This window comes from Paenibacillus sabuli, from assembly GCF_014705605.1.
GTDB lineage: Bacteria > Bacillota > Bacilli > Paenibacillales > Paenibacillaceae > Paenibacillus_D > Paenibacillus_D sabuli.
The window spans coordinates 57,672-115,342 of the sequence record NZ_JACXIZ010000007.1; the positions used below are offsets into that span (position 1 = coordinate 57,672).

Here is a 57,671-nt window from a genome sequence, read left to right on the forward strand (position 1 = left end):
ATGCTGCTTTCGATCCTCCCAGGAGGCGCCTTTGTCCGGCTCCGAGGCCCCCTTCACCAGCCGCAGCACCTCCGACCCGAAGCGGCGCAGCAGGTCATCCTCCGTCGTCTCCGTGTCCTCCAGCGTATCGTGCAGCAGGCCTGCGAGCACGACCTCTTCCTTGCAGCCCGCCTGCAACAGGATCATGGCGACGCCATACGGATGACTGATATACGGGGTGTCGGTTCCCTTTCGGAGCTGGCCCTTGTGGGCCCTGGCTGCGAATTCAATGCCTTCGTCAAGTTGTCGCATGCGATCGTGCCTCCTCTGGTTTCTTCAGCTTTCTTGATGCCACTGCATGGCATCCAGTTGCTTCTTCCTTCGAACAAAGCGACAACCGCTAACATTACTGGTAAAATATACGATAGTACAGGTACGTGCACAATAGTACAGATACCTACACGATGTAGGAGGGATAGCTCATCTTAAGACTATCATACTTATTTTTAGTCATGGCGGCCACTTTGTTTCTATCGGCTTGTCAATCATCGGAACAAGTAAAACCCATAAGAGAAGAAACCATCGCGTTCGATCTGGAGACAGCAGTTGAAATGGTTGAAAAGAAGGAAAAATTGATTCTGGATTTAGCATTGCGAGAAAAACTGTCCGACCTCGAGTATAAGGAATTGGAAAAGACTCTGACCCAGGCGTTTGGAAGTCATTCTCGCGATATTCTATCTATCTTCATTATCCATAATATGGACGAACAGGCCGGGTCAGATCGAGCTGTACAAACGACTCTATACCCGACCGTCTTTCATCAAGGAATTACGATAACCCGTGCAGTCGTGGAGAAGCGTGATTTCGAGAATGCGTTTTTTAATGAGACGCGATTAATCATTACAGAAGAATATGTGGGCGATGATGAGAAGTTGAAAGACTGGACAAGAGATTACATCTTTACTCCAAACCAAAATGGAGATTGGGAATTAAGCGGGTTTTCTGGAGTGATGAATTTCATGGGTGAAGATTTTAATATGGATTATCTGGCGTTAAAAGATGACGAACTCCCCCTACCGTAACAGGGGTTAATCGTCCTGTCTACCGTATGGGGAGTCTTTTTCGTTTGAGCTTGCGGATCAGGCTTTACTGTGAAGGGTACCCAGGTAACCGTCCGGGTCGGCAAAGGTAAAGGTGCGCACGAATGGACCGTCTAGTGGCACGGATGCAATCTTGACGCCTGCGTCAACGAGCTTGTCGTGGATGTCTTGCGAGTCGGGGGCATGCAGCCAAGACACGCCAAGTCCAGGCTGAGCACCCGGGCCGAGCTCTACTCCCGGCATCAGGTCGCGAAGAGCAAAGGCAATGGGCTTTGTTTCAAAGAGCATGAGGGGGGCCTGCCTGAGAGCGGACAAGTCCAAGAAAGTTTTCATAAAATGCGGCGGAGCTTTCCAGATTGCTCACTTGAAGCGAAATGAAGTCGGGTCCAATTGCTGGCATCGTGTGATGTCCTCCTTAGGGTATGGGGCTGTTTGGTTATGTCTTGATTATACAAGCCCCTTATTGCCAACAGTATGTCAGTAGCGTTTGATCATGTTTTCGATTTCTTCGCTTACTCGGTTTTTGAAGGATTCCGGTTCAGTAACGGCCACATCCGCCCCCCATCCAAGTATCCAACTCAGCAATTCTTCCGGGTAGCGGACGCGAAACGTGACGTGATAACCGTCCTCTCTGGATTCAGCCGTCTCCACAATTTGGACCTTGGAAGTGACGCAAACGACCGCTAAGCGTCGCTGGTGTCCGTTAGAGCTCAGCACGCATCCGATTTAGGCGCTAAGCATCGCTGGTGTCCATTACAGCTGTTGCCTCTCATGGCGCTCCCCAATTCTGCTGCGCCAGCGGCCTCGCCCTTAGTAAACGGCCTCGCCGCTTCGCCTTGAAATTATAGAAAGCACTTGATCTCGCATGTGCTTGTCTAAATTTCGCGGAACGAAACTTTTGACGCCGCCAGAGGACGGCGCCAGCCGTTTCGCCTTGAAAGATAAGAATGTATAAGCTGACCGCTCATACGGGTCTTATCTTTCGCGGAACGAAGCGGCCTCGCCCTTAGTAAACGGCCTCGCCGCTTCGCCTTGCCTAACTGCGAAGAAAAGCCTCGATGCCATACACGCTGGCATAGGCAGCGCCGTTGGTCTCCAGCACTTCCAGGCGAAGCGCCGTAGCCGTGACGGTCTGTGTGCGTACCTTGCGCAATCGCTGATAATTCGCGTACTCCTCGTGGAGCAGCGTCCACTCGTCCGCTTCCGCTTCCCGGCATAAGAGCCGCCACGCCTTCACGCATTCCGGGCTCTTGTGCCGGCCGGGCCGAACGGCGTATTCCGTATTCAAGTCGACATCGAAATAGATCGTCACCTCGTTGAGCTGCGTCCGTTCCGGAAAGAGCAGCTCTACGAATTGGGGCATCGCCGCAGTTGGATCGGACATCCACACGTTCGGGAGGGCATACGGACGCACAGCGCCGCTAATGACGTTGCCCGCCCCATAAGGCGTGGACTGCGGCGTGACGTGCATGCACAGGGAATGACGCGTGCGCTTCGGCTCGACCCACTTGTCCATCGGGGGAATCACGAGCTCCTCCGGCTGAAGCGACGGCAGCGACCGATTCCGCGCCTCCGGCCCGCCCGCAGGGTGAAAGGCGCGATATTGCGACAGCGTGCCCACCGCCTGCTCCTGCGCGTGCCGCCAGCGTACATGGGCGGTCCCGCCCAGCGATACCCGGTACGGATAGCCGGCCGCCACCTCCCGTTGCACATCCGCCTGCACCCAGCCCTCGTAGCGGGCTGGAATCACGATCTGGGTCTGAATCGCCAGCTCCCCGTGATCCTGATCCCAGATCCGCTCCAGCCGGGCCAGTCGCACCGTGACGGTCTCCTCCTGATCTCCCGAATTGGCGACGAAGAACGCCAGCCGCTCGACGGACGACTGCGTAACCGGGAACACCTGCCCCCACTCCTGGTCCAGACAGACCCAGCGCTCCTCCGCCGCCGGCCGGTCGAGATCGAGCGGCCGCTCGCTGCTGGCCCTCGCCCGGCAACCCGACGTCAAGCTGCCCGTGCGCGCGAGCCCGAGAATATGCACGTCATCCTGCAGTAGCTGCTGCTGCAGCCGGCTCAGATGGTCCGATCCCGGCTCGGCGAGCTGCCGCGGCGCGAGCCGATGCTGCAGGGCATAGGCTGCGCCGGTTCCGACCGCTTGGCCGAGCGAGGCCAGGATGCACTGGTTGCGAATCGCGCCCAGCGCTACCCGGCTTACGCTGATATTCCGCCCGCCCAGCCATAGATTGGCGATGTCCTTGCTGTACATGGCGCGCAGCGGGACAGAATACGGCGCGATCATCGTATAATTCTTGTAATGACTATCCAGATTGGACAGCTCCGGCGGCTCCAGCTTGTTCAGGATACCGCCGTTAATATGAAGATCGATGAACATGCCGGAGCACCCGATGCGATCCGGCCACCGCGCATCCTTGAGGACATGTCGCTCAGACAGGACGACGTCGCCGACCACCCTTCGGCTCTCTCGCTTCCCCGGATAGGAACCGATCCAATCGATGGCGAATGTGCGAAGCGCCTCCTTGTGTACACTGCGATTTTTCAAATAATCCCAGTAGCCCAGTACGAAGCGCGTCAATTCATGCTTGATCTGCTCGAAGTCGTCAATGACGTGGAACGGATTGGACAGCTCCAGCCACCAAAATCCCGAGAATCGCTCCTGGCCGATCGATCCGCAGCTCCGGAGCACGCCGACCTCCTCCTGACTGTCGATTCGCTTGGCCCACGCAGGCGCTGTGAACGGCTGCTCCGCACCGGTATTCTTGGCGTAGAAGGTGATGCTGCTGCCCATCGTCATCGCATCCGCCAGCACTGGCGCAAGGCTTTCCTGATAGTCGTCGCGCCCGTCGCGGCCGTATTTCCACGCGGCGCCCGCCAGCTGGGCCAATACGCCGTCCCCCGTGCAGTCTGCGAATTGCTGCGCTCGGAACCGGTATTGCTTGCCGCTGCCGCTCTGCAGGCCGGAGAGCGCAGCGATGCGACGCTCTCCAGTCCCGGTCTGCTCATCACATTCGACCTCATAGATGCGCGTATTGGCGTAGACGTCAAGGCTCGGCTCGCGTGTCAAAAAGTGAAGCAGATTCAAGTCATAGAGCGTGTTGATCGCTCCGTCCTTGAACGTCTCGTGATTGGTCGCCCGGTCCTCCAGCAGCATCTCGGCAATCAGGCCCGTCTCCATCATCCAGGAACTGTACAAGGCGCTTCCGATCGGCACAATGCGAATCTCGCTGGACGAGTTCCCGCCGAACACGGCCCGATCTTGAATGATCGCGGTGCGCGCCCCGCGGCGGGCCGCCGCAATCGCACAGCAGATCCCGGCCAATCCCCCGCCGGCCACCACCAGATCATAGTCCCGCTCTTCCTTATGCTGCATGCGAAGCCCCCCCCCCTCGTCCCTATCCCTATCCCTATCCCTATCCCTATCCCTATCCCTATCCCTATCCCTATCCCTATCCCTATCCCTATCCCGCAATGGGTTATTGCAAATATCCGAGCTCAGTCAAGGTATCCTCGGCCGAATCCAAATACAATTGCAATTGGAACTGTTTGTATAGCGTTTCGATAAATTGATCATAGTCGCCGAGCGGTCTTCTGCCGTAGATGAACTTCGTGATTTCCTCTGTCTCGTAGGTTGTCTTGTCGTCAGCTACAACGCCCTGCGGCACAGGAATGAACGAATCGTAAACCTCCAGCCTCGGCTGCTCTTGCGCGAATGCGATGTACGGCTTCTGATTGGCAAACTTTACAGACAAGTAGGCCAGCTCGTCGCGGGCCGTAAGCTGCATCTGCCAGCTGTAGTCCAGATCGCTCATCGCCGGCAGCGGCACCACCTCGCCATTTTCAACCTTGTAATGCGTCCCTTCAATGCCGTAATTGACAATATTTTGGCCTTTGCCGTCTCCCGTCACGTAATTGAGCAACTCCAGCACTTGCTCCAGCTTCTCCGGCGATTTTTCCAGCGATTTGGGGATCGCCAGACGATTAGGGGTCCGGCCCAGGTCCCACACGCTCATGTAATTGTCGCCGGGGCCTTCCAAGGCGCCGACTTGCACCCACTCCGCATCCGGATTAATCGACTTGTATTGCTCCACGTAGCTGTCCTTGACGAGCTCTCCCCAGCCTCTGAACAGGATGCCGGCTTTCCCTTGGAACGCCTTTTGCTGATCATCCGTTCCTTTGTTGGCCATGATCTCCGGATCCACTACGCCTGCTGCGATCAGATCGGCAATATACGACAGGGCTTCGCGGAACGCGGGGTCTTCTGTCGTGTAGACGAGCTCGCCGCCTTTGATGGCATAGCTGCCCGGGCCCCCTGTGCCGTAAGCGCCGAATATCGGGGCGAAGGTGTACAGCGCCGTGCCGGTGATCCCGTATGTGTCCGCTTTGCCGTTGCCGTCGGGGTCCTCGTTAGTGAAGGCGAGCGCCACTTCCTTGAAGGTCTCCAGATTCGTAGGCATTTCCAGGTCAAGCCGTTCGAGCCAGTCCTTCCGGATCCACAGGGAATCCATAGGGATGTCTGCGCGTTTGGGCAGCGCGTACAACGTTCCGTCCACCCGCCCCTTGTTCAACAGATTTTCATCATATAACGCTTTTACATTCGGCATGTCATCCAGATAAGGCTCGAGATCCAGGAGGAGGCCTTGGCGGCCCATCTCGGTCAGCGGCACCTTGCCGATGTTAAACAGATCCGGCGGCGTTCCCCCTGCCATTTTTACATTCAATTGCTGATCGTACTCGCTGGCGATGACGTTGAGCTCCATATCCATGTTCAGATCGTTGCTCAGCTGCTGCCAGATCGGGTTTTTATCCAGATCCGGGACGCCTGGCCCGCTCAGCATGACTGTAATTTCAACCGGCTCCTTGCTTGCATTCGAATCCTTGGACGAATCGCCTCGCTCCGCTTGCCCGGAGGGCTTCCCGCTGCTCGACGGGCTGTTGTCCCCGCAGCCTGCCAATACGACGCCGACCAGCATCACCATCATCAACAATACCGGGATTGCTTTTTTCATTTCTCCGTACCCCTCTCTTCCTGAATGTGTATATGCCTAACCTTTTATCGAGCCCAGCAGCACGCCTTGTGTGAAGTGCTTTTGGATAAAAGGGTAAACCACAATGATCGGAACCGCCGTTAGAATGACCGCTGCCATCTGTAAGGATTCCGTCGGCATCGTTTCCTCAAGCGAGAGCTCCTCCACGGACTGCGATCTCGAAAGAATGCCGCGCAGCACGACCTGCAGCGGAAACTTCGCGGTATCCGAGACATACATGATCGCTTGGAAAAACTCGTTCCAATGCCCCACCGAATAGAACAGCCCAATCGTCGCCATGATCGGCATGCTGAGCGGCAGCACAATTTGCACCAAGGTTCGCACCTCGCCGGCCCCGTCGATTTTCGCCGCTTCATCGAGACTTTCCGGCAGGTTTTCGTAGAATGTTTTCATGATCAACAGATTGAATGCGGATACCGCGTTCGGAATCATCATCGCCCACAACGTATTCAGCAGTCCCGTCGCTTTGACGATCAGATAGGTCGGGATAATCCCGCCATTGAACAGCATCGTGAACACGATCAGCAGCAAGAAGATCTTCCTGCCGGGCAGCCGCGGCTTGCTGAGCGGGTAGGCCAGCAGTGCGGTGAGGACGAGATTGATCAGCGTGCCCGCAACCGTGATGATGAATGTCACTTGATAGGCATCCGGAATCCGGTCATTCGTCAGAAAAATACGGTAAGCCTCCCAGGTAATCGCGCGGGGAACGACGATAAATCCGCCGTTGCGCAGCACTTCTTCGAAAGGGGTGAGGGAGACGGCCACGACATAAAAAATCGGAAACAACACACTTAGCGAGAGAAGGATCAGCGTGCCGTAGATGAAGCTCAGGACCAAGCGGTCAACCATTCCGGTCTTTACCATATGTTCTCCCCCCACAGCTTCGCGACGCGATTCGCAGCCAGGACCAGGGCAAAACCGATGATCGACTTAAACAGGCCTACCGCGGACGCCATACTGAAATTGAATTGTTCGAGCCCGGTTCTGAACACCCAGGTGTCGATGATGTCGGCCACCGGATAGACGTGGATATTGTACATGATATAAATCTGGTCGAAGCCGGCATCCAGCATATGGCCCAGTCGCAAAATGAGCAGCAGCACGATCACATTGCGAATCCCCGGCAGCGTCACATGCCATATTTTGCGCAGCCGCCCCGCGCCGTCAACCGTCGCCGCCTCGAACAGCGCGGGGCTCACGCCCGAGATCGCCGCCAGGTAAATAATCGCGCTCCACCCGAGATCCTTCCACAGATCCGTCCCGACCAAAATGCTGCGAAAATAATCGGTCGAGGTCAGAAATCCGATCTTGAAGCCGAACCATTCCTGCAGCCACATGTTGATCAGTCCGGTCGATTCGGAGAGGAACGCCATCACCATCCCGTACACAATGACCCAGGACAAAAAGTGGGGCAAGTAGCTGATCGTCTGCACCCAGCGCTTGAACGTGCGATTGCCGATCTCGAACAGCATGATCGCCAGCGCAATGCCGGGCAGCATGCCCCACACCAGCTTGTAGAGGCTGATGAGGAACGTATTCCAGAGCAGCGACGAAAAATACGGGGAACGGTAAAAGTACAAAAAATGCTTGTACCAGGGATCTGCCCATGCGCTCCCCATCATGCCTTGCGCCACGTTGTAATCCTTAAAGGCAATGATCGCGCCGTACATCGGTCCGTATTTGTACGTCACGAAGTAGGCCAACCCCGGCAGCATCATGAGATAAAGTGCCCGGTGCTTCCATGCCGCAGTCCACGCTTTGCCCATCCGTACCCTCCTCAATCGCTTTGACACTTCATATTGTAAGCGCTTCAGGTATTGAGAAATATACGGAGCAGCAATGATTTTGTCAGGTTTGAGAAGGTGTTCCGACGACGACCGGATGGGTTACCGGTCTTCCGACTTGTTCAGTGGCAGCTTGAGGAGCGTCTCCGTGCCTCCCCCCGCCCTGGCGCGGATCGTTACGCCATAAGCCGGTCCGTACAGCAACTGCATCCGCTCTTTAATATTGTGAATGCCGATGCTGTTGAGTCCCTTTTTTTTGTTCGGCAGGACACCGGAATGGGCCTGATTGTTGATGACCTGCATCAGCTCCTCCGGCATTCCCCGCCCGTTGTCCTTCACCGCCAGCTGCAAGCCGTCCGCCACAACCTCGGCCAAGACCTCGATTCTGCCTTGCTCGCGCTCGGATAGGCCGTGGAAGATCGCATTTTCCACCAGCGGCTGCAGGACGAGCTTGGGCACCCTGCAATCCGGCAGCTGCGGATCCACCAGCATTGTGAATGTGAAGGTATCGCCGTAACGCACTTTTTGGATCTGCACGAAGGCCTCCAGCACCATCAATTCTTCCCGCAAGCTGATCAGCTCTTCTTTTTTGTCGATGCTGAAGGTGAGCAGCAGAATCAACGAGCGGATCGTCTCGTCCACCTCGCGCGCGCGGTTCTGCTTCGCCAGACTCCCGATGCATACCAGCGTATTGTAGAGGAAATGCGGCCTGATCTGGCTCAGCAGCATTTTCAGCTCGTTTTTTCGCCGGCGCGCTTCCATGGCCTGCCGCTCCTCTAGCAAATGATGAATGCGCTGCATCAGATAGGAGAAGCTGCGGGATAGCCGGCCGATCTCGTCCTTGCGTTCCAGCGGGCGAATCTTCAGGCGCAGCCGTTCGTCATCGATGCGGTCCATCTGCAGCGCCAGCCGCTTGATCGGTCTTGTAAACGACCTGCTGAGCACATAGGTGAGCACAAGCAGCAAAACAAACCAGAGCGAAGAGAATCTCAGGGCGTCCCATACCAGCTCATTCATTTTTTGATGAAAAATCGCTTCGTCCGTCATCGAAATCACATACCAGCCGAGCTGGTTTTGCCTGTTTTTGATCACCATGAGATGAAGGGAGGCAGCCTGCATGCGTTTCAAGCCGGTCGGCATGTCAATCAATTGCGCAACCACGGCATCGTGCAAGTGATACGGATTTTTTTGATTGCGATAAATGTCCAATTCGCCGCTCTGATCAAAGGCGACCACGTTACCCTGACCGGTGAGCACGGCGAAGGATTGGCCCGTTTGCAGCATAAAGCTGCTGATTTTCCGCGTGAGCAGCTCCATGTCCACCTCCAGGATGATCACGCCCGCGGTCTGGCCCCCCCGGTCCTTCATGGGCAGGGAGAAGGCCACGGTCTGGCCCACCTGGATCGGCGAGTAATAGGGCTCGGACCAATTCACGCCGCCATAGTTGTCTGTGGCAATGTGAACCAGCTTGGCGAGCTGCGGGTGCCCGACAATATCGTACAAAAATTGGTCGCTGGAGAGGATCCGCTCGTCTGCGGTAATGATGAACAGGCTGCCGATCAGCGAGCTGCTCGTCTGCTTCACTTGCTTCAGCAAGGCGCCGGCCCGGACAGGGTCCATCTCCAGCAATTCGGTCATGCGGGACGTCGAGAACAACACCTCTGTAATATGCTGCAAATACAAATCGAGGTATTGTCCCGTTCGGTCCGTATGCAGCCGCATATCCTCGGACTTCTGCTCATACAAGGCTTCCCGCGCGCTGGACAGATTATTGTAGAGCAGCCCTCCCAGCAGCACAGTGCCGAGGATCGTGATGGACAGGAACAATTGGGCAAACATGCTTCTGAACCGCATCGCGCTCAACCCCTGAATACCCTTGGATTCATGCCGTAATGTTTCGTGAAGCACTCGGTAAAGTAACGGTAATTGGGAATGCCGACCATCTCCGAAATTTCGTAAATCTTCAAGCTCGTCTGTCGCAGCAGCTCCGCGGCCCGTTCCATCCGCTTGCGCTTGACGTAATCCTGGTAGTAGTCGCCCGTCACTTTGTGAAAAAGCTTGCCAAAGTAATTGCTGCTGAGTCCGACGTGTGCGGCAATGTACTGCACCTGCAGCGAGCTGCCCAAATGGTCGTCGATGTATTGGATCGCCTGCTCAATCTCGTACCGGTAGTCCGGATGCTGCTCGGCGGACGGGCTGGCCAAGGCCGCCGCGGTCGCATGGAGCGCTCGCTCCTTGACGAGGCGCGACCGCGCTTTGTCCAGCACGATCCAAAATTCCTCCTCCCTGTACATGCCCTTCACCAAATAATCGCAGGCGCCGAGCGATACGGCCTCCCTGGCATAATCAAAATCGCTGTAACACGTCAGCAGGATACATTGGATATTCGGCTTCGATTCCTTCAAGCTTCGAATCAGCTCCAAACCATTCATCACGGGCATGGCGATATCCGTGATCAAGATATCGATCGGATCGCTCAGGCAACGCTTATAGGCTTCTTTTCCGTTCCTGGATTCGCCGGCCAAATGAAATTGATGTTCCTCCCAAGGCAGCGCCTTCAAGCCCTCCCGGATTGGAAGCTCATCATCTACAACCAATACCTTCATATCTATATCCACCACTAACCCCACCACCTCCTGTAAGCGCTTAACCAAAATTGTATACGATTCACACCTCGGATCCTAGTCAGTCCTCCAGCCAAAATGTCAGAAAATCAGCGCACACAAGGCGAAACGGCTACCGCCGTCCTTTTGCGGCGCAAGTTTCGTTCAGAAAATACACGCCTGCGCGCATCGTGTACGTATGCTTCGTCGGCTTGTCTTGCGCATCCGAAAAACCTGCTCTGTACAGACGCCCAGAATCAGGAAAAGTTTCGCGTTCAGGAAGTTCCGCAGCTATGAATTCCCTTTCGCCATCAAACGTTCATCCCAACGATTTCGTTTCGACCGAGACGACCGTCTAACGGGCGCCAGCAACCTGGAGTTGGCGACTCGGGTCGCCTACGTATCGTTAATTACGGTGTTTACGTTGACAAGCTGGGCGAATTTAGCGACTTGGGTGGAATCATGGGCCTAGCCGATGTTGGTTACTTCGACGATTGGGGCGGCTTGGGCGAGCTGAGCGAATTTAGCAACTTTAGCGGCCTGGGCGACCTGAGCGACCTGAGCGACTTGGGCGGCCTTAGCGGCTTCGATGCCTTAGCGCCTTCGGCGCTCCCGGCAGCTCTGGCTATGCTCCGGTCACCGCCGGCCGCGAGAGCCGCAGAAATGCCAAGACGCCCCCCGCATCGGGAGACGTCGTCTCGTGTGCATGCTGTGTTTGAACACAGCGTGTATGAAAGCCCTTGCCCAGCTTTGCGATTCCTCCGGCGGTGCATCCCGCTCTCGCTCATGCCGCTGTCATGCTGATCGGCATTCCCGGGCGCCGGATTGGTCCGCCCAGCCTACTCGCCCGACCTGCTCACACAGCCCGCTCGCTCGCGGCTCGCACATCCGATTCGGCTTCGCTTGCGGCCTTCTCGCGCGGCGTATTGCCCTCCCCCCGCCCTACTTACTCAGGCCTCGCACGCCGCCGGTCTCGCGCACCGCTATCGGCCGACGCGCGCCTCTGTCCGCTCGTCTTCGACCTCGTCGCCAGGACGCAGGCCTCCGTCCTTACGCTCCGCCCAGCCCGCGCAGGAACGCCAGGTCGTCTTCGTCGAGGCTGGCGACCGGGCCGGACTTGATCAGGTCGGAGAACTTCTCGTCCGGCGCCATCACCGTCAGGCAGTACAGCTTGCCTTCGCCGGTGTTGAGGATGTCGTGGTGATTGCCCGGCGGCACGATGATGAACGAGCCTGTTCGGATGTCGGTCTCGTAATCGCCGACAATGGCACGGCCCTCTCCCTTGAGCACATAGAAGTACTCGTGCGCGACCTCATGCTCGTTGGACGGCGTGCGGCCGCCCACGTCGAATATCTCGATGAACGAGGTGAACGGCACCTGCGTGCGGTCGCACAGCAGGACGAACTTGTTCGTATCCGCGGCGGCGATCTTGTACACCGGACAATCCTCCAAGTGTCCGGCTACCAATCCCGTTATCGTCATTGCCTCATTCCCCCTCTGCTAGTCATCCCCTCATCATCCCCTCGCTAATAATGTAGGCACACTCTGCGGCACGACCGGATTGACCAATGCCCGGAAGCCCGTCATCCGGCACTCCGTACGGTCGCCGCTGCGCAGCGGCACCGAGCCTGGCGCCCCGGTCATGATGATATCGCCCGGCAGCAGCGTCATCATGCGGGAGAAGTACGCGACGATCAGCGCCGGGCTGTACACCATATGGGCCACTGTGCCGCTGTGCACGACCTGCCCGTTGAGCACCGTCTCGACCGCTATGCCGCGAAGCTCCGCGATCTCGTCCGGCGTCACCAGCTCCGGCCCGAAGCTGAAGAAGGTGTCGAACACCTTGGAACGCTGCAGGAAGCGTGGATTGCGGGCGTGAATGTCCTGGCACGTCATGTCCAGCGTCGGTGTGAAGCCGGCCACCGCCTCCAGCGCGTCGGCTTCCGATACATCCTTGCATGCGCGTCCGATCACGATGCCCAGCTCCGCTTCCGAGGTGACGTGCTCGGCCGATGCGGCTGGCAGCACGATCGCGTCCCCCGGCCCGATCAGGCTCGTGTCCGGCTTCATGAAGCAGATCGGCTCCGCTTCGGGCGGCGCCGAATTCAGATCCACCGCCTTCTGCGCATAATTCATGCCGATGCCCCAGATCTTGCGGGGATGGCGATACAACGGCGCGAAGTCGACCGCCTCGGCCTCCACCCCCGGCAGCGTCTCCAGTTGCTTGCGCCCGCCCGCCCGGTACCAGTCGCGCAACCGATCGAATTCTCCGGTCTGCAGCAGCGTGTAGCAATCGCTGCTCCAGCTCTTGCCGGCGGCGCGATTGATCGCCTCGATCGGCACGAAGCGGCCGCCATCGGCAAGCGCCGCCGTCTCCAGCCCGCCGCCATCACGCAAGGTCACCAGTCTCATCTGCGCTCCCCCTCTCCAGGAGCGCCCGGCGCAGGCTTCACCTGACCGACCTCGAAGCGGCACAGCTCGCCCATCGCCTCGCCGAGCATGGCCGCAATACGGGACTGGATGATCCGCCCCTTCTCTGCTGTGGCCTTGGTGGCGTCGCCGGCGATGCCGGTGTCCGAGATGTCGGACATGCGCCAGGCGAAGCGGATCTTGCCCTCCAGCGTGAGATACTTGTACTTCGCCATATCCGGCACCTCGCAAGGCAATTCCTCCGTCCGCACCCAGTCCGGCTTGACGCTCATGACGATCGAGGTCTCGTAGTCGCCGCCGTGGATGCCGTACTCCAGCTCCTCCTGCCCCATCAGATCGCTTGCCGCATCCAGATTGCCGGGGAACAGGTAGAAGACCGTCAGCCCCGTCCGGATGCGGATCTCGCGCGCCGCTACATTGAGCAGGTCGACATTGCCGCCGTGCGTATTGAACAGCAGCAGTCTGCGAAAGCCGCTCCTCGCTACGCTCTCCGCAATATCGAGCACGACCGCATGCAGCGTTTCGGCCGACAGCGAGATCGTGCCCGCCCAGCCGATGTGCTCGTTGCTCTTGCCGTACGGCACCGGCGGCAGCAGCCAGACCTGCTGATCGGGGTCCAGCCCCTCCAGCGCCTGCGTGAGCGTCGCTTCGCCGATCAGCGTATCCGTGTAGACCGGCAGATGCGGGCCGTGCTGCTCGACCGCGCCGATCGGCAGAATGACGAGCGCCTCCTCCTTGGGCAGCGCCGCGATCTGCGTGCTCGACAGCCGCGGGAGGAAGCGCGACTCCCAGGCTGCGCCTTCGTTTCTTCTATACATCGTTGCCTCACCCCGTTCCTATCGTAGTTGCAGCATTGCGCGCGAAATGCTCCGCCCAGGCCAGCAGCCGCATGTCGCAATGCGGCCCGGCGATAATCGACAGCCCCAGCGGGCATCCGTCCAGCGCCGCGGCCGGCAGCGTAATCTGCGGCAAGCCCGGCAGCCCGGCGATGCATCCAAGCCGCATCGTCCGCATCCGCCGCTCCTCAACCGCTTCGCCTGCCAGTCCGAGCGGCGGCGCTGCGCCCGGCGCGGTCGGCACGATCAGCAGTCCGTCATCGCCGAGCAGATCGGTCATATATTCGCGCACCTCCTGTGCGACGATGCGCTGCGTCTGGGCATCGTCAGCCGGCACGGTGGACGCCCAGGCGAACCGCGCCGCCACGTCCGGCGCGAAGCGCGGCGACGACGACGTGATCCACTGACCGTGCGCCTGCCAGATCTCATAGCCCTGAATCGTGCGGAACGCCTGCATCCACACCGGCAGGCCCTCCGGCGCGACTGTGAGCGTCTCGTGGCGAAGCGTCGTATCGCGAATGAGGTTCAGCATCGGGGTCAGCGCCTCCCGCGCCGCCGCATCGGCAAGCGCCCACGCATCCTCCGCGATCAGGATGCGATGAAAGCCGAATCCGCCCAGCGAGCGCTGCGGCTTGTCCGGCTCGCCCAGCAGCGCGCCGCCGACCTGCAGCAGCGTGCGGGCGTCCCGCGCCAGCCAGCCGACCGTATCGAAGCTCGGCGCCAGCGGCACGACGCCCGACATCGGCACCGCGCCGTGCGACGGGCGCATGCCATAGAGTCCGCAATAGGCGGCAGGCACGCGTGTCGAGCCGGCCGTGTCCGTACCGAGCGCAAAGTCCGCCAGCCCCGACGCGACCGCAACAGCCGAACCGCTCGAGGAGCCGCCGGGGATGCGCCCCGGCGCGCCGGGATTGACCGGTGTACCGTAATGCGCGTTCTCTCCGTTCAGGCCGAACATCAGCTCGTCGGTGTGCGCCGCACCGATTAGCCGCGCACCTGCGGCGAGCAGGCGGCGCAGCGCTGCAGCGTGATCTTGCGCAGGCGCGCTTTCGGCCAGCCAGTCCGGATTGCCGGCTCCGCTGCGGTGTCCGGCGATGTCGTATACATCCTTCACGACGCACGCGAGCCCGCTCAGCTCGCCCTTCCCCGCCGGCTCTGCCTGCAGCTCGCGCATGATGCAATTCCAGCGATCTTCCATACCCTGCCCCTCCTTTCTGCGTGGCCGATCGTTCTGTCGTTTCCGGACAGCCGGCCCTCTCTTGCGCGTTATGACGAAGCAGTGTCCGGTGCGTTCATTTGCCGGAGCAATTCTCCGGCATCCGTAACGAAGCCGTAGCATTGCTTGATATTATAAAGTGTTGCCGCTGTGCAATAGTCCGGCGAACTCGTCGCGCAGCAATCCTCCAGCAGCACCACATCGTAGCCGAGACAAGCGGCGTCCTGCAGCGTATGCATGACGCACTGATCCAGATTGACGCCGGCGAACAGCACTGTACGGATGCCGAGATTGCGGAGAATGCTGTCCAGCGGCGTATCCCAAAAGCCGCTCATCCGGTACTTGTCCACCGCGATGTCCTGCGGCTCCGGGCGCAGCTCGTCGATCAGCGCCGCGCCCCAGCTGCCCTTCTCCAGCACCCGCGAGCCGGTCGGCGGCAGCTGCGAGCCGATGCCGCGGCTCGCGCCGTCCGGATTGTACACGTGGAGCACCGAGGGCGGCAGGTTGTGCCGGTCCTCCCGATTGCCCCAATTGAGCCAGACGACCGGCACGTCCGCCTGCCGCAGCTCGGGCAGCAGCCGCTGCAGCGGCGCTGCCGGAGCGAGCAGCGGGGACGTATCGACGCCGATCGAGCCGAGCCACCCGTCCGGGTGGCAGAAGTCATTCTGCATATCCACGACGACGACGGCCGTATGCGCCAAATCGAGTACGAGGCGCTGCGGCTGTGCGTCGACCGCGATCGATTGCGCAGGCTGCGGCACGCGACGCAGATCGACCGTCGCCTCCGATACCTGCCAGTGATTGTTGCGGCTTCCCAGTCTGTGCATCGCCATCTCCCTCCCGTTCACGCCGGCACGTTTTTGCTACAGGTTAGTATTCCATCAAGTTGTCACGCAGCGTAGTGCCGTTGTAGACGGTGCGCATCAAGCCGCGCTGCTGCAGGAGCGGCACGACCGTATCTACGAATTCCTGCATGTAGGCGCGCTCGTGCACGTTGACGCGGATGACGAAGCCGTCGCCGCCCACCGTCTCCATGATGTGCTGCATCTGATCGGCCACCTGCTCCGGCGTGCCGGTGATGCCGCCCTTGTTGCCGGCGGCCTCCTGCTTGGCGACCTCGCGCAGCGTCGGCTTGCGCCCGGCGGTGTAGAAGCGCGACAGCGTCGTCTGGCCGCCCTTGATCTGCCGCTCGTCGATCTGCGGCAGCGGCTCGTCCAGGTTGAACTGCGACAGGTCGTAGTTCATCCGCGAGGAGAGCGCCGCCAAGGCGGTGAAGATCGCCGATTCCGGCGGGTCCTCGAGCGCCGCCAGCTTGCGCTGCACGTCAGCCTCGGTCTGCCCGAGCACCGGCTTGACGATGAAGAACACCTTGAATTGCGCCGGGTCGCGGCCCTGGTCGGCGACGCGCTGCTTCATCTCCTCGTAGTACGCCTTCATATCGTCGAGATAGTGTGCGCCGACGATGACGGCATCAGCCCAGCGGGCGGCGAACGTCTTGCCGCGCTCGGAGGAGCCAGCCTGGATGATCGTCGGCCGTCCCTGCGGCGACGACACGACATTGAGCGGACCGCGGCTCTTGAAGTAGCGGCCCTCGTGATGGATCGGCTTCACCTTGTCCGGATCGGCGAACACGCCGCCGGCCCGGTCCATCTGCACCGCATCCGGCGCCCAGCTGCCCCACAGCTTGAAGCACAGCTCCAGGTACTCATCGGCGATGTCGTAGCGCGCGTCATGCTCCGGCTGCTCGACCCCGAAGTTGAGGAAGCCGGCGATATTGCCGGTCGTGACGACGTTCCAGGCGACCCGGCCCTTCGTGAGATGATCGAGCGAGGCGGTCTGGCGCGCCTGCAGATACGGCGGCGTCAGCATCGTCGAGACCGTAGTGCCGACGCCGAGGTGGTTCGTCGCCGCCGCCACCATCGAGCAGAGCAGCGTCGCATCGTGATTGATGCCGTTGAGGCCGTGCTTGATATAATTGTCAATCGAGTCGCCAAAGGACGAGGTGATGCCCAGATGATCGGCGAACAAGGCGAAGTCGAACATGCCGCGCTCGCAGATGCGGGCCATCTCCTGGTACATATCCGGTCCGCGCCAGTCGCCTTCGGTCGCATCCTGCGCGTCCCAGCCGATCGGTCCGTATTCGGTGAACCAGCCGAGGTGAATTTTTTTCGTCATCGGGCTCGCTTCCTTTCCATTCATTCGCAGTTGGGGCTCGTGAAAATCGCCTCCGTGCCCGAAATGCGCTTCCGACGGCTGTTTCTCTCGAATTCTTTTGAATGGCCCTTTCAGGTGATGAAATCCGAGAGAAAAGGCGGGCGCTTCGCTTCTCCAGCGCAATTTCGGTCTCTCCGGCCCCCACTTCACCCCAACCGCTCAGTCACTTCCGTTTCGCCGCGCTCCTTGAGCAGGGCCATCAGCATTTTGCGCATCTGGATGCCCGGGGAGTCGGAGAGCATGTGGTTCTCCAGCTTTTTGGTGAGGTCGATGGAGACGTCGTACTCGGTCGTCTCCAGCACCTCCATATCTTCGTCGACAACGGCGCGGTCGAAGGCAATGACCTTCTCCGCCGGCACGTCCGCCTCGGTATCGTTGCGGTAGACGAACTGCACGAGCTGGCAGCTCTTGTCGTCGATCGGCGTCGCGCAGGTGACGATGGAATGGATCAGCCCCGTCGGGTAGGTGATGTTGGTCTGCCGGATGAACGGCATGAACCACTCGCTGAGCTGCTTGCGCACGGTCGTCTCCTCGCTCATGTTGAGCGCGCCGACCTTCTGGTTGAGCTTGTTGTGCACCGGGATTTCCATATACGCCTCGAAGCCGTAGTCCTTCGTCGTAATCGTCACCTTCGGCGGAATCGGGCTGTCCATATTGCCGAAGGTGTTCTTGTGCACGAAGTTGACATGCGCCACGTCGAACGAATTCTCCATCAGACGCATCGCCGCGCAATGAATGACCTCGTAGAATTCCTCGACCTTGCGGAAGCTCGGGTCGCTCGAATATCGGAATTCGGGAATGCCGGTCAGCGGCTCCTCCAGCGCGACCCAGACGTAGCCGTAGCGCTCCTCGCAGCGGTAGCCCTGGATCTTGTACACCTTGGGCGGGTCCTCCAGCTCCGATTGCGGGAACCAGGTGCACTTGCCGTTGCGGTCGAACGTCCAGCCGTGATACGGGCAGACGATGCAGCCCTCGCGCAGCCAGCCCTTGGACAGCTTGGAGGTGCGGTGGCAGCAGCGGTCGATGGCCGCCGCCGGACGTCCTTCGTCGTCAATCCACAATACGATATCCTGACCCATCAGCTTGAAGTTGCGCGGTCCATCCTGCAGGGCTTCAATCGGCACGACGGGGTAATAAAAGGCTCTAAGGGCCGGTTGCTTGGTCTGTAGCATGGTCGTGTTCCTCCTTGTAGTACCGGGATAAGGGAGGGCCGGATTATTCCGGCCAGATCAGCTGGTCGCCATCGTAGATTGCCGAGATGTAGGCATCGTCCGCGACGTCGTCAACGGTCACATCGGTCGTGATGACGCCGCCATCCTTCAGCATGTCGATCTCGAACTGCCATTGCTCCGGTGTGAAGTAGCCGAGTCCATGCCCTTCGTACTGCGCTTCTTTGGCCAGCCCGGTCTCTACCATGAGACGGTTCGTCTCCACATCAAAATCGAAGTTGCCCTCGGCCCGCTTCTGCAGGATTTCAATCGTTTCCTCCGGATTGGCCAGAATCCACTCGTGCGCCTTCATGATCGCACGCAGGAAATCCTCGACTGCCGTCGGATGCTCCGCCGCAAAATCGCCGTTGGCGACCATGACCCCGAAGGAGCCCTCAATGCCGTATGATTCCGGATCGAGCAGCCGCACCTCGAAGCCTTGACGTTCCATCGCAGCAGGCTCGTTGGACTTGAAGACCGTGATCGCGTCGACATCGCCCGTATTCAGGATCGTCGGGTCGAAACCGACCGACACTTGATTGATCTTCGACACATCGGCGCCGCCTGCCTCGAACATCGCCAGATAGTTGGCGCTCATCGCGCCCTTGTAGCCGACCGTCTTGCCTTCCAGATCTTTGACCTCGTGAATGTCCGAATCCTCCATGACCATGATCGCGCCGAGCCCGACCGGGGCCATGACGGATACGCCCTTGATCTCGGCGCCGTTGGAGACCGCCTGGACGAGCACGCTGCCCGATCCGGCATGCGCCATCTGCAGCTGGCCGGCAGCCAGGAACTTCATGCCGTCGCCGTCCAGTCCCGGCTGCACGTTCACATCCAGCCCCAACTCTTCGAAGAATCCCATCTCGTCCGCCACCCACGCGTTGACGTTGGCAACCGAAGCCGAATATTGGAAGCTCGTCATGAAGTTGATCTCGCCGGCTTCCTGATTGGCCGCCTTGCGCGCTTCCCAGTCGATGCCTTGCGCATCGTCCGCATCGCTTGCTGCATTGCTGTCTGCATCGCCCGTTCCGGCTTGCTCCGCATTCGCCTCCTGATTCGTCTCGGAAGCCGCAGCATTCGGCTCACCAGCTCCGGACTCCGCGCCGTTGTTGCCGCTGCCGCATGCGGCCAACAGCAGTACCAGCATTCCGACCACAAGCAACAAGCTAACCGGCTTTAATTTTTTCATAGTAAATTCCTCCTAATATGTTTTAATTTTACATATAGTCCAATGCGGGTACCGCTGCAGGGTTAGGCCCCTGCCCGGCACTGCCTCGCGTTCCCGCATGTCCTTCCTGACGATTGCGGTCTATCGCATGTTTTGCCATGCGCATGCTTTATGCTTGGCATTTAAGCGGCGCACGCCGACAACTATCGCCATCGGCCAGTGTGTCAACCCGGCGCCGCTCTTTCTACTCGGCGCTGTGCCAGTGCAGCAGCTTGCGCTCGGCGAGCCGCACCAGGCTCGTCAGTCCGATGCCCATGATCGCCAGCAGGAAGATCGCGGCGAACGTGCGCTCCATCTGCATGTAATTGCTCGACACCATGATCACGTTGCCGAGCCCCTTGCTGGCGCCGCTCATCTCGCCGACGACAGCGCCGATGACGCTCATGCTCATGCATGTACGGGCCGCAGATAGTATGAACGGCAGGCTGTTGGGCAGCCGCAGCTTCAGGAAGATCTCGAAGCGGCTCGCATGCAGCGACTTCAGGTACTCGTGATTGTTGTCGTCAATCGCGCGAAAGCCGGTAATCGAGTTGATCAGCATCGGAAAAAATGCGCAAATCGCGGAAATCAGCACCTTCGGCAGCGCGCCGAAGCCGAACCAGATGATGAAGAGCGGCGCGATCGCCACAATCGGCGTCACATTCGCCATCACCGCCACCGGGAGCAGCGCTCGCTCGAGCAGCCGCGATTGCGACATCAGCACGCCCAGCAGCAGCGCCGCCGCCATGCCGAGCATGAAGCCCAGCACCGCCTCGTAGAAGGTCAGCCAGATATGCGGCAGATAGAAGCTGAATTCGCCGAACAATTCGCCGAAGATGCCCGAAGGCGCCGGCAGAATGACAAGCTTGATGTCCAGCAGCCAGATGAGCGCCTCCCAGAGCACGAAGATCAGGACGAAGGTCAGCAGCGGCGGCAGCAGATTGAAGCCGGTTCGTTTCAGTCGGGAATCGAAGCGATCCTCGGGCAGCTTGATCCGTGTTGCCGCCGGTTGCTTGGCCTGACTTGCCTGCACGCTGCCGCTTTTTGGAATGGATGGATTCATGTTACGCCTCCCACCTTTCGCGCAGGCTCTCCCGCAGCCGCACGACGTACTGGTAAAACTCCGGCGACTCGATGATCTTCTCGCCCCGCGGCCGCGGCAGGTCGATGTCGACCACCCGCGAGATTCGTCCCGGCCGGCTCGACATGATGACGACCTGATCGGACAGATACACCGCCTCCTGGATGTTGTGCGTGACGAAGATGACGGTTTTTTTGTGCTGCTCCCAGATGCGGACGAGCTGGTGCATCAGCACCTCGCGCGTAATCTCGTCGAGCGCGGAGAACGGCTCGTCCATCAGCAGGATCGGCGCCCCCGAAGCAAACGCCCGGACGATCCCGACACGCTGCCGCATGCCGCCGGAGAGCTCCTTGGGATACGCATGCAGGAAATCGCCGAGCCCGACCGCCTGCAGCAGCTCGATCGGGTCCGCCTCATCCTCCGCCAGATCGGTGCGGCTGCGCTTGTTCACCTCACGCGGCAGGTTCATATTTTGCAATACCGTGCGCCACGGAAACAGCGCCGGCGCCTGCGGCACAAATCCGAACTGCTTGTCCGCCTGCATCTCCTGCGGCGAACGGCCGCCCACCTTGATGCCGCCTTCCTCCGCCTTCATCAAGCCCCCAATGATCCGCAATAGCGTCGATTTGCCGCAGCCGCTCGGACCGATGAAGCTGACGAAGGAGCCTTTGGCGATGTTCAGATCGACGCTGCTCAGCGCCTCGGTCCATTGTCCGCGGCGGACGAATCGCTTGCTGAGGTTCGAGATCGAAATGTATGACACGTTGCCGCCCCCTTCCCAGATATATCCGCCTTGCCGGCGTGAATGCCGTGTCTGCAATATGCGATTAATCTTGTAAATTACGTGAATTTATTTCACATGGATTGATTCTAATTTAAATTCGATATACGATTAAGTCAACTAAATTAACGAATGTTTGTAAAAATTCATAATCAGAATGTTCGTAATTGTAGAAAAAACAAAGGTATATGTCATGTATATGTAAACTATTTGCGAGGTGAAGGCGATGAATTTAACAGTAGAGGAAGCCTTGTCCATCTTTCCGTTTTCCAAAGCGAAGCTCATTGCCGGCGAAGAAGGACGCGCACGCACAATTCGGGCGATCAACACAATGGATGCACCCGATGTGGCGAACTGGATCAAGCCCGGCGAGCTGTTGCTGACGACCGCCTACGCAGTCAAAGACGCGCCGGACGAACTGCTTGAGCTGCTCAAAAAGCTGCACGAGCGCGACGCTGCGGGTATCGGCATCAAGCTCGGGCGCTACTGGTCGCAAATTCCGCAGCTCGTGCTGGACGAGGCGAATCGGCTGCAATTCCCCGTGCTGGAGCTGCCTTACGAATTCGCTTTTTCCGAGCAAATGAACGCCCTTTTTCACGCGGAATACGAAAAAAGCACAAAAAAGCTGCACGACGCGCTGGAAAAGCAGATGCGGCTCGTCCGCTTCACGCTGCATACCCATGACTTCTCCGACCCGTTCCAGACGATCTCGGATATTCTCGGACACAGCATCGTCGTGTTCAGCTCGAAGGGTCAGATTCTGTTCAACAATTCGGATTGGCCCGAGGTGCAGCTGACGCGGCAATGGCCGTGGACGCCCGTTTTTCACAAGGAGCGCACACAGCATGGCTGGTTCTGCCGCATTCCGCTCATGAAGGAGCAGGAATGCTACGGCTTCTTGCTTGTCATTCCGAACGAGGGCGGCATCCATGCCGACGAGGAAGGGCTGTACCACCAGGCCGCCGAGGTGCTGTGCTATCATATGGACCTGATGCAAGACGGCCAGCACACCGTGCTCAGTTATCAGTGGAGCGTCATCACGGAGCGCTATCTGAAGGGGAGCTTGTCGCGCGAGAGCTTCGTGGAGCAGGCGCACGCGCTCGGCTCGCAGCTGCTGAACGGACCGAGCGTGTGCGTGCTGCTCGTGCCGGCTGCGCTGCCGGAGACGGAGGCGGCCCCGTACATTGCCGAGTGGCTGCGCGAGCTGCGCCGCGAGATCAGCTATCATCCGATCCTCGGGACGCTGCCCGGTCATCACGTGGAGATCGACGACAACCTGCTGTACGTCTTCAAGGCGCAGGAGGCCGGGCCCGGGTACGAGGCGTTCGCCGGGCTGCTCGTCACTTGCTTCAATGAAGTCGTCTCCTCGCTCGGTCGTAAGGAAGCCCGTTGCTATATCAGCAAGCCCAAGCATGACATTTCCAGCATCCGGGAAGCCTACGGAGAGTGTCTGGAAGCACAGCGCATCAGCCGCTATCTGGAGGACGACAAGCCGGTCATACTGTTCGCCAATCTGGAGTTCTCGTATCTCTTCTCCTATATACCGGAAGAGGCCAAGCTCAAGTATTGCCGCAATCTGCTTCAGCCGCTGCTGCAGCGCGACGAGGAACACATCGCCGACGCCTTCGTCACGCTGGAGACGTTCTTCGCCTGCGAGGGGCAGATCAACGAAGCGGCGAAGCAGTTGTTCATTCACCGCAATACGATGCAATACCGGCTGGAGAAGCTCGGCGAACTGCTCGGACTTGACCTTCGCAAGCTCAGCGATGTCATGAAGCTGAAGATGATGCTCATGTTCAAGGATCTCATTTTTCCTAAAGCGAGCCGGCTGGCGCCAATTCCAGGGAAGGAACACACCCCGCCGCGCGAAAAGTAACCCTCACAACAAAGCGAGCTCGTCCCCCTGTCGGCGCCATGGCGAGCTCACGCCACTTGTCGGCGCCCTATAACGAGCGCGTATCTCTTGTATCTCTTGTATCTCTTGACGGCACGACAAGCTTTGTTTTGAGAAGGTCCCTCATATGCAGATGCCAGACGCGCTACCGACGCGCTACCACATCATCACCATACGCCATGCCAACTAACTGTAGAAGTACAGTTAAATTGCGCCGATAAAGGCTTAATCTAACTGCAAACTGCAAAAATACAGTTATATGGTGTCAAAATCGGCGATATTGCCGTTTTCGGCTAATATAACTGTACTTTTGCAGTTAAATTCCCATTTTCCGGCCAGGCTGAGATCTGCCTCATTCGCGGCCATCGTCGCAAGCAATGCAAGCCGAACCGGCCCAGCAGACCTACACACCTTCCTGCCGCGATCCGGCCAGCCGGCTCGGTCACCGACCGCTTGCGCCAGCGCACCGCATTCTCTGCCGAACCTACCAACTCGGTAGAGCCGCGACCGCTCTCAATGGCGCGCCAAAGCCGCCGGCACAGGACGGCTCAGCGAAAGCCTGCAAGCAGGCGTGCGAAGCGCCGCGCATAAAGCTGCAGCGTCTGACCGGGCACGCGCGCAGCGGCATAAGCGCCCATCCGATTAAATGCTTCTTCCATAGCACGCTGGGCACTATCCCCTGCCGGGCTCGTACCAAGCGTCCAGATGCCGACACAGCGGCTCGCCTCGACGTCTTCATCCCGGCTTAATCGGTCAAGCAGCGCGACGACCTGCATCGGCAACTCGCCGTGAACCGTCGAAGCCAGCACAAGCAGCGGCGCGCCCTCTTCCAGCGCGATCCGCTCTTCCTCCTGCCGGGCCGCCACATCATCACCCCGCGCAGCCAACGCCTCGCTTCGACGTGATGCGATCGCCTCGCTTCGCCCCGCAGCGGCATCGCTCTTCCGCTGCCGCGTCGCATCATCGCCGCTCCGCCGCTGCGCCGGTGCGCCGCCGCCTGCTGCGGTGTCGGCATCGCCGGTCTCGGCATCGCCGGTCGTCCCATAAGGCTCCATCTGATCCAGCCCCACCGCTGTGCGCCCGGTGCTATGGAGCACCGCATCCAGCACCGCGTCCGCTTCGCGAATCGCCTCAGGGCCGGCATCATGCGCCCGCACGACGAGCAGCCGCTCCATGCCCGCAGTCGCCGCGCGCGCGGACAGCTGAGGCTGCGGCAGTACCCCGTGCAGGCTCTGCCGCACGATCTGCGCGGCGATCTCCTGCTGAATCGCTGACGCGCTGCCCTCGTGCCCCGCCATGTCCTGCAGATAACCTTCACTCCGGTAATAGAAGTGCTCCATCATACCCCATAGCGTATGCAAGAACACCGGCACATTCATATCCTGGAGGATCGCCCCCTGCGCCTGCCAGCGGCGCAGGGCCTGCCGCACCGTCTCGAAGTGCGTCGCCCAGCTCGGCGGCGCATAGCGGCCGAGCAGCTCGCCGCCCTCCAGCGCGCCCCACGTGATAATATGGAACAAGTTCGGCATCGCGCAGCGGATGCGGTAATGCGTCTCAACGTAGCGGCGGATCAACTCCTCCGGCTCTATCTCATCCCAGGCAATGCCCCCAATCGCCCGCTCCCATTGCGCGAAAAGACGCGTCAGCACTGCTTCGTACAGTCCCTCCTTGGACTGGAAATAATAATGAATCAGCGCCTGGTTCACCCCCGCCTGCGCAGCGATCTCGTTCACGCGCGCTCCGGCGTAGCTGTTGCCGGCAAATTGCGCCTCCGCCGCGTCGAGAATGCGCGTCTGCACCTCGCGCTTGTCCGCCTTGTCCATGCTTCTTCTTCCCGCCACTGCTGGTCCCTCCTAGCCGAAGCCCCCGCTACGAAGCCGGCCAGATCAGCTGCTCGCCCGCATAGATGGCTTCGATGTACGTATTCGTCATGACCGCCTCAGCGGCCAGCGGCTCTTCGATAATCCGCGCGTCCCGGAGCATCTCGATCTCCCGCTCCCACTGCCCCGCAGTATGCCAGCCGTAGCCGTACCCGGCATGCCGGGCAGTCTCGACCAGTTGCTGCTCGATCGACCAGCGGTTGAGCTCATTGTCCTTATCATACCCGTTCTCCGAGCGCTTGGCGAGCACGGCGAGCGCCTCCTTCGGATGATCGGCCGCATAGGCATGGGCCTTCATCACCGCACGCAGGAAATCCTCGACGGCCGTCGGATGGGCCGCTGCAAACGCCTCGTTGGCGGCGATGACGCCAAAGGATGTCTCCGCGCCGTACGCGCCCGGATCGAGAAGCCGCACCTCATATCCGGCCTGCTCCATCAGATACGGCTCGTTCGACTTGTACACCGTCAGCGCATCCACCTTGCCTGCTGCCAGGATCGTCGGGTCGTAGCCCACCGAGACACTCTCAACCTCGTCTGCGCCGACGCCGGCATGCTCCAGCATGGCCAAAAAATTGGCCGGCAATGCTCCATGGTAGCCAAGCACCCTGCCCTTGAGATCAGCCGCCGTCTCGATTCCCGAGTCGGCCATAACCATCAACGCGCTGATCCCGGTCGCCGAGAAGGTCGCCACGCCGCGAATCGGCGAACCGGCCGCCACCGACTGGATGATCGCTGACGGCGTGCCGGATGCCGCGAGCTGCAATTGGCCTGCCGCCAGCAGCTTGATCCCGTCGGACTCCAGCCCCGGCTGAATGTCCACCTCAAGCCCCATCTCCTCGAAATATCCGAGCTCGTCCGCCAGCACCGCCTGGATATCCGGCGGCGAAGCGGTGTAATAATAGCCGGTCATATAGTGAAGGGTACCCGCCTCCCGATTGTGCGCCCGGCGCGTCTCCCAGTCGATCTGGTCTGCTCCCGTCTCATCCGCCGCCTCAATCATTGGAGCCGCGGACTCCACCTCTGCAGCATCCTGTGAAGTCGTACTGCCGCCAGCAGCTGCCGTACGGGATGGCTGCGGGCTTTCGGACAGGCCGGCTTCATTCGCCGGCTTGTCCACGGCTCCACATGCCGCCAGCAGCACCAGCCCTCCCGTCAACAGCAGTCCTGCCGCCCACCGCTTCGCTCGTCTCTTCATCCTGTGCGTCCTCCTCGTTCATTCATCACATATTTAATTTTAATTAATCATTTAATAAACTTTAATTATTTATTTAATTTAGCACAGTGAAAGACGCGCGTCAATGAATAAGCCGCAGCGAAGTCGGACTTCGCTGCGGCTTATTCTTCGCGCGGTGATGCAGTAGCCTCGCTTGACGACAACTGTCCGTACTACCTTATGCCTGCTCCATGACCGCGAAGTAATTGTCCTCGTCGTCCGCAAAATTAAAGACGCGGCCCGACGGCAGCGCGACGATATCGCCGACCGCGACCCCTTTGCCAGTCAGCTCCGCGTAGAGCTTGTCCAGGTCGGCGGTGAAGAACATCAGCGAAGGCGTGCCCAGATTCAGCTCCGGCGACATCTCGGCGACAAACGCTTTGTCGTGGAGCACGATCGTCGTCTCCGCTCCCTCGGTCGGCGCGACTTCGATCCAGCGCATCCCCTCCGATCCGTCCTCCTCCGCGACGATGACGAAGCCCGCTTATTCGGTCCAGAATGCGCGCGCCTGGTCCTGATTGTCTACATATAACATCACTTGTCCCACTTGTTGTATCACATTGATCGCTCCCTTGTCTGAATAGGATGCTCTACCGCCTTCAGTATATCACACCAAGGGAGCGCGTCTTTGCTTGAAGGCCCAACCTCGTGCGAAGGGCGCAATTTCGCGCGAATTGCGGCATCGGGAACAACAGTCGCCATTAGAATAGTATTTTGACACGGTTGGCTCGGCGCACCGGCCGCCCCCTTGGGATCACTCCGCCGCAAAAGCCGGCAAATAAGCCTTATTCTGCTCCAGGATCTCCGCCAGTACCGTGCGTGCAGCCCGCTCGTCGCCGACGAGCGGATGGATCGTCAGCGCCTGCAGCGCCGCCTCGCGACTGCCGCGCACCGCCGCCTCGACCGTCAATTCCTCATACGCCTTGACGACCTGCAGCAGGCCGCGAATCTGCGGCGGCAGCGGGCTCGCAAGCGCGATCGGGTGCGGGCCGTCCGCCTTGATGACACAATTCGTCTCGATCGCAGCGTCGTCCGGCAGGCATGCGATAATGCCGCCATTGCGCACATTCACAATCTGGATGTCGCCGGCATCGTTGTAGATCGACTTCATCAGCTGGACGGCCGCCTCGGAATAATACGCGCCGCCGCGCTGCTCCAGCTGTGCGGGCTTGTGCGCCAGATCCGGCTGCCGGTACAGCTCGAACAGCTCCGCCTCGACCGCCTTCACATCGTCGGCGCGCGTCGCGCCCGCCTCCTTGTAGCTCTCCAGCAGCTCGGCGAGCATCTCGCTCTTCATATAATAATACCGGTGATACGCGCACGGCAACGCGCCGAGCGAGCGGATGAAGTCGGCGTCCCAGGCCAGGTCGGGGATATTCTTCATCGTGAAGCCGCCGCTGTCCGACAGCCGCCCGAGGAAGTCCGCCGTACAATCCTTGCCGTCCAGCACGACACGCGTCGTCCAGTTGAGATGATTGATCCCCGCCATCTCGATGAACAGCTCCTCCGGCGCGCGCCCGTACAGCTCGGCGATCTGCATCTTCGTGCCGATCGGCAGATTGCACAGCCCGACCGAGCGGATCGACGAATACTTCGATACCGCCTCGGTCACGATGCCCGCCGGGTTGGTGAAGTTGATCAGGAAGGCCTCCGGCGCCAGCTCCTCCATTTCCTTGCAGATGTCGAGGATGACCGGGATCGTCCGCAGCGCCTTGGCGAAGCCGCCGGCACCGGTCGTCTCCTGTCCGATCAGACCGTGGGCGAGCGGGATCTTCTCATCCCGCGAGCGGGCATCGAGCCCGCCGACCCGGATCTGCGTGGAGACGAAGTCTGCCCCGCGGATTGCTTCGCGGCGGTCGAGCGTGGCGACGACCTTGATCGGCAGCCCGCTCTTCTCCACCATGCGCCGCGCCAGCTCGCCGATGACGCGCAGCTTCTCCTCTCCCTCGGCGATGTCGACCAGGCAGAGCTCGCCGACCGGGAACGTGTCGTGATAGCGAATCAGCCCCTCTACCAGCTCCGGCGTATACGAGGAGCCTCCTCCAATGACCGCGATTTTCAGCATCTTGTTCATCCTCATCACATTCCTTCAGCATAAGATTCAAAGTGGTGCAGCGTGCACGCGGCAGTCGCAATGTCCATCCGATCCATCGCCATCAGCACGGCGCCGAACACCGGCGCCAGCGTCGGGATGACCGGCTTCAGGCCGGGGTGACCGGCCCGAGCGCGGCTCAGCAGCGCCTCCAGCAGCACCGGATGACGGCCCGCCTGCAGGATGCTGCCGGTCAGCACGAGCGGCAGCTCCTCCATCTCGCCGAATCCGCCCAGCTTGCGCATGACCGTCGACGCCGACAGTCCGAGCTCCTCGCCCATCTCCCGCAGCAGCGCGAGCGACAGCCAGTCGCCGTCATCCGCAGCGTCGTGTACGACACGGGCCAGCTCCAGCGGAGCGGCAGCCAGATCATGGTCGAGATAGTGATCGACCATCTCCGCCATGCCGCCGAAGCCGAGCGCCCGGGGAATGCGCGCCGTCAGCAGCGTCTCGGGCTCCCGCCCGTCCCAGGAGCGAATCGTCCGCGCGAACGCTTGGTCCGCCAGATAGTAACCGCCGGCCCGATCGCCGAACAGCGTGCCGAACCCGCTCGCGGTAGCGGTCTCCCCCGCCCGATTGCGGCCGGCGGCATTGGTGTTGCTCCCGCACACCAGCACCACCCCGACCTGCTGCGGACTGGCCAGCCGGAGCCCCTCATAGACGTCGCACACAATGCCGAAAGGCACGCCAGCCAGCCTTCCTGCAAGCGCCGGGGTCAGTACGGCAAAATCATGCGGACGATCCGCGCCGGCCAGCCCATACTGGACGAAATCCAGCCGCTTCCGCGACAAGCCACTCGCTTGCAGCGCTTCCTGCAACGCCTCGTCCATATGCGCGACCGCTTGCTCCACGCCGGCGATCTGATGATTGGCACAGCCCGAGCGGCCGCTCCCCAGCACGCGCCCCGTCTCATCGGCAATGACGGCCAGCGTCTTGCTCCCTCCGCCATCCACTCCGGCCACGATCATGGCGCTCACTCCTTTCCTATCCATGCCTAGCAATTGCTTGCCGCTGTCTCGATATGGCATAATAGAATATAACAAAGTCTGATTTAGGGGATATTGTCATGACAAAACGAAGCCAAAGTTCGCTCTACTTTACCATTAAAGAGCAATTATTAAAGCAAATTCAGACCGGCGTCTATGAGGTCGGCCAGCGCCTGCCGACCGAGGCCGAGCTGGGCGAGCTGTTCAATGCCAGCCGCACCACCATCCGCATGGCGCTCAGCGAGCTCGAGACGGAGGGGCTGGTCGAGCGGTTGCAGGGCAAGGGCACCTTCATCAAACGCAAGGAGCTGCAATTGATTCAGTCGCGCAGCTTCGCCGAGGACATCCTCATGAACGGCCAGGAGCCCACGAGCAAAATCCTCGAAGCCAAGGTGGTCCCTGCGGAATACCCGCTGCAAGAGCATCTGGGCATCCCGGAGCTGTCCCCGGTCAATCAACTGATGCGCGTGCGGTTCGCCGACGGCGAGCCGCTGCTGTACGAGCGCACCTTCATCCCCTGGAGCCTCGCGCCCGGTCTGATCAACGACTATACGGACGGCTCGCTGTTCGCTTTCCTGGAGAGCAAGTACGGGCTCAAGGTGCACCGCTCTGTCGAGCAGCTCAAGCCGGTGCTCGCCGACCGCCAGGCGCGCAAGCTGCTTGGCGTCAAGGAAGGGGCCCCGTGCCTGCAGGTCCGCACCATCACCTACCTGGCCGACGAGACGCCTGTCGAGTACAGCTATGGCATCTTCCGCGGCGACTATCCGAGCTACACGATCGAGCGCAAGTTCTAGCCCGTCAGGACGGACTGGAAAGGAGGGGGAAGCATGTCCCCCTCCTTTTTTTCGCGCTCCCTTTGCGCTGCCTTCGCGTTGCCTTCGCGCCGCCTTTATTCCGCGATAATCTCGAAGTAGCGGCCAAGCCAGTACGGCAGCAGGAAGACCGTGCCGGCCTCCATATCGCCTTTATTGTAATTGTAGTCCGGATTGGCGCCGCTCGTCTGGTCATCGGCCTCGAACGGATTGCTGTTGTGCTTGTGAATCCGACGCTCGTCCGGTGCCAGCGCATAATTGGTCTGCTTGTTCTCGTCGTCGCGATCGCCGGGCTCGATGTACAGCACATCCTGACGGTTGTACTGGGCCTGGAACGTGATCATGTATTCGCTGTAGCGGTTCAGATACCGCACGGCGGAGGCCAGATCGACGTCCGTCCGCTCCGGATGCGCCAGCTGATACAAGAAGGTGTAGAACGGATTCTCCTCGCGCACCTCATTGGTGTACCACTGGTCATAGACATCCACGATCTGCTGATGGCGACCTTCGTCTTCCTCCAGCATGATCAGGATGTAGACCGGGAACCAGCCGAGCTCCTCGTCGGAGTAGTTGATGTATTGCGTCCAGTCGTTGTGGATCGTCGCATTGGCATTGCTGCCGTACTCCTCGATCGTATCGCGCGTCACGATCGTGTTGTCATGATCGCTGTAGGCATTGGTCGCCTGACGGACGAGACGGCGTTCGATGTACTCCCCGGCCATCTCGATGTAACCCTTGCCGTTGACGAACGGCTCCTCCGTGCTATAGCTGTCCGCAAAGGCGAGATCGTACGCATCCTTGTACTTCTGCACCGTGTCCGGATAGCGCTCCGCCGTGACGTGAATCGCCGTCTTGAGCGCAGCCATCACCTCGAGCGCGTTGAGCGGTCCGTCCTCATAGCCGTAGGAGAGCGCGTCGTCGCCGTTCTCGTCGACACCGACACCTGCCGCCCATTCGTCCTGCTCCTGCATCACGCCGAGGCTGTCGTTGAAGTACTTGGCCAGCCAGCGCGACCACTGCGTCGACTTGCCGGTCGCATCCTCGATGTAATAATGGTCGTCCTTGAGGATCAGCTCGGTCATGCGATGCGCCGCTTCCTCAATGTAGAACTTCAGCTCCTGCAGCTCCTCATCCTCGGCGTCGCCCACCAGGTATTCATACGCGGTGTAGAACAGCGCGTAGTGCCCGATGACTTCGTCGGAGGACGTATCGGCCTTGTACACGATCTGATTCATGTCGACATGTCCGTCGACGAGCGCATACGCGGGGAACAGATCGTTGAAGAAGGTCGGAATCTGCTCGTACACCGGCGCGGTCAGCTGGAATAGCGGCTTGTTGTCCGGACCGGTCGTCTTGTCCTCGGCCGCCTCGGCGTTGTTGGTCGCCGCGGTAATGACCGGCATCACCTGATAGACCGGCTCGCCGTCCACCGTATCGACGATCGTCCGGATGTCCGTGCCCAGCTTCTGCCCGTCCGGGCGCGTCGCGTTGAGCGCGTCGATCGCAGCCTGGCTCAGCCCCAGCCCGTTGTAGTTCATGACGTCGGTGCCGCCGCTCGGGAAGAGCCGGGAGCCGGTTTTCTTCTCCGCATCCTTCGTGACGCGGACGATCGAGTAGCCGATCGGCTCGGCGTCGTCGCGTTGCAGGCTCGGGATAATGCCGTTCGGGTTGACGGCCTCTTCGCCGACTACATGCTGGAACCAGAAGCCGTTTTTGCCCTGGAAGCCGTACACGGAGTCGCCGACGGTCGCCGCGTTGTCCTCGCTCGTCAGCATGTACGAGCGCGCCGGGAAGCCATTGCCCCGACCCGAGACGTAATCGAGCACCAGCACCGCCTTGGTGGCGCGCATCGCCGCCGCGCGGGCCTCGTCCATCTCGGCCTGCTGGCTCGCCGTCGGCTCCGCGCCGTACTGCTCCTGCAGGGAACGGTAGCGGAAGATCTCGCCCATGGCGTACATCGCCGTCCACAGGCCGTCATTGTCGGACGTGCTCGGCACCGAGGAGAACACGCCGGTCTCCGAATTGTAGTCGATGAAGTCCTTGCCCGGATCGGTCTCGGTAAAGGTAAAGTCGCTGCTCGACACCATGCCGAAGCGATCGTGCACATCCTCCACGATGCGCTCGTACTTGCCGGTCTTCTCCTGCAGCGTCATCTCCGGCATCGCGATATGCGTCACGCCGCTGGCCGTCTCGACCCAGATGCCGCCGGCGCCGTCTGCAGCCAGGCCGGTCACATGATCGTCGCCGCCGTACAGATAGCGGGGACCTGCGAAGTACTGCACGATATCGCGCGTATCCGGCGCCGTGAAGTCGACGCGCTGCAGCCCCGTCTCCGTACCGATCCAGTATACGCCGTCCTCATCCTGCAGCGCGGCCGTCACATCGGAGGTCGTCGCCACCGGCAGGAACGCCAGATCCTGCACCTCCCGCACCCAGCCGATCTTGTCCGGGATCGAGGCAGAGCCGGCCTTGTAGTAGGTCACTTCCTTCGTCTGGACCGCTTCGAGCTGCACGGTATCGTAGGCCGCACCGGGCAGCTTGGCCGCCAGTGCGGTAAGCGGCGCGCTCACCAACAATGTGGTGGTCAGTGCCAGCGACACGACCATCCGTTTTCTCATTTTGGACATCCGGAATCCTCCTCGTTACTGATAGATATGCGATACGCCCGTCTCGGTAATGGCGAACACGCCGCGCGCGCCGTCGTCGATCAACAGCAGCACGCGATCATCCGCCAATTGCCTGCCCGCCGCGTCATAGGCGGTCATCCGATTCGTGGCCAGCTCGATGCGCGTCACGCCTTCGTCAGTGCCGAGCCACAGGACCTTGCGATCCACGCTCAGCACCGAGCTATTGACGCCGCGCAGCGACGGGAAGATCGACGGCTTCACGGTGAATTCGTAATCGACAAAAGTCGCAGCATTGACCAGATCCGGCATCTCGACCTCCGGATTGGCGATCGACGGCGTATAGGTCGGATCGCCGAGGAAGCCCAGGTACGTCTTGACCAGCCCTTCTGCGCCGTCGTCGGCCAGCTTGGCCGCGGCCTCTTCATAGGTGTACAGCGCCGTCTTCCGGGCCGTTCCGGCTCCATTCCCTCCGTTCGATCCGCCGCTGGCAGGGTCTGATCCGGCTTCGTACCCCTGCGACACGGTCACACCGCCGATAACGACGGTCTGGCCGTCCAGTTTCAATGCCTCAGGCGTAATCTCCAGCACGATGCCGGAGGCCTGCACGACGGCCAGCTTGATCGTGCCCGAGCCGGCGATACTTGCCGCAGCCTTGCCGTACAGCGTACCGATCACGCTATCCGCATCCAGCACCAGCTTGCCGCCTGCGGTCAGCACGATCACTTCGCCCGCCTCGGCGCCTTCGAATACGATCCGAACCGGACCGCCTGATTTGTTGACAATGACTGTGCCGATCTCGCTGTCGGTGATCACAATGCTGTTCACGCCGCCGGCGCCGATGTACAGCGTGCCTGCAATCGTCGTGCCGCTGATCGTAAAGTCGCCTTCGCCGATGCCGGGAGCCAGGTAGACATCGCCGGTGAAGGCCGCGTCCTTCAAAGTGCCGCCCGCCGTATTGACGACGAGATTGCCCCCTGTCATGCCGCTGTGGATCGCGTCGTCCGCGATCAGCGCACCCATCGCATTGTGAATCATCTTGATCGCCTCGGCGCGTGTGAGCGGCTTCGCCGGGAGATAGAGGCCGTCCGGCGTCCCGGCCACATAGCCGGCGTCCTTGAGCGCGTAGACCGCTGCATCCGCCCAGTCCGGGATCGCGTCATCGTCAGCGAACGGCACCGTCGCCGCAGCTGTCGCCTCCACTTGAAAAGCGCGAGCGAGCATGACCGCCGCCTCGGCGCGCGTCACATGCCGCTGCGGCTCCACCAGAGCGCCGCCCGTCCCCTCCATGATGCCTGCTGCGGCAGCCTTGCGGATATCCGCCGCGTACCAGGCGCCTGCCGGCACATCGCGGAAGTCCGGCGCATCGTCCGCGATGTAGCCGAACACCCGATTCAGCATCGCCGCCAGCTCCGCCCGCGTAACGTTGCGGCCGGGCTCAATTTCGCCGTTCGCGTTGCCCTGCAGCAGCCCGTTGCTTTTCCAATACGCGATCTCCGAGGCCGCCCAGTCCGGCATCCGCTCCGGTGCGGCAGCCGCGGTCACACCCGCCCACACGGCGCAGACGATCAGCATGGCCGCGAGCATGATGCTTGTACGTTTTAAATGAATCCCCATTGATAAGCCTCCTCTGGCATTGAATGCGTCTTGCCCTTTCTCTCTTCTGGCCCTGTCGATCGGTTACACGTTCGCCGCACTTGCGCTCGTCACACCTCCACCATGTAAGTTTCCCTTCCAAATGCATATGCCGCCAACAATCGACATCGCATGACAAATTGCCGATTTGTAGTAACATATAGATCCATTCTATTTTTAGTCACAACGAGTTGTCAATGCATTTTTCTGATCCGCTTCGCAATCCGAGAGGTGAAAGCAATTGATTTACATTCATTAAATCCTATATTACCGCTGCATTTTCAAATCATTGGATCCAAAAAATCAATTGACATTTCCCATGTGGGAGGATTAAGATAAACTAAGTTGTTACTACAAATTAACAAAGTCGTATATCGCAATTTGTGAGATGTGTGTCATGTGCAGGGACACAAGACTACAAAGGGGGAAGGAATATGCAGGCAGCAACCCGCTATTTGCAGCTCGTCCGCGCCCAGCTCGAGCAGGCCGCACAGCAGCAAGAGGCGATCGGCGCGGCAGCCGGGCTCGTGGCCCGCGCCATCGGCGGCGGCGGGCTATGGCATCTGTTCGGCACCGGACATTCGCACCTGCTGGCGGAGGAGATGTTCTATCGGGCCGGCGGGCTCGCTGCGGTCAACCCGATCCTGGAAGAAGGGCTGATGCTGCACCGCGGCGCCGCGCAGAGCACGGCGCTGGAGCGGCTGGCGGGCCTCGCCGACGTCGTACTCGATCAACAGCCGACCTCGCCGGGCGATGCGCTGCTGATCGTCTCCAATTCGGGCCGCAATGCCGTGCCGATCGAGATGGCGCTGGCCGCCAGGCGCAAAGGAATAGCCGTCATCTCGCTGAGCAGCCTGCAGAGCGCAGCTGTCGTGACGTCGCGCCACGCTAGCGGCCGGCTGCTGCACGAGCTAGCCGACGTGGCGCTCGACAACATGACCGTGCCCGGCGATGCGGCGCTCGACATCGACGGCGTGGCGCAGCGGGTCTGCGCCACATCCACCGTGACCGGCGCCGCGCTGCTGCAAGCGGTAGCGGCCGCGGCGATCGAGCAGCTCGCCGCGGCGGGCGGCGCGCCGGCCGTGTTCGCCAGCAGCAACGGCGATGCCGGCGATGCGCACAACCGGGCGCTCATCCAGCGCTATAAGGGGGCCGTGCGGTGCCTGTAGCGTGGACGATTCATTGCCATGATGAGGAGCTGCGGCAGGCGGCGCAGGACTGGCTCGCGCAAGCGCAGCTATCGGGAGCGCCGCTGCCGCAGGCGGGCGAGCTCCTCGTGCGCATCGTGCGCGAGCCCGTGGAGCCGCCTTCGTGCGCCGACGCAGCCTCCGCCGCGCTCGCGGCGCACGAAGGCTATGCGCTCGTCACCAGCGGCCGGCCGCCTCGGGCCGAGGCGCAGATCGGCTGCGGCGGTCGGCGCGGGCTCTATTACGCCCTGGAGGAGCTGCGGCAGCTGGCCGGCGCGGCGCACTGGCGCGAAGTGCGGCAGCGCACCGCGCCGCGCTTCCCCGTCCGGGGCATCGTGGAGGGCTTCTACGGCCCGCCGTGGACCGCCGCGCAGCGGCTGGAGATGCTGGCGTACATCGCAGCCCGCCGGATGAATACCTATGTGTACGCGCCCAAGGACGACCCGTACCACCGCTCCTGGTGGCGGGAGCCTTACGACGGCCCGGCGCTGGAACAACTGGCCGCGCTGCTGGCGCGCGCGCAGGAGCTGGCGCTCGACTTCGTCTACTGCTTGTCTCCCGGTCTCTCCATGCGCTATGCCGCCGACGAGGACTACCGCGCGCTGCTGACCAAGACGCGGCAGCTGTTCGATCTGGGCGTGCGCCGCTTCGGGCTGCTGCTCGACGACATTCCGCCCCGGCTGCAGCACCGGATGGATGTCGACGCCTTCCCCGATCTGACGAGTGCCCAGATCGCGCTGATCCGCCGCTATTACGCCGATCTGCTGGCCTGGGATCCCGCGATCCGGCTCGTCGTCTGTCCGACCGGCTACTGGGGCAAGGGCGACGAGCCCGAGCTGGCGGCGCTCGGGGCGGGCATCGATCCGCGAATCGATCTGTTCTGGACGGGGCGCAACATCTGCTCCCAGGAGCTGACGCTGGCCGAGGCGGCGCTATTCAGCCGCTCGGCCCACCGTCCGCCGCTGTACTGGGACAATTATCCGGTGAACGATATGGCGATGACCTGCGAGATGCATATCGGCCCGTATCGTCTGCGCGACCGTCATCTGTACCGCTTCAGCCGCGGCATCATCGCCAATGTCATGCCGTATGCCGCATGCTCGCGGCTGCCGCTGGCCACGATCGCCGACTACGCCTGGGACCCGGAGGGCTATGATCCCGAAGCCAGCTGGCAGGCGGCGCTCGCCCGCAGCGTGCCGGATGAGCTGCAGCAGCCGCTGGCGCTGCTGGCCGATAATGTGCGCGCCAGCTGCTTCGGTCCGCCGGAGTCGCCGGCGCTCGAGGAAGCGCTCGCCCGCAGCCTGTTCAACCGGCTGTATCAGCCGGAGGCCGGCGACTGGCGACTGGCGCTCGAGTCGCATCTGACGCGGCTCGCCGCCGCCGCCGACGCGCTGCGCGACCGTGCGTGCGAGCTGCCGCTGCTGGACGAGCTGCGGCCCTGGACCGAGCAGTTCGCGGGCGGCATCCGGCTGCTGCAGCAAGCGGCCGATTGTCTGGCCGCGCCTTCGGAGGCAACGTGCCGATTGCTGCGGGCGGCGCTCGACCATTACGAACGGCAGCAGCGGCATGCCCAGGTATTCGGCGATGTGCTCAGCGGATATGTCCTGGAGGTGTTGGCGCAATCTTCCACACCGACCACAACCAAAAACGAGGGGTGTTAAACAATGAAAAAATGGATCACCGGTTCAATGGCGCTAATGGTAGTCGGAAGTGTCGTCGCAGGCTGCGGCAATAATGAGGAGAGCGGCGGCGAGGACAAGGTGCTGCGCATCGCGATGGGCTCGCCCGGCGAAGCGATGATCGCGGTATGGGAAGAGATCGCAGACGAATTCGAAAGCGCCAATCCCGGCGTCACGGTCGAATACACGTTCCAGGACGACGATACCTACCAGACGGTCGGCCTGCCCAATCTGCTCAGCGGCAACAATGCACCGGATCTGTACTTCGAGTGGGCCGGCGAACGCCTCTACAACCGGATCAATGACGGCTTCGCCGCGGACATCACGACTCAGCTCGAGGAGAGCGGCCTGGGCGACATGTTCGCCGAAGGCTCCTACAACGGCATGACGGTCGACGGCAAGACGTATATGATCCCGACCGCCGGCGACGTCACCAACGTCATCTTCTACAACAAGCAAGTATTCGACGAGCTCGGCATCGGCGAGCCGCAGACGTGGGCGGAATTCCTCGCCGCTTGCGAAGCGGTGAAGGCCTCCGGCATGACGCCGATCACCGTCGGCAACCTCGACCTGTGGACGGCCGGCAACTGGATCGGCCATCTCCTCTCGCGCGTCGTCGGCGAGGACGCCTACAGCAATGCGCTCCAGCTCGAAGAGCCGTTCCAGTCGGACGACTTCGTCCAGGCGTACACCCTCGTGCAGGAGCTGTGGGACAGAGGCTACGTCAACGACAACATCAACGCCATCTCCGACAGCGAATCGGATATGCTCTTCCTCAACGGCCAGGCGGCGATGCACCCGATCGGCAGCTGGCTCGTGCCGACCGCGCTCGAGGAAGCGCCGGAGCTGGAGATGGGCTACTTCAACCTGCCGACCATCGAAGGCGGCAAGGGCGATCAGGGCAGCGTGATCGGCGTGCTCAACGGCATGGTCGTCAACGCCAAGTCGTCGATGACGGACGAGGCGATCGCCTTCATGCAGCTCTACAGCTCGGATGAATCGTCGGCCAAGCTGTCGGCCGCCGGCGCCGTGCCGATCACCACGACCGGGCTCGACCGCGACAACACGCCGGAGCTGTCGATCCGTCTGAACGATCTGCTCGCCGAGGCGCCGACGGTCGTCGCACCGCCGGACACCGGCTACTCGATCGAGGTGGCCAATGCGCTCAACACCGCGACCTCGCAGGTCATCGGCGGCGCCAAATCGCCGGCGGACGCCTTGAAGCAGCTGGAAGAGACGGTCGCGCCGCTGAAAAAGTAACACGCACACGCAGCACCATAGCGCCATTGTGTCATGCAAACGTCCGGGATCGGCAGTCCCCGCCTTGGACGAATCAGCGCCACCGCCTGCGAGGCGGAGCCGGCCGCACACTAGCCATTCCTGCCCCGCAGCGGCATGACCATGCGCGTCATGCCGCTGCGGCGCGCTTCACTACCGGAAGGGAGGAATTCGATTGCTTCGCAAAGCTTCACCGTACCTGTTCGCGCTGCCGGCCGTGCTCGTCTTTGCCTTCACCATTCTCGTGCCGATTGTCATGACCTTCGCGTTCAGCTTCTATGACTGGAACGGCTACGGCGAGATGCGCTTCATCGGGCTGGACAACTACGACCGCGCCTTGCACGACCGGATCTACCTCAGCTCGTACACCCATATCTTCATCTATATCGCTGCCACGGTAGTGCTGGAGGTGCTGGTCGGACTCGGACTGGCCGGCCTGATCACGATGGGGCGCAAGGGCAGCAGCTTGTTCCGGGTGGCGCTGTTCACGCCGGTCATGCTGCCGATGATCGTCGTCTCGTTCTTGTGGCGCTTCGTCTACAATTCCGACTTCGGACTGATCAATACTGTGCTGCGCGCAGTCGGGCTGGACAGTTGGACCCAGGTGTGGCTGGGCAATCCCGACACCGCCCTGCTCGCCATCTGCTTCGTCTCGGGCTGGGTATACGCCGGGTTCTACATGACGATCTTCTATTCCGGTATCCAGCGCATCTCCAAGGACGTCTACGAATCGGCGTACCTGGATGGCGCGCACGAGGGCCATATCTTCTTCCGCATCAAGGTGCCGATGATCCGCGGTCTGGTCAAGACCGGCATCATGCTGTGCGTGCTGACCGGCTTCCAGTCATTCGATCTGTTCTACGTCATGACCAACGGCGGCCCGTACAATTCCACCGAGATCGTGCCGACCTATCTGGTCAAGGTCGTCTTCTCGCACATGAGCACCGGCTACGGCTCCGCGCTGGCGGTCATTCTGACCCTCGTCATCGCCGCCCTCGGCCTGCTGGCCAACAAGCTGGGGCGCAAGGGCGATGCCCTGGAGTACTGACAGTCATGCCAATCTGGCGTATTGACGAACCGGCGTACGCATGATGGCATGCGATTCAAAAATGGAGGTGCCTACTCGTGGCAAGTCTGCCCACCGATCTGAATCACCGGCTGACGTCCTTTGACCAAGGGCTGACCTCGGCCAAGCGCCGCAAGTGGCGGTCGCACACACTCTATTACCTTGTCATGGTCGCAATCTCCTGCGGTACGTTTTACCCGCTGATCTGGCTGTTATTGTCCTCCTTTCGGGAGAATCGGGACATTTTCATGGCGCCGTTCGCCTTGCCCGAGCAGCTCAATTTTCACAATTGGGCGGAGGCGTGGCGAATTGGCAACATGTCGACCTATGCCAAGAACAGCGTGCTCGTCACCTCTGTGACGCTGATCTGCATTCTGCTGTTCGCCAGTCTGGCCGCCTTTGCGCTGAGCAAGCTGAAGTTTCGCGGCAGCGGCCTGCTGATGCTGCTGTTCGCCTTCGGCCTGTTCATGCCGCTGCAGTCGTTCTTCATCGCGCAGAGCTATATCTTCGAGCAGCTGCACCTGAAGGACTCCTACATGGGCCTCATCCTGCCCTATACAGGCGTCGGGCTGCCGCTGGCGATCTTCCTGCTCAAGGCGTACCTCGACTCGATTCCGAAGGATCTGATGGAGGCCGCGCGCATGGACGGCTGCGGCGACTTCACGCTGTTCAGCCGCATCGTGCTGCCGCTGCTCATGCCTTCGCTCGCCACGGTCGGCATCTTCTCTGCGCTCAATACGTGGAACGAGCTGCTGCTGGCGATGCTCTATATCCAGACCGACGCGCTCAAGACGATCCCGGTCGGCCTGCTGGCCTTCTCCAGCCGCTACATGACCGATTACAAGCTGCTCTTCTCCGCGCTCGCGCTCATCACGCTGCCGATGATCGTGGTGTACGTGTTCTTCCATCGCTACATCGTCGCCGGACTGACCGAAGGCGCCATCAAATAAACGAAACGGGGGAGATCGGATGAAAAAAGCGGTCCTGCTGGCCGCAGGGGAAGGCCAGAAGATGTGGCCATACGGGGCGATTCGGCCAAAAGCGCTGCTGCCGGTCGGCGCGCGGCCGCTCATCGCCTGGCAACTGGAGCTGCTGCTGGAACTGGGGATGGAACAGATCATCGTCGTCACCGGACACAAGGGCGAGCAGATTGGACATTGGCTGCAGCATGCGAGCGGGCTGAGCGAGACCGAGCGGCAGCGCATCGCGCTCGTATCCGCCGGCGCCGCGGCCGCGCCGCTGCCGCCGGGCACGGCGCGCTCGCTGCTGGCTGCAGCCGACCTGCTCCGCGGGGAGACGAGCTTCCTCGTGCTGTACGCCGACATCTGGGTAGAGCGGCACGATCTCGCCCGGCTCCTCGCGCAGCCGCTGCGGGATCGGACAGGCAGCGAGGCTGCGGCGGCGCTGGCGGTGCCGCTCGGGAGCGAGCGGCAGAGCGACTGGATCTGCTGCCGCCTGGAGGCCGCGGAGAGGTCGGCGCCGGACAGCCCGGGCGGCGCCGATGGAGGGACGGGGCAATGGATAGATCGTGGAGATGACGCACATATCGGCAGCACGACTGATGAATGGGCCGGAATCCATCGGGAGGAGCGGACTACGGCGTCGAAGGGCCCGGCTTCGCCATCCCGGGGGCCCTCCGTCACGCCCGCTGCTCGGATCGCGGCGATCTGCGGCCATCCCCGCGACGGCTACACGCACCGCTGCGGCGGCGCTTACGCGCTGCCGCAGCGGTTCCTCTCGTATTGCGCCGCCTCGTCCGGGCGCTTCACCGCCGTGCAGGTCGGCATGATGCCGCCGGAGGCGAGCGAGCTGGAGCAGGCGCTGGCGGACTGGCTCGCAGACGGCCGCGAGCTGGCTGCAGTCGAGACGCAGCGCCCCTGCTACGACCTCGACAAGCCGTGGCATATCCTGCAGGCGAGCGCGCGCGCAGTCAGCGCCTCCTGCGCCGAGCTGGGCGGCCATGAATTGGCCGAGGGCGCGTCCATCGATCCGAGCGCGCAGATCGGCGGCTACGTGCGGCTCGGCCGCAACAGCCGGATTGGCCGCCACGTCACGATCAAGGGCTCGGCGATCGTCGGCGACGACACGGTGATCGAGGACGGCGCGCTGCTGCTCGGCGACCACCGGATCGGCAGCCGCACGCACCTGGCCAATACGTGCCTGCTCGCGCCCGGCGCCTCGGTCGGCAACGGCTGCGTCGTCAATCACTGCGCCGAGCTCGACGGCCTCCTCATGGACGGCGTCTACCTCTACCACTATATGGAGGTGTACGGCATCGTCGGGACCGGCGCCGACCTCGGCGCGGCGACCGTCTGCGGCAGCCTGCGCTTCGACGACGGGCAGACGACACACCGCATCCGGGGCCGCCGGGAATGGCCGCAGGCCTGGGGCGACGCCGTATTCATCGGCGACTACGCGCGCACCGGCGTCAATGCGATCCTGATGCCGGGTGTCAAGACCGGCGTCTACAGCATTGTCGGCCCCGGCGTCGTGCTCGAGCGCGACCTGCCCGACCGCACGCTCGTGCGCGTCCAGCAGGAGCTCAAGTACCAGCCGTGGGGGCCCGAGCGCTACGGCTGGTAGGCACGCGCCGGGCGGACGAAGCAGGCAGGCGCTGCGGCGGAGCGGGGCTCGCGAGCCGGTGCATGGCGGCGGGACGGGCGAAGCAGGCAAAGCGTTGGAGCGACGCGGTGCAGGCCAGGCAGGAAGCTGCCGCGAGGCGCTACGGAGCTAACGAGCCGATGCATGTCGGCATGGCGCGGCGGCCTTCGCCGGGCGGGGCGCTCCGGGGCCTGGTCGAGCGACGCAGGCAGACGGGCGCTCCACGGCTAACGGTTGCCAGCGTGCTTATTTCGATCAATTTCAGGTGATTTCTAGTCTAGCGGTTGCCACAGCGCTTATTTGGCCTCAATAGCGTTTTTTCGATTGATTTCAAAAAAATAAGACCTGTGGCAACCGTTAAAATTCAATCGGCGCTTTTTTGGGCGCAATAGCCGCTGCGGCAACCGTTAGGTTCGTTGGCGCATGGTGAAGGGATCCAGACAGACGGTTTCCATCGCATCAGCTTATTCTGTAATGGACGCTTAGAAGGTTCTACAAGGCCAAATCCACCTTATTTGATGCGCTAAGCGTCGCTGATGTGCGCTGATGTCCATTACAAGTTACAAATCATTCGCTGCGCCTACCGCAACCTTTGCCATTCACCAAGTAAACTTCACAGGCGCTGCGTATGATCTACGCAACCTCCATTTGCTCTGCGTGCTATCCGAATGGTCTACGCATTCTTCGTATGGTCTGCGCGTTCTCCGAATGGTCCGCTATATCTTCCTAACCTTCTACCGGTATCTTCTCCCACATGATGTGTGCACGCCAAAATGGCGCCGCTTCAAAGCCGGCGCCATTTCATATGCCAATTGCGCGGAACTGCGCGAGTGACCACGATGTGAGCTGAGGCAGCCATTCGTACCGTCACCGCCGCCTATACTTGACGCGTTTGTTGCGATGCGGCGAGCCTTGGCTCGCGCTGTCTGCGCCATAGCGGCAGTCCTCGCAGTCAGCGCTTTATACGCCATAGCGGCAGTCCTCGCAGTCACTGCCAGACCCACTACGTGGTTTTGCCGGTGCTCTCCTCAGCCTTGAGCTTGACCAGCAGCTTGTCGCCCTCGACATCAAGATTCGGCAGGAGCCGATCGAGCCAGCGCGGCAGCCACCACGCCTTGTCGCCGAACAGCGACATCACCGCCGGTACGAGCGTCATCCGAATCAGGAAGGCATCGAGCAGGATGCCGATCGCCAGCGCAAAGCCGATCTGCTTGATCATGATGTCATGCGTGAAGATAAAGCCGGCAAAGACGGAGACCATGATGAGCGCGGCCGCCACCACCACCCGGCTCGCCTGATCGTAGCCGTGAATGACGCTCTCGCGGCCGCGGTGTCCGTGCACGTACGATTCGCGCATCGACGAGACGAGGAAGACCTGGTAGTCCATCGCCAGCCCGTACAGGATGCCGGTGACCATGATCGGCATGAAGCTCATGACCGGCCCGCCCGTATCGAAGCCGAACAAATCGTGCAGCCAGCCCCACTGGTAGACCGCCGTCGTCGCGCCGAACGTAGCCAGCACGCTGAGCAGGAAACCCGCGGTCGCCTTGACCGGCACGAGGATCGAGCGGAAGACGAGCAGCAGGATGATCAGCGACAAGACGACGATGATGACGATGTAGAGCGGGAATACCTCCGCCAGCTTCGCCGACATGTCGAGGTTGATCGCTGTGAAGCCGGTCACGCCGAGCGTGACGCCGTAGGTGCCGGCCAGCGCGGCATCCGGATCGCGCAGCGTCTCCACGAGCTCCTGGGTCGCTTCGTCCGTCGGCCCGGTCTCGGGGATCACATTGAAGATGGCGATGCTGCCGTCCTCGTTGACGCCGAGCGGCGAAGCGACGGATACGTTGTCGATGCCCTGCAGCTCCATCGTCAGGCCGCCGAGCGCCTCCGGTCCGATGGCGCCGCCGGGTTCGCGCGGCTCGGCGACGATCAGCAGCGGCCCGTTGAAGCCTTCGCCGAATCCCTCGGAGATCGCCTCGTAGCTCTGCCGCTGCGCCGTATCGAGATTCGCCGATCCGCCCGTCGGGATGCCCAGCTTCATCTCACCGACAGGGATCGCCATGACCCCGAGCACCACGATGACGCCGACAATGACGAGCCAGCGCAGCTTGACGACGCTTCTCACCCAGCGATCCGCGATGCCATTGCGCTTGACGGCCGTCTTGGCGCGGCTCTTCTCCCGCGCCTTCGGCGAGCAGATCCGCTCGCCGACCAGACCGAGCAGCGCCGGCAGCAGCGTGAGCGCCACCAGCACGTCGAGCAGCACCGTCACCGAGGCGACGAGCGCCATCATGCTGAGGAAGGACAGCCCGATCACGAGCAGGCCGCACAGCGCGATGATGACCGTCAGCCCGGCGAAGAACACCGCGCTGCCCGCCGTGCCGATCGCCCGGCCCGCCGCTTCGCGGGCGCTGAGGCCCTGATCGAAGATGAGCCGGCGCTGCCGATTGACGATGAAGAGCGCGTAGTCGATACCGACGGCCAGCCCGACCATCAGCGCCAGCACCGGCGTGATCGAGTTCATCGTCACGAAGCTGCTGATCGCATACGCGCCGCCGACGCCGATGCCGACGCCGAACAACGCCACGAGCACCGGCAGACCGGCGGCGACGAGCGAGCCGAGCGTGAGGATGAGCACGACGACGGCGATGACCAGCCCGTAGATCTCGTTGGTGCCGATCGGGATCTCCACCGGCTTGAGCGTATCGCTCGGCAGCGCCGTGATGCCCGTGCCGTCCTCCGCTGCCGAGATGGCTTCGATGACGTCGTCCGTGACGCCGGCAGGCAGCGAGTTTAATTGCATCGTAAATTGGAATTGGAACAGCGCGACGCTGCCATCATTAGCGATCAGGACGCCCGGCACCGGCATACCGTCCGCCATGAGCGGACCGTATGGCGGCATGTTCGCCGGCATCTGACCTTGGGCGCCGCCGGCTTGGGGCTGTTCACCGCCAGCCTGGCCTTGCCCGGCTGCGCCGCTTGCAGCGGGCGCCTGTCCCGCAGAGGCATCGCCAGCTTGACCTTGCGCTGCCGCGCCGCCGCCCTGCTGCATCTGGCCGCCTTCCATGGCCGCCGTGCCGCCTTGCTGGCCCATCGCACCGGCGGCAGCTGCCAGCTCGGCCGTATTGATGACATACTCCTGCTCGTAGACCTCGCCGATCGCTTCGAACATCGCCGCGATGCGCTCCGGCGTATCGAGCCGCTCGCCCCCCGGCGCGGTGAAGACGACGCTCGCCTGACCGCCGGACGCTTCCGGCAGCTCCTGCTCCAGCTTGTCCAGCACCTTTTGCGCCTCGGTGCCCTCCAGCTTGAGGTCCGAGCTCGTGCTCATGCCGTTGACGCCGAGCATCGTCAGGACGACGGCCAGCACGAGGACCCATGCCCCGATGAACGTCCAGGGCCGCGCATACGCAGTCTTGCCCAGCTTGTACAGAAATGTAGACATCGATGTACTCCTCTCCTATCCGCGGCTCTCTACCAGGTTCTCTATAAAACGAATCATCAAAACCAACACTTCTAAAACCCGCGCTTCAAATACCCGAATGCCGCATCCAGATATTGCTCGAAGGTCGGAGCGTCTGCCGCATAGGCAATCGTCCGGCCCGGAAGCGGTACCTCGACCAGTCCCTCTACGACCGGCATGACCGCGCCATAGATCGCGCCGACGATCATGTGGCAGTAGCCCGGCGGGTAGCGCTCCGCGAACAGCGCCTCCAGCGTCTCCAGCGCCGCACGCTGCAGGCTGCGAAACACATTGAGAATATAAGGCTCGAGCGTCGGGTAGCGCTCGGCCAGCAAGACCAGCTCATGCAGCTTGCGCAGTAGCGCCGCGGTGAATTGCGTCTGCAGCAGTTGCTGCAGCACGTCCAGCGGCGTCGATTCCTCCGGCAGCTCGTCCAGCACATGCTCGGCATCGTCGAAGGCCACGAAGGAAATCGCCGACACCGCCACCGCTTCCTCCTTGCAGGCGAAATGGTTCGCAAACGTTCGGCGCGAATACCCTGCGCGCTGCACGACGTCTTCCACGACGAAGCCGTCCAGGCCGCGCTCCCGCGCCAGCTCAAAGGCCGCCTCCGCCAACGCATGCGCAGTCGCTTCCTTCTTGATCTCGCGCAAACTCGGTTTGTGCATCATTTCGGTTCAACTCCTTGGGCATCTGACTGGCCCCAATGATGGAACACCTTACATTCAAGCTAACACAAAAGATGCCCAATGAGCAACGTTTCTCAAAGAGCAACGTTGCTCATTGGGCATCTTTTTGACAAACTTGTGACTATTCAAGGCTGGAGGACACCAACAGGCAGTCGACTAGGCACTCGGCACTCAACTTCACGGCGAATAAAGCGCCGTCAACTCCGCTGCAATGACCGCGGCGTCCAGCTTTTTCGTACGGCCGAGTTCTTTTTTGCTGACTCGTCGCGCATTCGGAAGTACGCGGGCCAATTCCTCCGCAGCATGGCGCAGCGAGGCCGGGCTGTGCGTCCCGCCCAATACCAGCGTCGGCATCGTCACCGTGCGCCAAGCAGAGGTCGAGAGCGGCCGACCTGCCATGAAGCCGTCCAGCAGCGCCGCATCGTACGGGAGCGCATGGGCGAGACCCTTCAGCACTCGCCAGACGCCGGGCATCAGCCGCATCAGACCGACGACGAACGTCTGGCCCGGGAATCGGCGATAGCCGAACGCACCGGTGACGAGCACCAGCGGCGGCCCCGCACCGGTCTTGTCGTACACGATTGCGGTGCCGTCCTTCGAGGTTACGGTGTCCATCGATGACTCCCTCCTATCTATAGGCATGCCCAGCCTTTTGGCCGATTTCGAACAGGCGCATGCCCTTTACAGCGTGGACGCCGCCTCGCGCAGCAACGCCCCGAGCCCGTCCCGGTCGACGCCGTCGCCTTGCTTCAGCTTGACCGTCTTGCGCTCGGGCGGTCCGTCGAAGCCGGCCGGCACCGTCAGGTGTGCCGTATTGAAGATTGTGAAGCTGACCGCGGCCTTGGCCACCGATATGACGGCCGCGTACTTGCCATTGTGCAAAAAATGCGGCTTCTTGTATTGCATCCGCTCCTGTGCGCCGGGGATCGACGCGTGCACCACCTCGCGCAGCGCAGCGCATGTCTCCTGTTTCCACAGCTCCGGCAGCGTCTCGATATACGTCGTGATTTCTTCGTTCATCATCCTAACCTCCATGTCGTGAATGTCATGTATTGGTCAAGTCAATTCTTCCTAGCAGGGCTCGAGCCGAGCCGTTGTCTCCGGCTCCTCCCACAACCGCTGAAGGTCGATGACGCCTTCGCCGTAGCCGTTCGGATCGGGTGCGAGCCGCGCCCCCAGCTCCTGAGGGTCCGGCGACTCGAACGCGGCGCGCGCCTCGCGGGAGAGCGCCGGGTGACAGGTCGTGAAGATCAGGCGCAGCAGGTCGTCGCCGATCTCACCGTCCGCTGCCCCCTGCAGCTCGGCCTCGGTGTACAGCGGCGCAGCATGCGCGAGCTCCTCGTACTTGCGGCCGCGCATCTTGTCCCGGCGCAGCAGATCGAGCGCCCGGCGCGTGGCCGCCGTCATCAGCCACGCGCCGGGCTTGTCCGGGTGCCGCGCTCCGGCCACTTCTCGAGCGCCGACACGAGCGCGTCCTGCGCCACGTCCTCGGCGAGTCCGACATCGCGCAGCATCCGGGTCAGCGCGGCGATGAGCCGCGCCGATTCGATGCGCCAATTTCCATTGTAAAGCAAAACCCGGCATGCAAAAAGAACAGAAAGACCGCCGCGGCCATGCGGAGTCTTCCTGTTCCAAGTCAGCAACTTAAAACCCAGTGTCGCCCGCACCTCCGGCCAGCCTAACGCCGCACCTCGAGCACGCACACCGCATGCGGCGGCAGCGCCAGCCGCGGACGGTCGCCCGTGAGCGCCACACGGCGTTCGCGCACGGTCAGCGCCGCGGGCGCCGATGCCGAATTGATCGCCTCCGGGTCGTCGCCGCTCAGCTCCCACAGCGTGGCTTCGGACGCGGACGCAAACGCGCCCAACTCGAGCCTCGCGTCCACCGCCTCCAGCCCGCGATTGACCGCGAACACCGTCAGCGCGCATCCCGTCTCGTCGAGCGCCGCCGTCACGTCCAGCACCGGCAACGGTCCCGGGTCCGCGCCGTAGCGATCGGGGCCCGGCGACCAGGCATAGCTCCCGCACGTCGTCCGCACCGGCAGCACGCGGGTGATCGGGCGGCTCGCATAGAGCGCCATGATGTGATACGTAGGCGTGCCGTATACCGCCCGGCTATGCCCGCTCCACCCCGGCAGCCGGCCGCGGCATTGATCCGCATAGTGGTCGCCGACGCGAATGCAGCCGCCGAGCCAGCCGTTGACCAGATCGGAGTAGCTGCCGATCTGCACCAGGGCGGACTGGCGCAGCAGCTCGTTGAAGTGCGCCGCATTGGCGACCGCCGCCTCCAGCGTATGCTCCATCGGCCGCCCCTCGCGCACTGTATTCGGGTAATACATCGTATTGTACTCCGTGATCGCCAGCTTCACGTGCGCGTAGGCCGGATCCTCCGCGAGCACCGCCTCCGTCCTGCCGAGGATCGCCCGGCTCACCTCGGGGAAGGACACCATCGCCGGATACCGTGTCTCCTGCGGCGTCTGCGGCGTGATGCCGACCGTGCCGAAGCCGTGATAGATGTGCAGGGTGAGCATGTCCAGCCTGGCCGCCGAATGGCGCAGTAACGTGCGATTCCAGTCCGGATCGCAGTCGCCGCAGGCGAGCAGCACGATAGCCGGGTCGACCGCCTTCATCGCGTCGGCGAAGCGATTGTAGCGCTCGGCAAATTGCTCCGCCGTGCAGTGCCCGTGCTGCCACGAACCGTAGATCTCGTTGCCGATCTCCCAGTATTGGACGCCGTACGGCTCGGGATAGCCGTATTGGGCGCGCAGCGCGCCGTAGCGCGTATCCGGGCCGCCGTTGCAGTATTCCACCCAGGCCGCCGCTTCCTCCGGCGTCCCGGTGCCGGCGTTGACGCAGATCAGCGGCTCGGTGCGCGTATCCCGGCAGAAGCGAAGGAATTCGTCGGTGCCGAAATACTTATTGGTCCAGCCGCCCCACGCTTCGTTCCGCATATTCGGCCGCTCCAGCGACGGGCCGATCGCATCCTCGAAGTGATACGCGCTGATATGGTTGCCGGCCAGCCGCATCATGCCCGGGCGCAGCCGGCGCGTCAGCTCGACGACCTCGCGCTTCACGCAGCCGATGCTGTCGGCAGGCAGCAGCGAGATGTGGTCGAGCCAGATCGTGCCCGAGCCGACCCCGTCGCGCCATGTCTCCTCCTCCTCCTCCGCCGACAGATAGAGGCGCAGCTCGGCATGCTCGCATGCGCGGATCGGGGCGAGCTCGGCCTCATACGTGTGCCAGCGGTGCCCGCGCAGCGGCAGCTCGACCCGGGCCAGCAGCTCCCCGCTCGCGCGGTCGACCAGTGCGCAGTAGGCCGCACGCAGGTCCGGGGCGGCGCGCGCCACGACCTCCAGTCGGTACGTCGTCTCGCCAGCCACGCTGACTGGCTGCCCGATGCCGCCGCGGCAACGGTCCGCTCTCAGGATGCGGATGCGCTGGCTATGACCGGAGTGGCGCGGCGCGGCCGGTTCCAGGCCGTATTCGGTATTGCGGCCATCGGTCACCGCGTGCCACCCCGCCGACACGCCGCGGCTGTCGGCTTCTTCCTCGAAGTCCATATCCCGCAGCACGAAGGCCAGCATCGCGTCCATATGATCGCGGATGTCCTCGACGAAGTGGCCGAAGAGGTACGGATTGACGCGATGCGCCGACGGGGACGCGGTGTCGACGGTAATCGCGGCTTGCGTCGTCATGGCATCACTCCTTCCCATTCTCGCGCTCCAGCAGCGCGACATCCGCCTCGCGCAGCGGCACGGAGTAGATCCGCACATGGCGGATCGCGCCGGCGAAGGCCGCGCGGCCGTCGGCGTCGCCGAACGCGTCTTCGCCGAAGCGGCCGCCGTAGCCGCCCGGGCCGTCATGGGCCCGGACGAGCGCGAGCGGGGCGCGCGCCTCGGCGGCTGCGCCGCCGGCCAGCAAGCGCAGCGCGCCTTCCTCGTAGACGAGCGCGACCGTCTGCCACTGCGTCGCGACCAGCAAGCCGCCGGCGCCGGCGACCGTCAGGCGGACGCCGCTCGAGCAGACGACGCCCTCCAGCCGGCCGTCGCGCAGGCGCAGCGCCAGACCGTTGCACGCATCGCCCTCGTCGTACAGCAGCTGCGTGCCGGCGAGCGATTCGGGCCGGATCTGCATCGTCACGGTGCGCATGGCGAAGGCGTCGTGCAGGAAGCCGTCCGGCTCCGCCGACGCGACCCGCACCGGCGCATAGGTCGTCGTCTTGTAGTGGGCCACCAGCGCGTAGCGCGCCAGCAGCCGGGCCAGCTCCGGCTCCGCCACCGCGAATACGGTCGCGTGCCGTGCCCGGTACGGGAAGCGCACGCGGCGCTCGTCCAGCTCCTCCGACCAATGAATCAGGTCCTCCGATTCCATGACGCCGAACTTGCCGTAGGCCCAGTAATCGTAGAGCAGCAGCCACTTGCGCTCGTCGGCGAGCCACAGGAATTCCGGCCCTTCCGTATAATCCGGCGTACGGAAGCCCGGCACCAGCGTGTACGGCCCCTCCGCCCGGTCGGCGACCGCCAGTACATTGCACGGCGGATGCGGGAAGCGCTCCGGCTCGTAGACGTGGCTCTCGTCCTTCACCGCCATATAATGCCGGCCGCCGTGCTCGGCCAGGCTGGCGTCGATCGTCTGGAAGCCCGGATCGAAGAACAGCCCCGTCTCGGAGAAGGCGGACCAGTCCCGGGTACTTGCGGCATAGTGCTTGCTGTTGCCGAGGTCCAATCCCGTGCTGGAGGCCCAATAGACGAGATGCTCGCCCGTCTGTAGGTCGCAGTGGAACTCCGGCGCCCAGCTGTTGACCGTATCCGGCACGCCTGCCATGAGCGGCAGCGCCCGCTCGTCCGTCCAGTGCATGAGATCGTCCGAGGCCGCATAGCCAATCGACGGGCCCATCGGACGGATCGTGAAGACGAGATGCCAGCGGCCGTCCGCGCCGCGCCCGATGAACGGGTCGCGCAGGATGCCCTCGCCAAGCGAGGACGCCCACACCGGCTGATTGCCGTTCAGTTCGTACCAGCGCCGTCCGTCGCGGCTGTACGCATAGTGCAGCTGCTCGACCTTGTGCGTCTGTCCCGGGCCGGAGCGGAAGTAGCCCATCACATAGGCGGGCGCTCCGGCCGATCGGGATGCTGTCATGCGCGCTCACCTCCTGTTAATTTTTGCGAAGCGTGTTCGAGTGATGGTAGCTCGAGCCGTTGGCATTGTCGGCCGTGATGTAATAGTAGTAGGTCGTGCCCGGCGTCGCGCTCGCGTCGGTATACGTCGTGCCCGTGATGCCGCTCTGCAGCGCGGCGAAGTTCGTATGCGGCTGCGTGCTGCGGTAGACCGTGTAGCTGGCCGTATTGTTGCGGTAGATGCGCACCGAATTGTAGTTCGCCTGCTCATTGAGCGTGTACAAGCCGAACCTGCCGCTCGGATGCGCGGTGTCGGTGGCGGTCAGGATCGGGCCCAGATGATTGATCGAGCCCTGGATCGTATTGCCCTCGACCCGGATATGCATGAGCAGCTGGGTCGGATCCAGCAGCGGCGCGTTCAGATCGGCCCGGGTCCTGCTCGCCAGCACCGTCTCGGCGCCATTCACGACCTTGACGAGCTTGAAGCGATCCTCGTTGACGTTGTAGACGAACTTGTAGTAGTTGGCATCGTCCACATAGCGGGCCACGACGCCGTAAGCGTAGGCTGCCTTGCCGAGGGCCTCCGCTCCCTGCTCGACCATCGCTTCGCCCTCGTAGTCGCCGGTCGCGCTGCTGGCGAACACGGTCAGCCCGGTCCCCTCCAGCGGAGCGCGGTAGAAGTTCGCCTGCCGGGCGCTGTCGGTGTAGATCGACCAGGCGCCGATGCGCGGCGTCCAATTGTTGGCGACGCCGTCCTCGAAGTATTCGCGGTACGTCTCCGTGCGGGTCGGATTCCAGCTCAGGCTGATCGAGCCCGCCGATTCGCTCGTGATGACGGCATGGTGCGGCGCGAGCGGCAGCCATCCCCCCACCGTCGCGGACAGCTCCGCCGACGCCGGGCTCTCGCCCCGGCCGTTGTACGCCTTGACCGTGAAGTAATAGGTTGCGCCCGGCGTCAGACCGGTCACCAGCTGGCCGAGATTATTGCCGACCTCGACCGTCTCCGTGTAGGAGCCGGACGCCGTGCCGTAGTACAGCCGGTAGCCAGCAGCTCCGGGCACGCTCTGCCACTCGACGGCCAGATTGCCGAACGTCTCGGCGTACGCCCGCCGCGCCAGCGGCGCCGCCGGCGGAGACAGCGTCGCCGACGTCTCGTTGGAGACGGCGCTCTCGCCGGTCGCATTGTAGGCCGTCACGGCGAAGTAGTAGGTGCTGCCGTTGGACAGGCCGGTGATCGTGCGGCTCAGGTTATTGCCCGCGTCCACCGTCGTCGTATAGCTGCCGGAGGCGGTGCCGTACTTGACCCGGTAGCCCGTCGCGTTGAGCGCCGGCTGCCAGTTCAGCGCGACCTGGCCGTTCCCTGCTTCCGTATGCATCAGCGCCGTCGCGCGCGGCGCGTCGGCTCCGGTACCGCGCGACCATTCCACCCGCATCACGCTGTACGGCGGCACGAGCACCGGATTGCCGGTCGCGGCCGTCTGCACCGTCACCGCGCCCGGGGCGCTCGGGCTGTTCGTGGTCAGCGGATCGGCTGAGGCGGTATAGGTCTTGGTCATCGCGGCGGCGACGCTGCTGCCGTCCAAGCGAATATCCACCTCGTGCTCATTGGCCGACTTGTTCGTAATGACGACGTAATTGCGGCCGTTGTCGCCGCGGATCGCCTGCGCGAACAGCGCCGGCATCGTGCCGCCCGTCCGACTGACGGTGTCTCCGCCCGTCACGGTCGTGCCCCAGGCGACCGTGCCCTGATTGACCGCGCCGTCGATGACCTGCAGCGAGGCGGCCGGCGTGCTGTAATAGGGCTCGAAGTCCAACGCCGCCGTATCGACCGTATTGCCGTCCTGATAGGCGTCCTCCAGCACCGCGCCGTGGCTCTCGGCCGGCGTGAAGACGCCGTTGGTGAAGCGATAGCCCGCCAGGTAGGAGATATTCGGGTTCGTCATCAGGCGCAGCACCGACTCGCTGACGTAGATGCCGCCGTACTGCGTATTGTCCAGCAGGCCGCCGAGCTGCACCCCGTGCTCGCCGATGAAGATCTCCGGATCGCTCAGATTGGCGACGTATTCATTGGCGATCAGGCTGTTCCAGCCTGACAGATAGCCGTTCGCGTCGGTCATCGCCGCGGCGGCATTCGCCCCGTTGCCGACGAAGCGATGCGTCGTGATCGCGTCCCAATACGGCGTCGGATAATCGTAGACGTCCTCGTCGAAGCTCGCCACCTGCTTGTTGCTCATCGAGACGATCGTGCGGGCGCCGGGGTAGGCCGACTTGATGACGTCGTTGAACACCTTGACCCGGTCCAGATAATCCGTGCCGGTCTTGAAGGCCGGCTGCTGGTTGCCGCTGTCCGACACGTAGAACGAAATCTCGTTGCCCAGCTCGAAATACAGCACCGGCACATGATTCTCATACAGATACTTGGCCAGATCGCGCGCCTGCTCCGGGTTGTACTGCAGCACATTGACCATGATGACCGCCTTGGCCCCCGTCTGCTGCAGGAACGTCACATAGTCGGAGATACGCTCGCCGCCCTTGGCGATCTGATAGCGCTTCGCATACAGCTGATTGTAGTAACGCCGGGGCTCTCCCTGCGCTTGCCCCGTATACTCGGAATCGGTGAGGCCGAGCTTCCAGGAGAAGCTGTTGGTCGGCGTGCCGCCCGGCCATCTGACGAAGCCGATGCGGCCGTAATCGTGCGCCGCCTGAATAAAATCGGGATCGTCCATGACGAGCGCGGTGCGCTCCGGTTCATTGTTGAAGCCGCGAAAATCGGGATTATAGGTGGTCGTATCGCTCGTATCGATCGAAATGACGGCCGCCGTCGCGGCATCCGCCTGCTCCGGCGCCCAGCCGCTCCCCCACAAGGTCGTCAGCAGCACCGCCGTCATCGTCCATATACCGGCCTTTTTCATGCCCAGATCGCCTCCCGTTCGTTTATTGACGCGCGTCGTAGATCTCGTTCACTTCCGCCGTGAGCTGCTCGCCGCCGCCTGCCAGCCAGGCGCTGACCGCACTGTCGATTTCCTCCAGCGGAGCCTCGCCCGTGATCACCTTGACCATCGCCGACATCCACTTCGTGTTCAGGGTGGCGAAGTTCGCCGACTGATACGCCTCCGTCTCCACCGCCAGCCCGAGTCCCGGGTTCGGCCAGTCGTACTTGCCGTTGTTGCTCAGCCACTGCTCGACCGCTTCGACATAGGCCGGGTCGCTGTACTTGTGCAGCTGGATGCCATTGTCGGCGCGCCGGAAAAAATTGATCGACAGCAGATTGCCGGCATTCTTGGTCTCGAGCTTCCGGTACGCGCCGTCTGCTGTCTGCTCGTAATCGACGCCTTCGACGCCATGCTTGATCAGATCGTAGCCCTCCTCGGAGAGCATGTAATCGAGCAGCTTCAGGATGCGCTGCTGCTTGACGGGGTCGATCTTGGCATTGATGACGACCTTGGTCTGGCCCATGCCGTCCGTCTGGAGCGCGCGGATGCCGGTCGGGCCGGCCGGAGGGTCCAGCTGCACCAGCTCGGCCTCCGGCACATTCTTCTGCACGTTCGGCTCATCCAGGCGCAGCACCTCGTTCGCATTGACCCGCTGGATGCCGACCTGGCCGTTCCACAGCTTGTTGCGCGCGTCGGCCGGCTTCATTACCAGGAAGTTGGGATCGAGCACGCCCTCCTCGTAGGCGGTCCGCAAAAAGCCGATAAACGCCTTGAGCTCCTCCGTCTGCGCCTGCATCGCCACCAGCTCGCCGTCCTGCAGCGCCCATTCATTGCCGAGGCCGAAGGCGCCCTGCAAATATTCCGCATTCTCGAAGCGGCCGCTGTCGTTGACGATAATCGAGAAGCCGGTCGTGTCGGCGCGGCCGTTGCCGTCGGGATCGTCGGTGACGAACGCCTTGGCGACCGCATAGAATTCATCGACCGTCTGCGGCATCTCCAGGCCAAGATTGTCCAGCCAGTCCTGACGGATCGCCAGCGAGAACAGATGCGGGATGCTGTAATAGGGCAGGCCGTAATAATGGTCGTTGTCATTGAGCTCCTGCCACGCTTCCTCGGGCAGCTGCTCCGTCAGATTCGGATAATCGCCGAGCAGCGGCTTGACGTCCAGGAAGACGCCCTTGTCGCGCCACTGCATGTAGTCCTGGGTCGTCACACGGTAGACGTCGGGCAGACTGTTGGAGGCGGCCAGCACGCTGATCTTGTCGTTGTAGCTCGCGCCCGGCGTCCATTGCAGGTCGAGCGTGACGTTCAGCTCCTCGTTCAGCCGCTGCACCAGCTCGGAGTCGTTGTCCGGCCCGATCTCGGCGTACTGCGGCATCATCAGCGCAATCTCCAGATGCTCGGCGCCGTCATCGGCGGGCGTCTCGGCAGACGGCGATGCCTCCGTACCCGTATTCGCGCCGCCGGACGCGGCGCCGTTGTCCGACGAGCAGGCAGCCAGGCTGCCGGCTGCCAGCGTCAGCGCACAGATCATGATCAGCTTCTTCATCGTATCGATCCCCTCTTCTCTGTGAATCGGAATGTGATGCGCGCCACCGAGCCGGGCGGCATCGTCAGCTCGGCGGCCCCGCCGCGCGAGGCGCGCAGCTGCGCCGCCGCGATGCGATAGCCCGCAGGGCCGCGCCAGTCGTCCTGGCGCAGGAACGGCGTGTCGGCGTGCTGCAGCAGCGCGGCCGACTCGGCCGCGCCCTCCCGACCGTCGCCCTCGATCCGCAGCGTGCGCGGGGCCGAGAGATCGCGATTGACGGCGAACAGCACGAGCTCGTCCCCCGCATCCGAGAGGATCGCCGCCGTATCGAGATACGCAATGCCGGGCATCGGGCGAATCCGCACCCAGGTCGCCGGCATGTCGAAGGTCGCGCCCTCCCCTGCAAGCGTCAGACTGCGCCAGCTCGTATCCGTCCGCATGAACGGCTCGGCATACAGCCGCGACGTGTCGTTGCCGGGATTGACCGGCCGCATATCGACCGGGTACGCCCGGGAATAGAGCGTATTGTCCCGCTGATAGGCATAGCGGACGGCGTCGCCCTGGCGGATGAAGACATTCAGCATCGAGGCGACGTAGCAGGCGTGCGCCATCGTCTCGTACTCCGCCCTGGGCCAGTCCGGATCCGTCTCGGGCTCCAGGTTCCACTCGCCGATCTCCAGGGCGAGCGGATGAAAGCCGTGCTGCGCCCCGAGCGCCTTGAGCTCGCAGATCAGCGCCTCGTACTGGGTCGGATAAGCGACCAGCACCTGATTGTAGTGCACCGGGTCGGCCCGATTGTCGTCCAGCCACTGCCGGCGCAGACCGGGATCGCGGATGCCCCGCGTGTACTGATGAATGTCCAGGCCGTCGACATGAGCCGGTCCGGCGATCCGCAGCACGCGCTCGTTCCAGAGCGGCGGCTGCCCCGGCACTTCCGAATAATCGACGTACATCGGGTCTTCGCCGGCGATCAGCACCGTGATGTCCGGGTCGACGCGCCTCATCGCCGCGGTATACGTCTGGATGCGCGCGGCGAAGTCGAGCGAATCCGTGTAGCCGAACTGGTAGTCGCCGTACGTCTCATTGCCGACCTGCCACAGCCGGACGCCCCACGGCTCGGGATAGCCGTGCTCGGCGCGCAGCCGACCCAGCGGCGTATCGGCGCCGCCGTTGACATATTCCACCCACTCGGCCGCCAGCTCGGGCGGCAGGTCGCGGCTGAAGCCGATATTGAGCAGCGGCTCCGCGCCCGCCAATTGGCAGAATCGCAAAAATTCGTTGGTCCCGAAGTAATTCGGCTCCAGCCCGCCCCAATTCAGATTGTCGCGCACCGGCCGCTGCTCCCACGGCCCGATGCCGTCCCGCCAATTGTATTCATTGGCGTAATTGCCGCCCCAGCGGATCGTCGTCACATGATAGCGCCGCAGCAGCGCAATCGTCTCCGGATTGTACAGCCCTTCCACCGCATCGCCGGAGGCCAGCCGCACCCA

The 57,671-nt window shown here is 62.3% G+C and carries 44 protein-coding genes and 2 pseudogenes (2 of these 46 cut by a window edge); 10 read left to right on the top strand and 36 right to left on the bottom strand.

The genetic code is table 11. The features are described 5' to 3' along the window. Window positions 1-291 carry the 5' portion of an HD domain-containing protein gene (locus IDH44_RS02095; protein WP_190914209.1) on the bottom strand. 252 nt of this gene lie to the left of the window's left edge, so only the first 291 of its 543 coding nucleotides appear in the window; the start codon lies at window positions 289-291; its stop codon lies beyond the left edge, outside the window. 299 nt (window positions 292-590) lie between these two features. On the opposite strand from IDH44_RS02095, the gene IDH44_RS02100 reads away from it, so the two are divergent. Continuing rightward, on the top strand, window positions 591-1,061 hold the full coding sequence (locus IDH44_RS02100; RefSeq protein ID WP_223869298.1) for a hypothetical protein: 471 nt from the start codon (window positions 591-593) through the stop codon (window positions 1,059-1,061). Between the two features lie 57 nt (window positions 1,062-1,118). Here the strand turns inward: IDH44_RS02100 and IDH44_RS02105 are convergent, their stop codons facing one another. The 18 genes from IDH44_RS02105 to IDH44_RS02190 form a co-directional block, all read right to left on the bottom strand. Further along, window positions 1,119-1,367 carry a VOC family protein gene (locus IDH44_RS02105; protein WP_223869299.1) on the bottom strand — a complete coding sequence of 83 codons (249 nt, stop codon included), beginning with the start codon at window positions 1,365-1,367 and terminating at the stop codon, window positions 1,119-1,121. A 189-nt stretch (window positions 1,368-1,556) separates the two neighbouring features. Beyond that, window positions 1,557-1,796, bottom strand: coding sequence for a WCX domain-containing protein (locus IDH44_RS02110; protein ID WP_397326732.1), 240 nt, complete (start codon window positions 1,794-1,796; stop codon window positions 1,557-1,559). A gap of 319 nt (window positions 1,797-2,115) precedes the next feature. After that, on the bottom strand, window positions 2,116-4,464 hold the full coding sequence (locus IDH44_RS02115) for an FAD-dependent oxidoreductase (protein ID WP_190914212.1): 2,349 nt from the start codon (window positions 4,462-4,464) through the stop codon (window positions 2,116-2,118). A gap of 103 nt (window positions 4,465-4,567) precedes the next feature. Further along, entirely contained in the window at window positions 4,568-6,100 is a 1,533-nt protein-coding gene (locus IDH44_RS02120) for an extracellular solute-binding protein (protein ID WP_190914213.1), read from the bottom strand. 36 nt (window positions 6,101-6,136) lie between these two features. After that, window positions 6,137-7,003 carry a carbohydrate ABC transporter permease gene (locus tag IDH44_RS02125; protein ID WP_190914215.1) on the bottom strand — a complete coding sequence of 289 codons (867 nt, stop codon included), beginning with the start codon at window positions 7,001-7,003 and terminating at the stop codon, window positions 6,137-6,139. Further along, a complete protein-coding gene (locus IDH44_RS02130) occupies window positions 6,997-7,905 on the bottom strand; it encodes an ABC transporter permease (RefSeq protein WP_190914217.1) in 909 nt (302 codons plus the stop codon). The genes IDH44_RS02125 and IDH44_RS02130 overlap by 7 nt, the downstream gene beginning before the upstream one ends. Before the next feature lie 120 nt (window positions 7,906-8,025). Continuing rightward, window positions 8,026-9,777, bottom strand: coding sequence for a sensor histidine kinase (locus tag IDH44_RS02135; RefSeq protein ID WP_190914219.1), 1,752 nt, complete (start codon window positions 9,775-9,777; stop codon window positions 8,026-8,028). A 5-nt stretch (window positions 9,778-9,782) separates the two neighbouring features. Continuing rightward, the gene (locus IDH44_RS02140) at window positions 9,783-10,529 is read right to left on the bottom strand and encodes a response regulator transcription factor (protein WP_190914221.1); all 747 of its coding nucleotides are present in this window, start codon (window positions 10,527-10,529) and stop codon (window positions 9,783-9,785) included. Window positions 10,530-11,576: 1,047 nt separating this feature from the next. Further along, window positions 11,577-12,008: a cupin domain-containing protein gene (locus tag IDH44_RS02145; protein WP_190914223.1), complete on the bottom strand. Its 432-nt coding sequence runs from the start codon at window positions 12,006-12,008 to the stop codon at window positions 11,577-11,579. 33 nt (window positions 12,009-12,041) lie between these two features. Then, window positions 12,042-12,938, bottom strand: coding sequence for a fumarylacetoacetate hydrolase family protein (locus IDH44_RS02150; RefSeq protein ID WP_190914225.1), 897 nt, complete (start codon window positions 12,936-12,938; stop codon window positions 12,042-12,044). Then, window positions 12,935-13,774 (bottom strand): creatininase family protein, encoded by an 840-nt coding sequence (locus tag IDH44_RS02155; protein WP_190914227.1) that lies wholly within the window; start codon window positions 13,772-13,774, stop codon window positions 12,935-12,937. Before IDH44_RS02155 ends, IDH44_RS02150 begins: the two co-directional genes overlap by 4 nt. Window positions 13,775-13,781: 7 nt before the next feature. After that, entirely contained in the window at window positions 13,782-14,990 is a 1,209-nt protein-coding gene (locus tag IDH44_RS02160) for an amidase (protein ID WP_190914228.1), read from the bottom strand. A gap of 68 nt (window positions 14,991-15,058) precedes the next feature. Continuing rightward, window positions 15,059-15,835: a cysteine hydrolase family protein gene (locus IDH44_RS02165; RefSeq protein ID WP_190914230.1), complete on the bottom strand. Its 777-nt coding sequence runs from the start codon at window positions 15,833-15,835 to the stop codon at window positions 15,059-15,061. Window positions 15,836-15,878: 43 nt separating this feature from the next. After that, a complete protein-coding gene (locus tag IDH44_RS02170; RefSeq protein ID WP_190914232.1) occupies window positions 15,879-17,183 on the bottom strand; it encodes an NtaA/DmoA family FMN-dependent monooxygenase in 1,305 nt (434 codons plus the stop codon). A gap of 185 nt (window positions 17,184-17,368) precedes the next feature. Then, window positions 17,369-18,394, bottom strand: a complete 1,026-nt coding sequence (locus IDH44_RS02175; protein WP_190914234.1) for an aromatic ring-hydroxylating dioxygenase subunit alpha — start codon at window positions 18,392-18,394, stop codon at window positions 17,369-17,371. A gap of 43 nt (window positions 18,395-18,437) precedes the next feature. After that, window positions 18,438-19,622: an ABC transporter substrate-binding protein gene (locus IDH44_RS02180; RefSeq protein ID WP_190914236.1), complete on the bottom strand. Its 1,185-nt coding sequence runs from the start codon at window positions 19,620-19,622 to the stop codon at window positions 18,438-18,440. A gap of 223 nt (window positions 19,623-19,845) precedes the next feature. After that, entirely contained in the window at window positions 19,846-20,703 is an 858-nt protein-coding gene (locus IDH44_RS02185; protein WP_190914239.1) for an ABC transporter permease, read from the bottom strand. 1 nt (window position 20,704) lies between these two features. After that, window positions 20,705-21,484 carry an ABC transporter ATP-binding protein gene (locus IDH44_RS02190; protein WP_190914241.1) on the bottom strand — a complete coding sequence of 260 codons (780 nt, stop codon included), beginning with the start codon at window positions 21,482-21,484 and terminating at the stop codon, window positions 20,705-20,707. 244 nt (window positions 21,485-21,728) lie between these two features. Between IDH44_RS02190 and IDH44_RS02195 the strand changes: the two genes are divergently transcribed. Then, complete coding sequence (locus IDH44_RS02195; RefSeq protein WP_190914243.1) at window positions 21,729-23,378, top strand: PucR family transcriptional regulator; 1,650 nt, start codon at window positions 21,729-21,731, stop codon at window positions 23,376-23,378. 566 nt (window positions 23,379-23,944) lie between these two features. On the opposite strand, the gene IDH44_RS02200 is transcribed toward IDH44_RS02195, so the two are convergent. From IDH44_RS02200 to IDH44_RS02220, 5 genes and pseudogenes are all read right to left on the bottom strand, one after another. Next, window positions 23,945-25,237, bottom strand: coding sequence for a TetR family transcriptional regulator (locus IDH44_RS02200; RefSeq protein WP_190914245.1), 1,293 nt, complete (start codon window positions 25,235-25,237; stop codon window positions 23,945-23,947). Between the two features lie 28 nt (window positions 25,238-25,265). After that, entirely contained in the window at window positions 25,266-26,471 is a 1,206-nt protein-coding gene (locus IDH44_RS02205) for an ABC transporter substrate-binding protein (RefSeq protein WP_190914247.1), read from the bottom strand. Between the two features lie 196 nt (window positions 26,472-26,667). Then, window positions 26,668-27,048 (bottom strand): annotated as a pseudogene (locus IDH44_RS02210) (VOC family protein). A gap of 195 nt (window positions 27,049-27,243) precedes the next feature. Further along, entirely contained in the window at window positions 27,244-28,563 is a 1,320-nt protein-coding gene (locus IDH44_RS02215) for a 6-phospho-beta-glucosidase (protein ID WP_190914249.1), read from the bottom strand. 5 nt (window positions 28,564-28,568) lie between these two features. Beyond that, complete coding sequence (locus IDH44_RS02220) at window positions 28,569-29,549, bottom strand: N-acetylglucosamine kinase (protein WP_223869301.1); 981 nt, start codon at window positions 29,547-29,549, stop codon at window positions 28,569-28,571. Window positions 29,550-29,647: 98 nt separating this feature from the next. Here IDH44_RS02220 and IDH44_RS02225 point away from each other — a divergent pair, with 98 nt between their 5' ends. Further along, complete coding sequence (locus IDH44_RS02225) at window positions 29,648-30,361, top strand: GntR family transcriptional regulator (RefSeq protein WP_190914253.1); 714 nt, start codon at window positions 29,648-29,650, stop codon at window positions 30,359-30,361. Between the two features lie 95 nt (window positions 30,362-30,456). Here the strand turns inward: IDH44_RS02225 and IDH44_RS02230 are convergent, their stop codons facing one another. Both IDH44_RS02230 and IDH44_RS02235 read right to left on the bottom strand, forming a co-directional pair. Then, window positions 30,457-33,006 carry a hypothetical protein gene (locus IDH44_RS02230; RefSeq protein ID WP_190914255.1) on the bottom strand — a complete coding sequence of 850 codons (2,550 nt, stop codon included), beginning with the start codon at window positions 33,004-33,006 and terminating at the stop codon, window positions 30,457-30,459. Window positions 33,007-33,021: 15 nt separating this feature from the next. After that, entirely contained in the window at window positions 33,022-34,620 is a 1,599-nt protein-coding gene (locus IDH44_RS02235; RefSeq protein ID WP_190914257.1) for an S-layer homology domain-containing protein, read from the bottom strand. 452 nt (window positions 34,621-35,072) lie between these two features. On the opposite strand from IDH44_RS02235, the gene IDH44_RS02240 reads away from it, so the two are divergent. The 7 genes from IDH44_RS02240 (at window position 35,073) to IDH44_RS02270 (ending at window position 42,718) form a co-directional block, all read left to right on the top strand. After that, window positions 35,073-35,807: a sugar isomerase domain-containing protein gene (locus tag IDH44_RS02240; protein ID WP_190914259.1), complete on the top strand. Its 735-nt coding sequence runs from the start codon at window positions 35,073-35,075 to the stop codon at window positions 35,805-35,807. Beyond that, window positions 35,798-37,486: a protein O-GlcNAcase gene (locus tag IDH44_RS02245; protein ID WP_190914261.1), complete on the top strand. Its 1,689-nt coding sequence runs from the start codon at window positions 35,798-35,800 to the stop codon at window positions 37,484-37,486. The genes IDH44_RS02240 and IDH44_RS02245 overlap by 10 nt, the downstream gene beginning before the upstream one ends. Window positions 37,487-37,489: 3 nt before the next feature. Then, a complete protein-coding gene (locus tag IDH44_RS02250) occupies window positions 37,490-38,764 on the top strand; it encodes an ABC transporter substrate-binding protein (protein WP_190914263.1) in 1,275 nt (424 codons plus the stop codon). A 193-nt stretch (window positions 38,765-38,957) separates the two neighbouring features. Then, window positions 38,958-39,830: a carbohydrate ABC transporter permease gene (locus IDH44_RS02255; RefSeq protein WP_223869302.1), complete on the top strand. Its 873-nt coding sequence runs from the start codon at window positions 38,958-38,960 to the stop codon at window positions 39,828-39,830. 77 nt (window positions 39,831-39,907) lie between these two features. Next, the gene (locus IDH44_RS02260; RefSeq protein WP_317890092.1) at window positions 39,908-40,798 is read left to right on the top strand and encodes a carbohydrate ABC transporter permease; all 891 of its coding nucleotides are present in this window, start codon (window positions 39,908-39,910) and stop codon (window positions 40,796-40,798) included. Window positions 40,799-40,817: 19 nt separating this feature from the next. Then, entirely contained in the window at window positions 40,818-42,431 is a 1,614-nt protein-coding gene (locus tag IDH44_RS02265) for a sugar phosphate nucleotidyltransferase (RefSeq protein WP_190914265.1), read from the top strand. Continuing rightward, a complete protein-coding gene (locus tag IDH44_RS02270) occupies window positions 42,404-42,718 on the top strand; it encodes a hypothetical protein (RefSeq protein ID WP_190914267.1) in 315 nt (104 codons plus the stop codon). Before IDH44_RS02265 ends, IDH44_RS02270 begins: the two co-directional genes overlap by 28 nt. A gap of 734 nt (window positions 42,719-43,452) precedes the next feature. Here the strand turns inward: IDH44_RS02270 and IDH44_RS02275 are convergent. The 10 genes and pseudogenes from IDH44_RS02275 to IDH44_RS02320 all read right to left on the bottom strand — a co-directional run. Continuing rightward, entirely contained in the window at window positions 43,453-45,897 is a 2,445-nt protein-coding gene (locus IDH44_RS02275) for an MMPL family transporter (RefSeq protein ID WP_190914269.1), read from the bottom strand. A gap of 71 nt (window positions 45,898-45,968) precedes the next feature. Then, the gene (locus IDH44_RS02280; RefSeq protein WP_223869303.1) at window positions 45,969-46,586 is read right to left on the bottom strand and encodes a TetR/AcrR family transcriptional regulator; all 618 of its coding nucleotides are present in this window, start codon (window positions 46,584-46,586) and stop codon (window positions 45,969-45,971) included. Window positions 46,587-46,781: 195 nt separating this feature from the next. Continuing rightward, window positions 46,782-47,219 carry an alpha/beta fold hydrolase gene (locus IDH44_RS02285; protein ID WP_190914271.1) on the bottom strand — a complete coding sequence of 146 codons (438 nt, stop codon included), beginning with the start codon at window positions 47,217-47,219 and terminating at the stop codon, window positions 46,782-46,784. A 66-nt stretch (window positions 47,220-47,285) separates the two neighbouring features. After that, on the bottom strand, window positions 47,286-47,624 hold the full coding sequence (locus IDH44_RS02290; RefSeq protein WP_190914507.1) for a DUF1801 domain-containing protein: 339 nt from the start codon (window positions 47,622-47,624) through the stop codon (window positions 47,286-47,288). A gap of 183 nt (window positions 47,625-47,807) precedes the next feature. Then, a pseudogene (locus IDH44_RS02295) lies at window positions 47,808-48,178 on the bottom strand (sigma factor); the annotation flags it as partial. 104 nt (window positions 48,179-48,282) lie between these two features. After that, a complete protein-coding gene (locus IDH44_RS02300) occupies window positions 48,283-50,298 on the bottom strand; it encodes an alpha-L-arabinofuranosidase C-terminal domain-containing protein (protein WP_190914273.1) in 2,016 nt (671 codons plus the stop codon). Window positions 50,299-50,302: 4 nt separating this feature from the next. Beyond that, entirely contained in the window at window positions 50,303-51,742 is a 1,440-nt protein-coding gene (locus IDH44_RS02305; RefSeq protein WP_190914276.1) for a family 43 glycosylhydrolase, read from the bottom strand. 16 nt (window positions 51,743-51,758) lie between these two features. Then, the gene (locus IDH44_RS02310) at window positions 51,759-54,632 is read right to left on the bottom strand and encodes a fibronectin type III domain-containing protein (protein ID WP_190914278.1); all 2,874 of its coding nucleotides are present in this window, start codon (window positions 54,630-54,632) and stop codon (window positions 51,759-51,761) included. Between the two features lie 22 nt (window positions 54,633-54,654). Then, on the bottom strand, window positions 54,655-56,202 hold the full coding sequence (locus tag IDH44_RS02315; protein ID WP_190914280.1) for an extracellular solute-binding protein: 1,548 nt from the start codon (window positions 56,200-56,202) through the stop codon (window positions 54,655-54,657). Next, a protein-coding gene (locus IDH44_RS02320; RefSeq protein WP_190914282.1) for a hypothetical protein crosses the window boundary here: on the bottom strand, window positions 56,199-57,671 show its 3' portion. It continues 660 nt past the right edge of the window; the window shows 1,473 of its 2,133 coding nt (coding positions 661-2,133); its start codon lies off the right edge, out of view; the stop codon is at window positions 56,199-56,201. Before IDH44_RS02320 ends, IDH44_RS02315 begins: the two co-directional genes overlap by 4 nt.

Bases quoted from the DNA above. Each gene is read 5' to 3' on its own strand.
- IDH44_RS02305 (WP_190914276.1), bottom strand. From the start codon at position 51,742: ATGACAGCATCCCGATCGGCCGGAGCGCCCGCCTATGTGATGGGCTAC.
- IDH44_RS02165 (WP_190914230.1), bottom strand. From the start codon at position 15,835: ATGCACAGACTGGGAAGCCGCAACAATCACTGGCAGGTATCGGAGGCG.
- IDH44_RS02125 (WP_190914215.1), bottom strand. From the start codon at position 7,003: ATGGTAAAGACCGGAATGGTTGACCGCTTGGTCCTGAGCTTCATCTAC.
- IDH44_RS02205 (WP_190914247.1), bottom strand. From the start codon at position 26,471: ATGAAGAGACGAGCGAAGCGGTGGGCGGCAGGACTGCTGTTGACGGGA.
- IDH44_RS02235 (WP_190914257.1), bottom strand. From the start codon at position 34,620: ATGGGGATTCATTTAAAACGTACAAGCATCATGCTCGCGGCCATGCTG.
- IDH44_RS02315 (WP_190914280.1), bottom strand. From the start codon at position 56,202: ATGAAGAAGCTGATCATGATCTGTGCGCTGACGCTGGCAGCCGGCAGC.
- IDH44_RS02225 (WP_190914253.1), top strand. From the start codon at position 29,648: ATGACAAAACGAAGCCAAAGTTCGCTCTACTTTACCATTAAAGAGCAA.
- IDH44_RS02290 (WP_190914507.1), bottom strand. From the start codon at position 47,624: ATGAACGAAGAAATCACGACGTATATCGAGACGCTGCCGGAGCTGTGG.
- IDH44_RS02285 (WP_190914271.1), bottom strand. From the start codon at position 47,219: ATGGACACCGTAACCTCGAAGGACGGCACCGCAATCGTGTACGACAAG.
- IDH44_RS02145 (WP_190914223.1), bottom strand. From the start codon at position 12,008: ATGACGATAACGGGATTGGTAGCCGGACACTTGGAGGATTGTCCGGTG.
- IDH44_RS02195 (WP_190914243.1), top strand. From the start codon at position 21,729: ATGAATTTAACAGTAGAGGAAGCCTTGTCCATCTTTCCGTTTTCCAAA.
- IDH44_RS02180 (WP_190914236.1), bottom strand. From the start codon at position 19,622: ATGAAAAAATTAAAGCCGGTTAGCTTGTTGCTTGTGGTCGGAATGCTG.
- IDH44_RS02280 (WP_223869303.1), bottom strand. From the start codon at position 46,586: ATGATGCACAAACCGAGTTTGCGCGAGATCAAGAAGGAAGCGACTGCG.
- IDH44_RS02220 (WP_223869301.1), bottom strand. From the start codon at position 29,549: ATGATCGTGGCCGGAGTGGATGGCGGAGGGAGCAAGACGCTGGCCGTC.
- IDH44_RS02115 (WP_190914212.1), bottom strand. From the start codon at position 4,464: ATGCAGCATAAGGAAGAGCGGGACTATGATCTGGTGGTGGCCGGCGGG.
- IDH44_RS02310 (WP_190914278.1), bottom strand. From the start codon at position 54,632: ATGAAAAAGGCCGGTATATGGACGATGACGGCGGTGCTGCTGACGACC.
- IDH44_RS02130 (WP_190914217.1), bottom strand. From the start codon at position 7,905: ATGGGCAAAGCGTGGACTGCGGCATGGAAGCACCGGGCACTTTATCTC.
- IDH44_RS02175 (WP_190914234.1), bottom strand. From the start codon at position 18,394: ATGCTACAGACCAAGCAACCGGCCCTTAGAGCCTTTTATTACCCCGTC.
- IDH44_RS02275 (WP_190914269.1), bottom strand. From the start codon at position 45,897: ATGTCTACATTTCTGTACAAGCTGGGCAAGACTGCGTATGCGCGGCCC.
- IDH44_RS02240 (WP_190914259.1), top strand. From the start codon at position 35,073: ATGCAGGCAGCAACCCGCTATTTGCAGCTCGTCCGCGCCCAGCTCGAG.
- IDH44_RS02150 (WP_190914225.1), bottom strand. From the start codon at position 12,938: ATGAGACTGGTGACCTTGCGTGATGGCGGCGGGCTGGAGACGGCGGCG.
- IDH44_RS02265 (WP_190914265.1), top strand. From the start codon at position 40,818: ATGAAAAAAGCGGTCCTGCTGGCCGCAGGGGAAGGCCAGAAGATGTGG.
- IDH44_RS02170 (WP_190914232.1), bottom strand. From the start codon at position 17,183: ATGACGAAAAAAATTCACCTCGGCTGGTTCACCGAATACGGACCGATC.
- IDH44_RS02230 (WP_190914255.1), bottom strand. From the start codon at position 33,006: ATGTCCAAAATGAGAAAACGGATGGTCGTGTCGCTGGCACTGACCACC.
- IDH44_RS02155 (WP_190914227.1), bottom strand. From the start codon at position 13,774: ATGTATAGAAGAAACGAAGGCGCAGCCTGGGAGTCGCGCTTCCTCCCG.
- IDH44_RS02215 (WP_190914249.1), bottom strand. From the start codon at position 28,563: ATGAACAAGATGCTGAAAATCGCGGTCATTGGAGGAGGCTCCTCGTAT.
- IDH44_RS02105 (WP_223869299.1), bottom strand. From the start codon at position 1,367: ATGCTCTTTGAAACAAAGCCCATTGCCTTTGCTCTTCGCGACCTGATG.
- IDH44_RS02160 (WP_190914228.1), bottom strand. From the start codon at position 14,990: ATGGAAGATCGCTGGAATTGCATCATGCGCGAGCTGCAGGCAGAGCCG.
- IDH44_RS02135 (WP_190914219.1), bottom strand. From the start codon at position 9,777: ATGCGGTTCAGAAGCATGTTTGCCCAATTGTTCCTGTCCATCACGATC.
- IDH44_RS02300 (WP_190914273.1), bottom strand. From the start codon at position 50,298: ATGACGACGCAAGCCGCGATTACCGTCGACACCGCGTCCCCGTCGGCG.
- IDH44_RS02140 (WP_190914221.1), bottom strand. From the start codon at position 10,529: ATGAAGGTATTGGTTGTAGATGATGAGCTTCCAATCCGGGAGGGCTTG.
- IDH44_RS02250 (WP_190914263.1), top strand. From the start codon at position 37,490: ATGAAAAAATGGATCACCGGTTCAATGGCGCTAATGGTAGTCGGAAGT.
- IDH44_RS02100 (WP_223869298.1), top strand. From the start codon at position 591: ATGGTTGAAAAGAAGGAAAAATTGATTCTGGATTTAGCATTGCGAGAA.
- IDH44_RS02120 (WP_190914213.1), bottom strand. From the start codon at position 6,100: ATGAAAAAAGCAATCCCGGTATTGTTGATGATGGTGATGCTGGTCGGC.
- IDH44_RS02185 (WP_190914239.1), bottom strand. From the start codon at position 20,703: ATGAATCCATCCATTCCAAAAAGCGGCAGCGTGCAGGCAAGTCAGGCC.